The sequence below is a fragment of the Paenibacillus algorifonticola genome (genome assembly GCF_050481745.1).
Lineage (GTDB): Bacteria > Bacillota > Bacilli > Paenibacillales > Paenibacillaceae > Pristimantibacillus > Pristimantibacillus algorifonticola_A.
Window position 1 is genome coordinate 1 of the sequence record NZ_JBCNGR010000001.1, and the last position, 57671, is coordinate 57671.

Annotated in this window: 42 protein-coding genes and 2 pseudogenes (1 of these 44 running past the window's edge); 12 read left to right on the forward strand and 32 right to left on the reverse strand. The window is 45.4% G+C overall.

The genetic code is table 11. The features are described from left to right. Positions 1-53: 53 nt before the first annotated feature. From ABEW34_RS00005 to ABEW34_RS00035, 7 genes are all read right to left on the reverse strand, one after another. Positions 54-455 (reverse strand): hypothetical protein, encoded by a 402-nt coding sequence (locus ABEW34_RS00005; protein WP_430153680.1) that lies wholly within the window; start codon positions 453-455, stop codon positions 54-56. Positions 456-478: 23 nt separating this feature from the next. Then, entirely contained in the window at positions 479-832 is a 354-nt protein-coding gene (locus ABEW34_RS00010; RefSeq protein ID WP_430153683.1) for a pentapeptide repeat-containing protein, read from the reverse strand. A gap of 98 nt (positions 833-930) precedes the next feature. Further along, positions 931-1395, reverse strand: a complete 465-nt coding sequence (locus ABEW34_RS00015) for a hypothetical protein (RefSeq protein ID WP_430153684.1) — start codon at positions 1393-1395, stop codon at positions 931-933. Between the two features lie 10 nt (positions 1396-1405). Then, positions 1406-1942: a hypothetical protein gene (locus ABEW34_RS00020; protein ID WP_430153687.1), complete on the reverse strand. Its 537-nt coding sequence runs from the start codon at positions 1940-1942 to the stop codon at positions 1406-1408. Positions 1943-2050: 108 nt separating this feature from the next. Next, positions 2051-2365: a GNAT family N-acetyltransferase gene (locus tag ABEW34_RS00025; protein ID WP_430153690.1), complete on the reverse strand. Its 315-nt coding sequence runs from the start codon at positions 2363-2365 to the stop codon at positions 2051-2053. A 220-nt stretch (positions 2366-2585) separates the two neighbouring features. After that, positions 2586-2777: a hypothetical protein gene (locus tag ABEW34_RS00030; protein WP_430153692.1), complete on the reverse strand. Its 192-nt coding sequence runs from the start codon at positions 2775-2777 to the stop codon at positions 2586-2588. A gap of 247 nt (positions 2778-3024) precedes the next feature. Next, positions 3025-3243: a hypothetical protein gene (locus ABEW34_RS00035; protein WP_430153694.1), complete on the reverse strand. Its 219-nt coding sequence runs from the start codon at positions 3241-3243 to the stop codon at positions 3025-3027. A 392-nt stretch (positions 3244-3635) separates the two neighbouring features. Between ABEW34_RS00035 and ABEW34_RS00040 the strand changes: the two genes are divergently transcribed. The 6 genes from ABEW34_RS00040 (at position 3636) to ABEW34_RS00065 (ending at position 8796) form a co-directional block, all read left to right on the forward strand. Beyond that, on the forward strand, positions 3636-4139 hold the full coding sequence (locus tag ABEW34_RS00040) for a DedA family protein (RefSeq protein WP_430153696.1): 504 nt from the start codon (positions 3636-3638) through the stop codon (positions 4137-4139). Between the two features lie 48 nt (positions 4140-4187). Further along, on the forward strand, positions 4188-4763 hold the full coding sequence (locus tag ABEW34_RS00045; RefSeq protein ID WP_430153699.1) for a class I SAM-dependent methyltransferase: 576 nt from the start codon (positions 4188-4190) through the stop codon (positions 4761-4763). A 74-nt stretch (positions 4764-4837) separates the two neighbouring features. After that, positions 4838-5404, forward strand: coding sequence for a class I SAM-dependent methyltransferase (locus ABEW34_RS00050; RefSeq protein ID WP_430153702.1), 567 nt, complete (start codon positions 4838-4840; stop codon positions 5402-5404). 54 nt (positions 5405-5458) lie between these two features. After that, on the forward strand, positions 5459-6139 hold the full coding sequence (locus ABEW34_RS00055; protein WP_430153705.1) for a response regulator: 681 nt from the start codon (positions 5459-5461) through the stop codon (positions 6137-6139). Then, entirely contained in the window at positions 6132-7229 is a 1098-nt protein-coding gene (locus tag ABEW34_RS00060; RefSeq protein WP_430153707.1) for a sensor histidine kinase, read from the forward strand. Before ABEW34_RS00055 ends, ABEW34_RS00060 begins: the two co-directional genes overlap by 8 nt. Before the next feature lie 112 nt (positions 7230-7341). Then, positions 7342-8796: a glycosyl hydrolase family 28 protein gene (locus tag ABEW34_RS00065; RefSeq protein ID WP_430153710.1), complete on the forward strand. Its 1455-nt coding sequence runs from the start codon at positions 7342-7344 to the stop codon at positions 8794-8796. Positions 8797-8939: 143 nt separating this feature from the next. On the opposite strand, the gene ABEW34_RS00070 is transcribed toward ABEW34_RS00065, so the two are convergent. The 7 genes from ABEW34_RS00070 to ABEW34_RS00100 form a co-directional block, all read right to left on the reverse strand. Beyond that, positions 8940-15878 carry a putative Ig domain-containing protein gene (locus ABEW34_RS00070; RefSeq protein ID WP_430153712.1) on the reverse strand — a complete coding sequence of 2313 codons (6939 nt, stop codon included), beginning with the start codon at positions 15876-15878 and terminating at the stop codon, positions 8940-8942. A gap of 144 nt (positions 15879-16022) precedes the next feature. Further along, the gene (locus tag ABEW34_RS00075) at positions 16023-17675 is read right to left on the reverse strand and encodes an extracellular solute-binding protein (RefSeq protein WP_430153714.1); all 1653 of its coding nucleotides are present in this window, start codon (positions 17673-17675) and stop codon (positions 16023-16025) included. 67 nt (positions 17676-17742) lie between these two features. Further along, positions 17743-18624: a carbohydrate ABC transporter permease gene (locus ABEW34_RS00080; RefSeq protein ID WP_430153717.1), complete on the reverse strand. Its 882-nt coding sequence runs from the start codon at positions 18622-18624 to the stop codon at positions 17743-17745. Positions 18625-18653: 29 nt separating this feature from the next. Then, on the reverse strand, positions 18654-19625 hold the full coding sequence (locus ABEW34_RS00085; protein ID WP_430153718.1) for an ABC transporter permease: 972 nt from the start codon (positions 19623-19625) through the stop codon (positions 18654-18656). 495 nt (positions 19626-20120) lie between these two features. After that, positions 20121-21731, reverse strand: coding sequence for an extracellular solute-binding protein (locus ABEW34_RS00090; protein WP_430153721.1), 1611 nt, complete (start codon positions 21729-21731; stop codon positions 20121-20123). Positions 21732-21772: 41 nt separating this feature from the next. Next, on the reverse strand, positions 21773-24124 hold the full coding sequence (locus tag ABEW34_RS00095) for an AraC family transcriptional regulator (protein WP_430153724.1): 2352 nt from the start codon (positions 24122-24124) through the stop codon (positions 21773-21775). A gap of 168 nt (positions 24125-24292) precedes the next feature. Beyond that, positions 24293-25462, reverse strand: coding sequence for an MFS transporter (locus tag ABEW34_RS00100; RefSeq protein ID WP_430153726.1), 1170 nt, complete (start codon positions 25460-25462; stop codon positions 24293-24295). 92 nt (positions 25463-25554) lie between these two features. Here ABEW34_RS00100 and ABEW34_RS00105 point away from each other — a divergent pair, with 92 nt between their 5' ends. Further along, positions 25555-26295 carry a MerR family transcriptional regulator gene (locus ABEW34_RS00105; RefSeq protein WP_430153728.1) on the forward strand — a complete coding sequence of 247 codons (741 nt, stop codon included), beginning with the start codon at positions 25555-25557 and terminating at the stop codon, positions 26293-26295. Between the two features lie 137 nt (positions 26296-26432). Here the strand turns inward: ABEW34_RS00105 and gnpA are convergent, their stop codons facing one another. Continuing rightward, entirely contained in the window at positions 26433-28598 is a 2166-nt protein-coding gene (gnpA, locus tag ABEW34_RS00110) for a 1,3-beta-galactosyl-N-acetylhexosamine phosphorylase (RefSeq protein ID WP_430153730.1), read from the reverse strand. 12 nt (positions 28599-28610) lie between these two features. Then, entirely contained in the window at positions 28611-29630 is a 1020-nt protein-coding gene (locus ABEW34_RS00115) for a glycoside hydrolase family 88/105 protein (RefSeq protein ID WP_430153732.1), read from the reverse strand. Positions 29631-29861: 231 nt separating this feature from the next. Here ABEW34_RS00115 and ABEW34_RS00120 point away from each other — a divergent pair, with 231 nt between their 5' ends. The 3 genes from ABEW34_RS00120 to ABEW34_RS00130 all read left to right on the forward strand — a co-directional run bounded on the left by ABEW34_RS00120 (position 29862) and on the right by ABEW34_RS00130 (position 33181). After that, positions 29862-30803, forward strand: a complete 942-nt coding sequence (locus tag ABEW34_RS00120) for a helix-turn-helix domain-containing protein (protein WP_430153735.1) — start codon at positions 29862-29864, stop codon at positions 30801-30803. Between the two features lie 107 nt (positions 30804-30910). After that, on the forward strand, positions 30911-31792 hold the full coding sequence (locus ABEW34_RS00125; protein WP_430153738.1) for a helix-turn-helix domain-containing protein: 882 nt from the start codon (positions 30911-30913) through the stop codon (positions 31790-31792). A gap of 108 nt (positions 31793-31900) precedes the next feature. Next, the gene (locus ABEW34_RS00130; protein WP_430153741.1) at positions 31901-33181 is read left to right on the forward strand and encodes a glycoside hydrolase family 27 protein; all 1281 of its coding nucleotides are present in this window, start codon (positions 31901-31903) and stop codon (positions 33179-33181) included. Positions 33182-33257: 76 nt separating this feature from the next. On the opposite strand, the pseudogene ABEW34_RS00135 reads toward ABEW34_RS00130, so the two are convergent. From ABEW34_RS00135 to ABEW34_RS00165, 7 genes and pseudogenes are all read right to left on the reverse strand, one after another. Next, positions 33258-33524, reverse strand: a pseudogene (locus ABEW34_RS00135) (integrase core domain-containing protein); the annotation flags it as partial. Positions 33525-33827: 303 nt separating this feature from the next. Next, a complete protein-coding gene (locus ABEW34_RS00140; RefSeq protein WP_430153744.1) occupies positions 33828-34769 on the reverse strand; it encodes an alpha/beta fold hydrolase in 942 nt (313 codons plus the stop codon). A gap of 57 nt (positions 34770-34826) precedes the next feature. Beyond that, on the reverse strand, positions 34827-36926 hold the full coding sequence (locus tag ABEW34_RS00145; RefSeq protein WP_430153819.1) for a serine hydrolase domain-containing protein: 2100 nt from the start codon (positions 36924-36926) through the stop codon (positions 34827-34829). A gap of 223 nt (positions 36927-37149) precedes the next feature. Next, positions 37150-38511 carry a sensor histidine kinase gene (locus ABEW34_RS00150; RefSeq protein ID WP_430153747.1) on the reverse strand — a complete coding sequence of 454 codons (1362 nt, stop codon included), beginning with the start codon at positions 38509-38511 and terminating at the stop codon, positions 37150-37152. Then, positions 38508-39182 (reverse strand): response regulator transcription factor, encoded by a 675-nt coding sequence (locus ABEW34_RS00155; RefSeq protein ID WP_430153750.1) that lies wholly within the window; start codon positions 39180-39182, stop codon positions 38508-38510. Before ABEW34_RS00155 ends, ABEW34_RS00150 begins: the two co-directional genes overlap by 4 nt. A 376-nt stretch (positions 39183-39558) precedes the next feature. Continuing rightward, positions 39559-40101, reverse strand: a pseudogene (locus ABEW34_RS00160) (transposase); the annotation flags it as partial. Positions 40102-40117: 16 nt separating this feature from the next. Beyond that, positions 40118-41032 carry an ArsR/SmtB family transcription factor gene (locus tag ABEW34_RS00165; protein WP_430153822.1) on the reverse strand — a complete coding sequence of 305 codons (915 nt, stop codon included), beginning with the start codon at positions 41030-41032 and terminating at the stop codon, positions 40118-40120. Positions 41033-41205: 173 nt separating this feature from the next. Between ABEW34_RS00165 and ABEW34_RS00170 the strand changes: the two genes are divergently transcribed. After that, a complete protein-coding gene (locus ABEW34_RS00170; RefSeq protein ID WP_430153753.1) occupies positions 41206-42696 on the forward strand; it encodes a glycoside hydrolase family 43 protein in 1491 nt (496 codons plus the stop codon). Between the two features lie 111 nt (positions 42697-42807). Here the strand turns inward: ABEW34_RS00170 and ABEW34_RS00175 are convergent, their stop codons facing one another. From ABEW34_RS00175 to ABEW34_RS00200, 6 genes are all read right to left on the reverse strand, one after another. Then, entirely contained in the window at positions 42808-44577 is a 1770-nt protein-coding gene (locus ABEW34_RS00175) for an extracellular solute-binding protein (RefSeq protein ID WP_430153756.1), read from the reverse strand. Positions 44578-44682: 105 nt separating this feature from the next. Next, on the reverse strand, positions 44683-45570 hold the full coding sequence (locus tag ABEW34_RS00180; RefSeq protein WP_430153759.1) for a carbohydrate ABC transporter permease: 888 nt from the start codon (positions 45568-45570) through the stop codon (positions 44683-44685). Between the two features lie 32 nt (positions 45571-45602). Then, the gene (locus ABEW34_RS00185) at positions 45603-46562 is read right to left on the reverse strand and encodes an ABC transporter permease (protein WP_430153762.1); all 960 of its coding nucleotides are present in this window, start codon (positions 46560-46562) and stop codon (positions 45603-45605) included. A 213-nt stretch (positions 46563-46775) separates the two neighbouring features. After that, entirely contained in the window at positions 46776-48452 is a 1677-nt protein-coding gene (locus ABEW34_RS00190; protein ID WP_430153764.1) for an extracellular solute-binding protein, read from the reverse strand. Between the two features lie 139 nt (positions 48453-48591). Continuing rightward, complete coding sequence (locus ABEW34_RS00195) at positions 48592-49746, reverse strand: response regulator transcription factor (protein WP_430153766.1); 1155 nt, start codon at positions 49744-49746, stop codon at positions 48592-48594. Next, positions 49739-51514 (reverse strand): sensor histidine kinase, encoded by a 1776-nt coding sequence (locus ABEW34_RS00200; protein ID WP_430153769.1) that lies wholly within the window; start codon positions 51512-51514, stop codon positions 49739-49741. Before ABEW34_RS00200 ends, ABEW34_RS00195 begins: the two co-directional genes overlap by 8 nt. Before the next feature lie 422 nt (positions 51515-51936). Here ABEW34_RS00200 and ABEW34_RS00205 point away from each other — a divergent pair, with 422 nt between their 5' ends. After that, a complete protein-coding gene (locus ABEW34_RS00205; protein WP_430153772.1) occupies positions 51937-52296 on the forward strand; it encodes a winged helix-turn-helix transcriptional regulator in 360 nt (119 codons plus the stop codon). Between the two features lie 79 nt (positions 52297-52375). On the opposite strand, the gene ABEW34_RS00210 is transcribed toward ABEW34_RS00205, so the two are convergent. The 3 genes from ABEW34_RS00210 to ABEW34_RS00220 all read right to left on the reverse strand — a co-directional run. Further along, the gene (locus tag ABEW34_RS00210) at positions 52376-53551 is read right to left on the reverse strand and encodes an MFS transporter (RefSeq protein ID WP_430153774.1); all 1176 of its coding nucleotides are present in this window, start codon (positions 53549-53551) and stop codon (positions 52376-52378) included. A 322-nt stretch (positions 53552-53873) separates the two neighbouring features. Continuing rightward, on the reverse strand, positions 53874-56534 hold the full coding sequence (locus ABEW34_RS00215) for a glycosylhydrolase-like jelly roll fold domain-containing protein (protein ID WP_430153776.1): 2661 nt from the start codon (positions 56532-56534) through the stop codon (positions 53874-53876). 41 nt (positions 56535-56575) lie between these two features. Further along, a protein-coding gene (locus tag ABEW34_RS00220) for an ABC transporter substrate-binding protein (protein ID WP_430153778.1) crosses the window boundary here: on the reverse strand, positions 56576-57671 show its 3' portion. The gene runs 476 nt beyond the window's last position; 1096 of the gene's 1572 nt are visible here — the last part of the coding sequence; the start codon falls outside the window, past its right edge; the stop codon is at positions 56576-56578.

Genomic DNA, 57671 nt, shown 5'->3' on the forward strand with positions numbered 1-57671 from the left:
CACTTTTCTTGACAACTCCACTCCTTATGCTTACCAACATACACCTCTTTCCTTTATGTTAACCTGTAATACTTATTGTAAAAATCAATGACCTTTTCTCTAGTCATGTAATCATCATTTGTTTTATATGGCTCTATGTATTCCAATATCTCTTTAGCTTTTGTCGTATTTAATTTTTGCAAAAAATGAATAGTCTCATTAAGACCTGCTCCCATTAACAATTCTCCATCAATATAGCAGCCTGCATCAAAATCTTTCATCTTAGCATTCCAGATAAGGAGAGTGTCCTCGGGATATCCAAAGGTAAAAAGCAAGATACAGAGCGTTTTTAAGTATTCATGATCTTCTATATTAGAAACATTTGTTTCTTCGATTAGTAACGCCCTAATCTCTTGTAAATATTTCAGGTCTGGCTCTAACCCGAAGCGTTCTAATAAAATATCTTCCCTGTCCATCATAACCCTCCCTCGTATTCAGCCTATATCATTTTTTCTAAATCTTTTATTTCAAGAATCACGGAATGATAGTAATTTCCAACAAATTGTATGCTATCTCTCTTTGCCTTATAAAACACAGCCGAACACAACATATTTCCTGTCCATTCCGATTCTGTTAAATCCGCTTCCGTAAAATTACAGGTCTTCAGATTCGAATTTATAAATTTGCTGTTTTTTAAATCTGCTTTTGAAAAATCAAGGGCAAAACTACATTCTACAAATGTGCATCCACTCAGATTATAGTTTTGAAGACTGCCTTCTTCTACCTCTATCCCTGAAAAAGTCTTTTGACCGGCTTCAAGTAATTCTTTAAATTGATCGATAGTCAGTTCCATTTAAACAATCAACGCCTTTTGGGGTATATTCATTGATACTTTTTAATCAGTTCTAGCAGTGTAAATACGGTGATAGTTGATACCCACGCCTTCCTGACTTATTTCAATGGAATTCCAATTCCTATTTTATAAATATAATAACTATAAGAAGTTTCATGTTTAGCTCTTCCTATTACATATTCATTACTATTAATCAATTCCTTTAAAAGTTCAGGTACTTCAATATCCCATTCGATTTCTAATAGTTGTACTGGAAACTCACTATACGGATTTTTTGTATGAATATATATTGCATCATCCGAACCAAATTCAGGATTAATACTTATCCAAGTTTGAAAATCAATTCTACTCCCGCTAGATTGCTCTTCAATTCGATCTAAGATATTTAGGTAATATTTAAAATGACTTTTTCTATGCCCAATACTTTCATCCGTTAATCCTTTCCAGTCAAGGTGCATATGCCAGTGGTTATACCACGATTCATCCTCAAAATGAAATTGATGGCTAAAAATGAGTTTTTCTATTTTTCGATAATGCCGTCGTATACCACGAAACTTTTTCATATAATTCCTCTCAATGCTTTTCTTTTGTAAAAATCAATTCCAATATTCCATCTCTAGATACTTGAGGGTAAGAAAGTACAGATAGCATTACTGTTATTATTAAAATTGTTAACCACAATAAAATTTTAAAAGTTTTATTTAGTTTACTATATATAAATAAACCAAAAATAATTATCAAGCTGTTTATGAAAAAAATACTCGGTAAATACACAATTCGGCCTAAACCTGTATTGGGGAAGTTAACTATTAGAGAAGTAATTGAAAGTATTGAAGGTACTAGTGCTATAAAGTATTTATCAAGTTTACTTCTCACCCCAAAGTTCTTATAATTATTGACTTTGGGTAATCTGAAAAATGAGGTTTCACAGTTTGTGCAAATATACATATAAGGAATAAAAAGAGGCACCAACATAAACAACGCCCCATAACCTATATCACCTGTAAAAAAATAATAAGCTAAGAACATGTAAGTGGATAATAAGAGTCTAGTCAGAATAGAGCTTGTTTGTTTGACATTAACACTTTGACAAGTTGAACAAATTTTCATATTTACTTCCATCCTCTTTAAATATAGGTTAAGACATCCGGTAATAATCTATATAATACTTTTATGTTTTCGAATAATTTCATCTAATGTTTACTCATTATTAAACTCTTAAACAGCTCTGCATTTTTCATCATAGCTCTCGCGATATGAATTATTTGTGTAATTCTTAATTACACTTCGCCAGAATGCCTGGGCAGGATAGTTCCTTTCTAGTTGAGTTACTTTCCAATCTCCCTTATGACGATTAAAAGCCGAGATTGCAGCTTGTTTTCCTATACCTTTTCCATTATATTTTTTTAAAACAAAAAATTGTTCCATTTCAAATAGTGACTGATCAGCAGTTTTTTTCACAATAACAAAACCAAATAATATTTCTTCTGATTTAATAAAATAAGAAGTAAATCTATCGTCAGATATATACATATCAACTGATGCTTTCCTAAACAACCCATCTTTATTAACTTCAAAATTCAAATATAAACTAAACTATAATCATAAAACTCAAACATATTTTGCAGGACATGTTTCTCTTTTGGCAGCACTTCTTCAATATAAATATTCAAAATAGCTCATCCAGTCTTTTTATATTTCGGCCATTTATGATAATTGTTTTGTATTCACGAACCTGACATACCTTCCCCGACTACTTTAAATTTAAATCCTTTAAAACTTCTTTCAAACTGTCATCATACATATCCTTTAATCGTTCCATTTCTGCTTTGTCATTTTCACTCTGTTTTTCAAAATACTTTTGGGCAATCCCATCTAGGCCACTAAAATCAGCTTTAAATAAAAGCTCTTCATCCGATTCTGATGGTTTAATAAAATAAGCCAAAATGTCCTTACGCTCTTCTTGCGTATAAGGTGTTCTTGCTCAATCTCTGACGTACAGGCTATTAATGAAATAAGCAGAAACAGACAACATCCTTGAATTACCATTCGCACAATTTATCTTTAACTCCTCGCAATATTTCATGATACCGTTTGGTATTTGCGGCATCCATTTCCTTATGAATTACTCCAAATCTGGTCCGCCTGCATATAAATCTATATCTAATGAAGCATTTAACATTGATAGTTTCTCAATGATTATTGGTTTTGCTAGCTTCATGGAATCTATTCGTATTTCTTTTTGAAATTCGAGTTCCTTTCTGCCAAGTTTTTGAGGGTACTAGATTAATTCCCTCCAATAATTTCTCTAAATTAGTTGCGTTAGATGAAACTGATAAATACTGTTTCGTTAGCTCGAAGAATTGTTCTTCTATTTCCTTGCGTGCAACTTTCTTAAGTGTCTCAATCATCTTCGAACCTCCATAAAATATTGACCCACCGATTATTTTTATACCTACTATACTTTCAGATAAAAAATGAATATTATTCCAAGTAGTTTCAGTATACCAAATATAGAAATTTACAGCATAAAAAAGAGGCTCTCCAACTGCTTTGAGCAAAGCTCTTCAGAGTCTATCCTTAAGCAGAATGCTTATATAAAATGTTTCAGGAATTAAGTCTTGCCAAGCTCTGCTTGCAAGGCTTTTTCCTATTGTACAATCCACATCAGTCTAATCGATTCAAATTCATTTTCTTAATATTTCCTCTTAAATTCTTTAGATATTCTTTAGAAATATACCCGTAAATTCCTTAGATGTTTTCGATATTATTTCCCTAACAAAACAAATCGAGGAGGCCAATCATGTTTAGCGACACAATCTCGCAGCTGTTCGAGCAGCACGGCTATCTGATTTTTTATTTAGCCTTCTCTTTAGGCCCGTTTGGCGTTCCTGTCCCGAATGAAATAACGATACTCACAGGCGGCGTTTTAAGCAACACCGGTGCTCTAGATCCATGGATAACCTATATCTGCATTTTAAGCGGTCTATTAACCGCCATTACGCTCTCTTATTGTACAGGCCGAATTTTCGGGGTGAAGTTAATAAACAGATTTCAGCATAAGCGACATTTTCAGAGGGCGGAAGAGATTTTGAAGCAACGGGGAGATTGGGCCATGTGCATTGGCGTATTCATTCCAGTCGTGCGGTATATTCTCCCCCTATTCATCGGGCTAAGCGGTGTGAAATTCAGAAAGTTTGCCCTGCTTTCCTATCTCAGCGTTTTATTTTGGACCATTACCTTTTTTACAGCCGGAAAATACTTTGGCGTTCATCTGCTAGACTCGCTTCGTATATTCAGCTTCTAATTTGCTTCAAAACGTCATCAAGAAAATGAAATATTGGAGGAACATCCGTTGAACATCAAGGAATGTCTACTTTTTCTGCAGCGCTTTATTCAAAGCCCGAAAAGAGTCGGAAGTGTTATGCCCAGCTCTCGATTTCTGGCAACAAAGATGGTTAACTCTATGCCCTTGCACGGTGTCAAGGCAGTCGCTGAGCTTGGATCAGGTACAGGTGCCATCACACGCCTGATCAAGAAACGGTTAGCCGGATCTGCTAAAGTGCTGCTGTTTGAAATGGATGATAGGATGAGGAGCAATTTACAGTCGGAATATCCGGATTTTATCAGTCATCCAAACGCCTGTTATTTAGTTGAAGGGATAAAGCAAGAAGGCCTTGAGCAGTTGGACTGTATTATAAGCGGTTTGCCCTTTTTTAACTTTTCAAGCGAGCTGCGAGAAACGCTGCTTGATCAGACTACCCAAGCACTCAAACCAGGAGGAACCTTTATCGCCTTTCAATATTCCCTGCAAATGAAAAAACAATTTTCCAAGAAATTCATCATTGAAAAAATCGAATGGGTGCCCTTTAATTTCCCTCCAGCTTTTGTATACACATGCCGCAAGAGGGACACCCTTACATTAAAATAATTACTGCTAATTACTGCCCTACTGCCCTACTGCCCTTCTTCTTGGATAAAATCATTGATAAGGAGGTAAATCCGTTGAGCATTACCGAATGTCTGCTTTTTTTGCAAGGCTTTCTCAAAAATCCAAATCGAGTAGGAAGTGTTCTGCCCAGTTCGCGATTTCTAGCAGCCAAGCTGGTTCAGTCCATACCTTGGAACGAGGTAAAGGCAGTCGCTGAGCTAGGGTCAGGCACAGGCGCGGTCACACGCTTCATGAAGACACAGCTAATGGACTCTACTAAAGTATTATTGTTTGAAAGAGATAGGAAAATGAGAAATAAACTAAAAAAAGAGTACCCGAATTTCGTTGGCCATTCGAACGCTTGCTATTTGCTTAAGAAAATAAAACAAGAGGAAATCGAGCAGTTGGATTGTATCATTAGCGGATTGCCCTTTTTCAATTTTTCCAATGAAATGCGAGAAAGACTGCTTGATCAGATCATGAACTCACTTAAGCCCGGAGGAATCTTTGTTGCTTATCAGTATTCCCTACAAATGAAAAAGCATTTATCCGATAAATTTATTATTGAAAAAATCGAGTTTGTGCCATTCAATTTCCCTCCAGCCTTTGTATATACGTGTCGCAGGAAAGAAACGCTATAACTAAATAATGAAACCATTTTTGATCATACAGAACCAAAGAAGGAGCATCATGCCATGCCTACCGTGCTTGTTGTTGATGATGACTCGGAAATTAGAGATGTCATTCATGTATATTTGCGAAATGAAGGCTATCATGTCGTTGAAGCGGCAGACGGTCTGGAAGCCTTAAATGCCATAAAAACCTCCACCATCCAGCTTGTCATTTTGGATGTGATGATGCCTCACATGGATGGAATCAAAGCCTGCTTTAAAATCAGGGAAATATCGAACATTCCGATTATTATGCTGTCGGCCAAGGAAGAAGATATCGATAAAATTACAGGCCTTACTACAGGTGCTGATGATTACATGATCAAACCCTTTAATCCATTAGAGCTGCTTGCTCGCGTTAAAGCCCAACTGCGGCGACAATCACTCATTGGAAAAGAAGAATATGATTCGCTCATCCTTATTAAGGATCTTGTCATTGATAAGAGCAAGCATTCCGTAAAGCTGAAAGGAAACGATATTTCGTTGACCCCTCTGGAGTTTGCTATTCTGGCGCTGCTCGCAAGCCACCCTGGGCAAGTATTCGGCGCTGATAAAATTTACGAAAGTGTCTGGAAAGAGCCCTACGGATATTCAGATAATACGGTGATGGTCCATATTCGTAATTTACGAGAAAAATTGGAGGAGTTCCCAAGAGTGCCTCAATATATTAAAACCGTATGGGGAGTAGGCTATAAAATTGAATGAGAATGTCACAAAGCCAACACGCAAAAAAAAGATTCAGGTTCATATTTTGAGCAGAATAGCACTTAGTATAATCATATCCATTTGTATAAACAATCTTCTTATTATGCTTTTCTTGAAAATTAGTACAGTCATGGCATCGCCATGGTTTCACAATTTCTTTCCCTATCTGATTACCCCATTATTTATGTTTATATTTATTTTCACTTTTTTGATTTTGACAAGACGCCTCGTTAAAGATTTAATCAACTTGGAACATGGACTGCAAATTATTTCTGAAGGGGATTTGAGTTATCGGGTATCCGTTGCTCGCCAAGATGAGCTTGGACGGGTTGCCTATAATATCAATCGAATGACAGAACGCTTAGAGCAGCAAATCGTAAAAGAACGTGATTTGGAAAAATCCAAGATGGAGATGATCACAGGTATTTCACATGACTTGCGTACACCTCTGACAAGTATCATCGGCTATATCGAGCTTTTAAAATCCGAATCGTTTCAAGATAAGGATGAATATTCGCGCTTTGTTCAAAACACTTATAACAAAGCAATTCATTTGAAAAAGCTGCTGGATGATTTATTCGAATATACCCGGCTTAGCTCGATTGAGACTCGACTAAATTTAAAGATGATTGATGTACATCAACTGCTATATCAATTGCTTTTTGAATTTGAGCCTATTGCCCAAGAGAATGAAATCCATATCGACATACAAATCGGGGACACTCCCCTTCTGGCTCGCATAGACAGCGAAAAAATTGCCAGAGCCATTGATAATCTATTGATGAACGCTCTAAAATACTCCTTAAAGCCAGGAACCATCCGCATTAATATGAAATCGGATAAGAAGCATATTACGATTGAAATAGAAAATAAAGGGCAGCCCCTCACTCAGGAGCAGCAAAATAAACTCTTCGACCGCTTTTATAAAGTGGATTATTCCAGAAGCAGCGACGGCATACAATCTGGTTCCGGGCTCGGCCTTTCGATTGCCAGAAACATTATTGAGCTGCATGGAGGTACCTTAACACTCGATCATCAAACCAACATTTTCAGGTTTAAGCTGACTCTGCCTTTGGAAGGGGAATCATAGAATCAAAATAATTAAAATCCATTGCTATCATTAACTTAAGCCATTGTTAGTGGCCGCCCCCTTATATTAACCTGAGTACAGGCAATCACTATTTTGTAATTGGGGGGTTCACATGAGTCAGACGATCATTTATCCAGCACCGGAGGGTGCCATTGGTTCAGATAATTATCGCGTTCGCGTTCGGCCAATCGGAGGAGGGTGGCAAGAGCTGTTCGTGTACGAAGTCAAGGTGGATATGCATAACGTTCGGAAAGCTTCCATGGCTTATTTCGATATGGAGGGCACGGTTGAGGTAGAAATCGACTGCTGCTTCACGCCTATATACAGCGTCATCGTACGCCCTCTATCGACTGGCATTCAGGCTGAATATAGCAGCGATACCATTCGCTTCACATTGGATCGACCTGAAAAATTATCGATTGAGGTTAATGACGAACGCTTCCGCAATCTGCATTTATTCGCCGGTAAGCTTGAGCTTACAGCACCTAAGCCCGGTGATCCCGGTGTGCTCGTGCTGGAGAGCGCCGGAAAACCTCTTATTCACCGAACCGAGGATATTTTAAAATTAGCCGAAACCCCAACAGCCGAGACGGGTCACGCGCCCGATGTGATTTATTTTGCTCCCGGCATGCATTATTTGGAGGAAACGATATTCCGCATTCCTTCAGGCAAAACGGTTTATATTGCCGGGGGTGCCATCGTTGTCGGCTCGCTCGTCTGCGAGCATGTTGAGAATGTAACCATTAGAGGAAGAGGCATCTTGTACCTGTCCGATTTCCATCGCTATTCAGCTTTCCGTGGCGTACGTATTGTATTCTCGCAAAAGATTCAGGTTGAGGGGCTTATTTTGCTCGATCCGCCCCATTACAGCATCTATATTGGGAATTCCTCTCATATAAGCATTAGCAACTTCAAATCCTTCAGCACAAGAGGCTGGTCGGATGGCATTGATATGATGGCTAGCTCCGATATAGACATTGATGATGTTTTTCTGCGGACATCGGATGATTGCATCGCCGTTTATGGCACTCGCTGGGATTATATAGGAGATACGCGCCGCGTGCGTGTCCGCAATTCAGTGCTGTGGGCGGACGTCGCTCACCCGCTAATGATCGGTACCCATGGCGATCACCATCATGATGGAGATACGATTGAGCATATCACCTTTGAGAATCTCGACATCCTTGAGCATCACGAGCCCCAAGAAAATTACTGGGGAGCACTAGCTATTAATGCTGGGGATAAAAATACAGTTCGCCATGTGCTGTACGATAATATCCGTGTCGAGCCATTCGAGCAAGGCCAGCTGATTGATATACGGGTCGTTCACAATGCTGATTATAATCCTGTACCCGGCAACCGTATCGAAAATATTACGTTCCGCAATGTCGCTTACAGTGGAGACAATAGCAATCCCAACCGGATTTACGGATTCGATGAAGAAAGGCCTGTCGAAAATATTACTTTTGTTAATCTCCGCATCAATAACCAATGGATTAGCGATGCTTCTGAGGGTCATTTTCAAATCAATGCATTTGCCAAAAACATCACGTTTTTGTCCCATTAATTTGAAACAGCCCCTTCGTCACCGAATGACGGAAGGGGCTGTTTTTGCGCTATATTCCGCTGCCTACGCTGTCTGCCGCTATCGCCGTTGATTAGCTAAATTCTCGCTTGGCAGAAGCGGAACTGAAGAAAGCTTATACTCGGCTAAATCGCCACTTCTGGGAGGGACCTCCATTGTCCGTCCATATGCAAAGGGGGATAAAAATAATTGCCCAGCATCTGCTTGGCCGCCGTCAATTTCCCAGCGTTTACCCAGGCGCTGTCATCCTTTAAAAGATCCGCTGTCGCTGCAAAGCGGTAGCCTGTCAATCCCGCCAGCAGTTGGTTTTCATCGCCGCCTACTGGCGTATTTACTGTACTGGACCAAGCATCCAATATTTGCTGCGCTTTCAATTTTGCCTGATTCGCTTCCGCAGCATTGCTGGACACCTTCCATATAACAGCTTGAACAAGCGCTGCCTCTGAATCGTTGAACAACTGGCTGTTGCCTGCGTTCAATTCAGGATGGCCTCCCCATCTTGCCGGTGCCGGGACCGGATTAGGCGTATAGGAGGCAGAAGCGAATGAAGATGATTTCCCGGCATTCCATGCCTCTATCCACGGGCTCACCCCAGCCGCCACCCTTTGCTTGGCACGATCAAAGTCATCCTTCGAATACAAAATTCCTTCATGAGTAAATGCAGATGCCAAATCGGCTGCTTCTGCGGTTAATTGCAGCTTCCGATCGAGCAGTGCATGGGTGCCGCCTGTTCTTAACGCCATAACGGCTTCCTGCTCGCGGACAACCAGGCTCGCCAGCGCTGACAGCACAATGGCAGCTGCCGTATCGACCTCTTCCTGCGTCGCTTCAGCTGATGCCAGCAGCGGCTCAGCGGCAGCGACGACTATATTCAAATGCGCTATGCTTTCGGGTGTATACACGCTGTCCACAACGGAAGAGGCTTGATTAAGCGCCGCTTCGAGCTCCGAAATATCCACTACCACCTGCTGCCCTATCAGCTTTAAACTCTCCAGAGCTGTGAGCAAAGCGTCAGAAGCAGCGTCAATCTCAGCTTGGGAGGCATCCGCAGCGACTGCTGCCGCTTGTGTTCTTTTCTCCTGCATCGCCGCTATGCTCTCTTCGGTGTAAAGCTCCGTATCAACAGCGAGCGATTCCGCCAGCAATAGCGAAAGCAGCGTACGATCCTTCACCTTTTGATAATACTCAATCTCGGCTACATTCGAGTTATTAGCTGCTGCGTAATAGCGCAGATAACGGAAAGACCGCTCCTCCGTAATCGGCACCGAATGCCATTCAGCCTTGCTGACACCGCTGATTGTATGAAGATTAATCCAATTCGCATCATCATTGGAGCCTTGGAAAATGGCCCCGTTTACCCGCGCAATATGTGTACTTCGCGGATAAAAGCGAATGCTGCCCATGCTTTCTTCCTTTCCTTGGCCCAAATCAATGCGAATCCAGCTCGGATTATTTTTGGTATCGGTAAAGGTTGCCAGGCTGCCGTCGAAGGCTCTCCAGCCATTCTCGGCTGCTCCTGCCGAATTATCCCAAGAAACGGTAGAGGCAGCCACCATAGAAGCGGCAATATTAATTTTCTCCGCAGCGATGGTCGTTAAGGCCACAAGCGTTAATTCGGCCTGGGCAAGCTGGGCCGCCAGCTGTTTTTTGTCAGCGTCCGGCTGCTTCAGCTCCTCCTCAATCAGGCTCACCGTCTTCATGTAACGGTAATAGCTGCCTTTGGTATACAAGGCTGGCGGCAAAATATGATATCCAACCTTCAAATCCAGCTTTTGACTGACGATATAGAAACCATTGCTTGCCTGGAAGACAACCGAATAATTTCCTGCATCCACCTGACCCGGCGTCCACGAGAAAAGGCCGGTTGCCGGATCAAACACTGCGCCTGCCGGTAAATGGGTGGCACTCAGCACAATTGCCTCGCCCGTCGGATCGGATGCGACGACATGGTACGTGTAGGCCTGCGTTGCGGTCAGCGCTGCTTCCGTATCCATTGCAATAATCGGCTGCCCTTTTACGATAAGCCTTGTTGTAATGGAAGAGGTTTTTCCGCCTGCTGAAGCGGTAAGCATTACCTCATGTATGCCGCCCTGCACCTTGGCAGGAACCCACGCAAACTTGCCATTTTCCATATTGAAGGTGGCACCGGCAGGCAAATTTTCAACTCCCAGCTCAACATCTTCCATGCCTCTCGTCTCATGAACCTGAAAGGCGATAGACTGGCCTGCAATAATGGTCTTATCTCCTATTGGAGCAAGAACGGGCACACCCTCCAAATAATCCAGCCCTTCCATGGCCGTGAGCAGCACAGCTGCGGTTTCATCCAGTTCCTCCTGCGTGGCATTGGGATTGTCGGCTGCAGCTTGGGCGACAGGTACAGCGTCTGCCAGAGCAGCCAAGCTTTCAGACGTATAAAGCTCATCATTTAAACGAGCCGCTTCATTCAGCAAATAAGCGAGCAGCGTCATATCCTTGCCAATCTCTAATAGTTCAATCTCCGCATAGTTGGAATACCCCGCGTGATTGTCATAGATTCGCAAATAACGGAATGCCGTTGAATCATTATTGATACCCGAATAAAATTTATATTCCGAGGCACCTGTAAAGACAAGAAGATCGGTCCAATTCATGCCGTCCTGCGATCCTTGAACGATGCTGCTGTTCACCCGGTTCACATAATTCGTTCTGCCATGATAACGGACCGTGTCTACCACCTTCTCATTGCCTTCCCCAAAATCCACATCGATCCAGCTTTCCGCCAGCCTCGCATTGCTAAAGGTGTCCAAGCTGCCATCAAAGGCATACCATCCGTTCTGGGCCTCGGATATATGATCGTTCCCGTAGCCTTTCGTGGAAGCTTTCACCATGGAGGACACCAAAGGAATTTTCGTCAGCAGCGTCCTGAACGAAACCAGCTCTTTTTTCGCCGCATAGATTTCATGAATGAGCTGTTCTTCGTCAAAGTCGGGCTTGGTCATTTCAGCTTTGATGCGGTCCAGTTCTTTATGGAACAAATAAAAGCTGGCCCGTGTATAATCTTTAGCTGGCAGCCCCTCCGCTTCGGCAAGGACGAGCGCTAGGCCATCCGCATAAGCAGAAACAGCGGCAGAGAATGGACTAGCAGACCCGTCACCATAAATAGCTAAAACCTTATAGTGCACACTGCCATATTTTAAGCTAGCTTCCTTGTAGGACGTCTGCCTCGTACCCGCAGCAACAACGGTCCAAGGCGAGCCATCTTCCAATTCCAGCGTACCTGCTTTGAATGCAGGATTGATGGCGCTCGCAGCCGCATCATTCGTCCGGTACAGCTGGAAGAAGGCTGCCTGCTTCGGTTTGTTCCAATAGACAGTGACCTGGTCTTTGGCTTTCATGATATAAGGAGCGACCGTATCACTCTGTATTTCCTCCACCGTCACCTCGCTGAATTGCGCTTGCTCAGCCGAGACAACGCCTGTATAGACGGCGTACGCAAACGGCGTAAACATTTTGCGGACAAATTCCCAAGCTTCCCCGTCCTTGGATACAAATGCAGAAACGGACTGCGAAGCATAGTCGCGAACCAGCTTAATGTAAGGATAATCAGCTGCCTGATAGCCTTGCAGGCCGGCATTTAACGGACTTGCTTTTAAATTTGACCATTGATGCTGGGAATTTCGGGTACGGTTTTGCAGGACAAGCTTTCCGCTTGCATCTGCTCCAAAATATATATAGCGCGTATTGGAAGCAAGAGCTTCACGGAGCATGATTCCACTTGCGCTGCCTGCATGGCTGTCCATCCGCGCACTTGTCGCGAAGCTGCCAGCCGCTGCTTGATTGACGAAATGCAAGGAGTCATGGATAGCTCTCCCGTCAGGCTTATAATCATCGCCATCACCCAGACCCGAGCCATTCGCAGACGCTATAGCGATAGAATCGCCATTAACCGCTGCCGTTCCTGTTGTGCTGCTGCCCAGTTGATCATCGCGCCATACCGTTTCAGCAACGATGGATACGGGTGCAGCTAATACGACTTTAGCACGATAGGAATCCCAGCCTGCTCCGTTGTCATTTACGGCCGCTACCTTGTAATAGTATGTGCTGCCGTTCTGGGCAGTCGTATCCTTGTAGGCATTTCCGGTCACGCCCGATGCAATAACCTCATAGCTGCCATTTTCTGATTCCGAGCGTGTAATCGTATAGGATTGCCCGCCGGATGTTGTTTTCCAGCTCACTTCTGCATAACCATTTCCGGCGAGCGCATTAGCAAAATCAACATGCAGCGGCTTAGGAGCCAGCTCAGCTGCAGCCGTTAGCTTCAGCACCATGGCAGATTTATGGGCAACTGTCACTTTTCCATTAACAATAGGAACAGACTGTCCCGACACTAAATCGAGTACCGTATGGCCTTGATAATCAGCAGGCATCTCGACCTCAAAGGTTTGTTGATTGCCGAAATCGTCGCGAGTCGTGTTAAAAATCATAAAATAGCTGCCGTATCTGGCCGTCAATAAATCAGGATAACCGGAATAGGCGTGATCCACTTCAAAATTGTCCCTTACCACTGTGCCTACGCCTGGCTGATAAGTTACTGGCGCAATTTCGCCGGCGAGCGCCTGTGGCGCACCGCTTACATTGGTCATCTGATCTGACATAAAGTCGACATCGACATTATCCAACCGAAGATAATAATCCTCATACTGAAACTTGCCATTCGTTGCCACCTGCACAATATTATCATGGTCCGCATTCATAACATGAAGGCGTCCATTGCCTGCAAAACCGCGGTTGCGTTCATTTAATGCGCCGAATATCGTCGTGTCCCCGTCTTTCAACGAGAGGAATAAATTATCCAAATCTACCCAAGCAAACTGCTCATAATCGCCCGGATCTACACCAAGCTCAGCAATTTCCTGCTCCGTATAATAATCAAAATCTGTCTGAGGGTGAACAACCCCAGCTATTGCGCTGTCAAAACGGTCATATTGTGCCCGGTCAGCGGTCACATAGCGGTACGTATCTGCAACCTGATAGTCCACTTTATTTTTAATCGCAGCAAAATGATTGAACAGCTGGTGATCGGCCAGCTGCTGCTGTACATATCCGACAGCCTCCTTCGCATATTGCCATGTTGCCTCCCATTCTGGCCCCGTATAGTTCTGCTCATTTCGTACCATATATTTCTCCAATGAGGCGTATAACAGCGCTTTGCCTTCCGACTGCCTCGTCGCATAGCCATACACACCGGGCAGTCCTGGATTTCGTTCGTCCGTTACCTGCTCCATTCTCATAATGCGTTTTCCGTCGTCATCCAGACTTGTATACCTCGTATAACCACGGGCATGGAGATTTTTTAAAGCCAGCTTCAAAATCTCATCATTCAATTGCTCGTCGCCTGCATGCTCTGCTGTTTTGAAGACGTATTCCGGCAAATAGTTGGCTGCCTCGCCATAATTGGCGACATAATTATTTTCCCTGGTGAGACCCGCTTCAGAAATGCCCGTAAAATGCTCGCCAAGCGGCAGCCGCCTTACCACCTTGCCATTCGCATCCAGCTTGCTTTGCGCCAGTCCTTTCCCGACTATTTGCACAAAATCGTCTGTAAACTGTGCCGTTGCATCATGATAGAACAAGGAATGGTACAAATCCAGCTCCTCGCCGCTCGGGCCTACAAGCACCTCTTCGCCCAAAAAGGGTCTCGCTCCAAGCGCCTCCAGCAAGATTTGATGGCTGCGCTCCTTCCCTTCATAGAAGGAAGAGCCTACCAGCCGCAGTCCCTCATGAGCCTCCCAGGCCCCTTCGTACGTATAGAGAATTTGATTATAAATATTGGACAGCCTTGCACGCGCAAAATCAAAATTGGCCTTCAGCACCCGCTCCCATGCTTCACGCCTCGTCAATTGCCCGCCCTCCCCATCCACGTCGGCAAGGGAAAATGGTCCTTCAATCGTACCGGTAACGAATGGCTGATCCAAAAAAGCCTCATATGCGGCGTCACCGTAAACGCCGTCATCGTGAATAAAGTTCTCGACAATGTACAGCGCCTCGCCCAACGCGCCATAATAGCCGCCCCAGTCGCCTTGATGCCCGCCTCGCAATACGAGTCTCGTATCTCCGTAATAGTCCTTTACATGATTATCAATCGTTTTGAAAATACGCTCCAGCGCCGCTTTTTTGAGTGCTGCCGTATTAGTAGGCGACCAATCATAATGCAGCGAATTCGCATAAAATCTTAATTCGTCCTGATAACGGACAATCGACAGCTTGCCGGCAGCGCTATTGTCCATTCTCGCTGAATAGCTGTTGAATAAATCGATTTGCCCCTGCGTATAGCCGCTAAGCAGCGCCTGCTTCTCCGCCTCCGTCTTATCGGGAAGCAGAATGGATGCTGCTTGCTGCGTTAATTTCTCGCCTTGCTGTTCTCCTTCGACATTCAAGTAGGCCTGCGTATGGGTATACGCATTATAGTAGCCCCTTGAAATCGCTTCCATTTTTCCGCTGGTGTTTAACGTTTTAATGGTAATCTCAACCTTGCTTCGGCCGAAGGTGCTCTCTAGAGGAAGCATCGTCGTATTGTAATAGAAGCGATTAGGAAGGGATCTGCTCATGCCCATGTTAATCGCTTCGTAGTCTCCTTTTCTTAAGTAGCCGATTTGCTCTCCATTTAAATTGATTACGCTTACATAATTCGAGACGTCATCTCCGGAAAACTTCACTGTTAAATAGTTTTGCTCGGCAGGGTCAACCTCCATAGTAAAAGTCAAATCACCGCCCTGGCCTTCCAACGGCGCTCTTGGGTTTGATACCCGTGCAGATTCGCCTAATAGACCGACGATCGAGCTTGTAAAAGCACCTGAAAAACGATGGGCGTTTTCAGACGCCGCTTGGCCAAAAATCAGTTTATCAGTATAGGCATCCGAAGCCTCCTGGATCACTGGCGGACTTTCGGCATGCACGACCGAGGCTTGCAGCGGTACGGCCAACTGGAACAGCAAAGCAGCGGCTAGACAAACGGCTGCCACTCTTGAAAAGGATGGAACGCAATACCATTGCGGCTTTGAACTCCTGCGATTGAAAAGGTTCATTTTCTTCCTCCTTCATTGTTCAATATAAGTTGTTTCCGAAACGATAGATATGAATCAGTTACGGGCCTGTTATGAGATGTAATGGAGAAGTGATAGTTGGAAGCTGGGACATCAACCTAAGTTAATGTCCCAGCTTTCCCTTACTTATTTACCGCCTGCATCCAAATAAGCCTGCACTTGCTTGAGCACTTCCGCACGTACCGTCTCTAGTCCGGAATCGCGCATTTGTTTGTTTAAGCTTTGGGCCATTTCCAGCCAGTTTTTCTCGTATCCTACCTTGAGAATTTGCTCGACCTCATCAAATTTAGGCTTGATTTTGGCAAGCTCTGTCGCCACCGGCTTGGAATCGAAGATAAAGCCCGAAAGCGCAATTTGGAAGTAGTTTTTGTTATCCAGCGCATACTGCAAATAGTTCATCGTAGCCGGGTCCTGATCCGAGTTCAGCCTCGACAAGCTCGGATTCCAGGTAAGCTCATACGGCTGGAACTGGTATTTCGTCGTATTTGCCGTTGTTTTGTAGCCATTGTCGCCATCGGCTACCCAGTGCTCGCCCTCAATGCCAAGCTCGAATAAATCATGGTTGGCCTTGCTGCTGAACAGCCAATCAAAAAACTTCATCGTGCGATCAATATTTTTCGAGCTTGCCGGAATAACGACGCTGTTGTTCGCGCGGAAATCCGTACGAATCGCACCTGGCTTCATATTGCGAACATCGTCGCTCTCATACACGAACGGCTCGATATCCAGCCCTGTGCCGTATGCCTCTTGCAGCTTTTGCCGATCTCTTGAAATGCCGCCAATCGTGCCTTCTCCAGCGCCGCCCTTATCTGAGACGACACCCGTTGCTGGAGCTAGAGCATCCTTGTTAATGTACTTGCTCCAGTCCACTCGCTTCTGGAAGTGGCCGTAAATCGAAGCATGCGTATTGAACGGCGCAGGGAAGCTCGCAAATTCCGAATCCGGATCACCCAATGTTGCGGCGCCGATTACCTTCTTGCCATCCTCCGACAAAGCGACGCTGAAAGGGATGCCTCCGGTAAAGGAATCACTTCCAATCGCAGCTAGGCGAATATCGGTCCGCCCATTCTCGGATGGCGTGAACAGCTTATGAAAGCCTCGGCCTCCCAAGGCGAGTGGCGTATAGTCCGGCTTCTTTTCTTGAACCTGCTGAAGATAAACTTCTAATTCCTCCAACGTCGTGACCTTGCCGAGACCCAATTCCTCGCGAATATCTTTGCGGATACTGATGACGTTAAGATCGGTATAGTAGTACGTAAGCGGAATCGTATAAAGATGGCCATTAATTTTGTTGGCTTCAACAAACTCCGCAGGGAATGCCGCTTTCAGTCCAGGATATTCATCATTGTTAAAATATTGATCAAGCTCTGCATAATAGCCCAGGCTGACATGATTGTACAAATTCATCCACCCCGCATCGAACATGACGTCAACGGCTTCGCCTGTCGACATCTTCAATTGCATTTTTTGCCGATGATCCTGAGGCGTATTGTATTCGAATTCAAGCTTCGTGTTGATTGAATCCTTGCTCACTTCCTCGAACCTTGCGAGAACCTTGTCTAAATCCGCAGGCTTATCGCCAAATAGCATAAACTTCAAGGTCACCGGATCAAGTGCTGCCGCATCTGGGCTGCTCGTCCCTGCCGCCTCACTGCTGCTTGGAGAAGACTGCCCACCCGTATTGCCGTTATTACCATTATTGCCGGTGTTTCCACTGCATGCCGCCATTAAAAATAGCACCATAACCAGCGTTGCCGCGATAAACATTTTTGCTTTCATTGTTCTTCCTCCCTTTTTTGTGCTGCTGAATCTATCTGCATCTATCTAAAATCATCCTGCGATGAGATTAGCCTTTAACTGAGCCAACGAGCAGCCCTTTTACAAAATATTTTTGCAAAAACGGATAGAGGAATATGATCGGACCGATGGTCACGACTGTCGTTGCGAGCCTTGAGGTCAAGGTCGGGACAATATAGCCCGGAGCCGTTACGCCTGAAGCAAGATTGTTGGCAAATGCCGCATTATCCAAAATCCGTTTGATCAAATATTGCAGCGGAAACAAATCTTCATTTGAGATGTAAAGCATCGCCTCAAACCATTTGTTCCAAAAGGCAAGTGCATAGAAAAGGCTGATCGTCGCAATAGCCGGCAAGGAGATCGGAATCATAATGCGGAACATAATATAAACATCATTGGCCCCGTCAATTTTGGCCGATTCGCCAATCGATTCATCAATGGAATTGAAGAAATTACGCATGAGGAACATATTCCATGGGTTAATAAGGGCGGGAATAATCAGCACCCAGATCGTATCCTTAAGCCCTAAATATTTGGAAATCAGCAGGTATGTAGCTACCAGACCGCCATGAAAAAGCATCGTAAAAAAGACATAAAAGTTAATCGAATTCCGATATCTGAGCGATTTAACAGACAGCGGATAAGCTAGCGCACAGGTCACAATCATCGCTAATACCGTTCCGACGACCGTCACAAAAATCGTAACGCCATAGGATTTATAAATGGTGCTGTCCTTAAGCAGGAGCTTATAAGCTTCCAGGGAAAATTCCTTAGGAAGCAGCGTAAATCCGTTTCTAATGATGGAGCCCTCCGTGGATAATGAACCGCTAATGACGGTCATAAACGGAATCAGGCATACGAGAGCAAACACCGTAATTCCGACATACATGAGCGATAGGAGCAGCCGGTCTCCAGCGCTTTCTTTTATCATGCTACGCCACACCTTTACTGATAGTTTTATTAGAAGAGCGCCGAATCAGGCGAAAATTTCCGTGCCAATTGGTTTACCGTTACGACCAGCACGAAGCCAACGATGGATTGAATGAGGCCGACGGAGGCAGCCATGCTCACATTGCCCAAATCCACCAGCGCCCGATACACATAGGTGTCGATGACGTCGGTTGTCGGATAGAGCAGCGCATTTTTTCCTACAATCGCATAAATCATGCCGAAATCCCCGTAGAAAATGTTCCCCATGGCAAGCAGCAGCAGCAGCATAACCGTTGGCTTCACCATCGGCAGCGTAATATGGCGGATCTTTCCCCAGCGCGTGGCGCCGTCCATGGAAGCCGCTTCATAAATTTCCGGATTAATGCCCGATATCGTCGCCAGATACACGATGGAGCCAAAGCCTGCGGCATGCCACAGCTTGATGATGACGAGAATAAGCGGCCAATACGCAGCCGTGTTATAGAAGGCAAAGCCTTCTAAGCCAAAATCCCTCAGAATTTGATTAATCAGCCCCTCTTTGTACAAAAGGAACGAGGTAGCAAAGGTCGCGACCACCGTCCAGGACAAAAAGTTCGGCAGGGTCACAATCGTTTGGGCGATCCGTTTAAAATATTTCCCCTTCAGCTCCGAGAAGATGATGGCGATGATTAATGAAGCAAGCGTGCCGAAGCCGATAAATAGGAAATTTAGAAACAGCGTATTAAAGACAACACGATATACGTCGCTGGATTCCAGAAAAAACTGAAAGTTTTTAAAGCCAACGAATTCGCTTTTCAAAATGCCCTTTACCGGATTGTAATTTTGAAAGGCAATGACTATCCCGAACATCGGCAAATAGGAAAAGACAAACAGCAGCAGAATGCCGGGCAGTGTTAACAAATACAGCAAGTGATTTTTGCGAATCTCCTTAAAAAAAGAGGGCTTCTTGTTCAGTGTGATTTGCTTTATTGCTTGGTCTTGACGCGCTATGGAATTTTCCATGCTGAACCTCCTTTATCTGATTATTGACTATAGAAGTTGAACGATTAATTAGCATGAGGACGCTGGTCGTCACTGCGAGAAAGGTTGGACTTCCGGCCGCTGTTGTTTTCTGATTTCTTGATTTTATTCCTTGTTTAGGTTGAAATAAGAAAACAAAGGATGATGCTTACGAAGCTGCGTTCTTACAGAACGCTTTAGGCGGACGCTAAGCTGATGCTTGCGAAGTGGCTTTCCTACGGAAAGCTGTGGCTCTCTCCAGTTCCAACCTTTCTCTCCGATTCTCCCTTGCCCCATCGCTTGATTTCGTTCAACTTATATAAGCTCCAACTGGCTCCTTTATTATTTCGTTTCGGGCTGTTTGAGGCTAGAATTCAATCTAGGGAAAACCATGTTTATTACCATTTTTGGACTATCTAATCTCACTTTTTCTATCTAAAACGCACAAAAAAGGGCCGCCCCCGCCGTCATGAAATGACTTTGTGGGCTAGCCCTTATCTAGTGGCCTCCGCTATCGATATAAGCCTGTACCTGTTTTATAAACTCTGCCCGGATCTTCTCCAGTCCCAGCCTGCGAAGCTCGGCATTCAGCTTGCTTGCCTCTGCTCGCCAGTTCGGCTCAAGTCCGGCCTGCGTAATGAGATTAAAAGCATCAAAGCGCGGCTGCACTTTTGCGATTTCAATTTTCACCGGCTCGGGATTAAAGGTAAAGCCGCTTAAGGCTACCCGATAATAAGAATCCTCGCTCGCCTGATATTGCAAATATTGCAGCGTCTGCTCGTCATGATCAGCATTCAGCCGGGACAATAACGGATTAAGCGTCAATTCGTAGGCGGGAAACAAATAATCCTTCGCATAAGGCGTCATCTCATACATATGGTCGCCCTTCTGGTTCCAGTGCAGCCCTTCAATACCTAGCTCGAATAGATCATGATTGGCCTCACTCTCGTACAGCCAATTTATAAATTCCATCGACTCCTCCTTATGCCTGGAAAAGATCGGGATGACGATATTATTCCACGCTTTATAGGAGGTTCCTATCGCCTTCGGCTGCATCGTGCGGGCCGCATCATTATAAACAAAAACCTCTAGATCCGCTCCCGGCACGGCTGCTTTCAGCCGCTGCTTGATTTTTGAAATGCCGCTTATGGCCCCTTCTCCCGCAGCCGCTTTCCCCGTAACGACCAGATCCTCTACATTGCTCAGCACATCCCTCGGAATGAAACGGCTGAATTCCACCCTCTTATCATTGTGGCTGTAGAAATAATCGGATTGATTAAACGGCGCAGGCAGCTTGGCGTAGTCCGTTTCTGGATCCCCTATTGTTGTTGCGCCTAGAACCTGCTTGCCGTCGTCAGACAAAACTAAATTAAATTCGACGCCCGTCCCATAAATAACATAAGGCACCGCTCGAAATCGGGTTTGCTTATCGTTAAAATTATAAAACATATCAAAAAAGCCGCGATTGCCAATTCCGAACGGAATGATTTCCGGATTGTTTTGCTCAACCTTTTCCAAAAAGACTTGGAACTGTTCCATATTTTGAATAGGAGGCAGCCCATATTTCTCGCGTAAATCCTTCCGAATGAAAATCGTGCCAAAATCCGCATAATTGCTCGTCAAAGGTATCGTATACAGACGGCCATTGATCCGATTAGCATCCAAAACCGCTTGCGGGAACGCCTGCTTCAAGCCCGGGTACTTCTCATTCTGAAAATAATCATCCAAGGGCTGGTAGTAGCCTTGTCCAATGTTTTGCTCCAAATTCATCCACGACGCATCGAACAGCATATCTATCTGCTCGCCTGCAGCCATTTTCAATTTCATTTTCTGATTGTAGGTATCGGCCATGTCCCATGAAATGTCCAGCTTGATGTGAAGGGTATCTTTCGTTAAACGCTCGAATTCCGCCAAAATTTTGTCCATATCGGCTGGCTCGCTTCCAAAGAACATCACCTTTAAGGTGACAGGATCACTCGCTTCCTCTCCTTGCTTTGTCGCCGCACTCTTTAAGCTTTTGGCAGAGCTTCCTTGGCAGCCCGCTGCAAGAAGAAGACAGGCCAACACGAGTATAAGACCTGATCTATAATTGGATAAGTGACTTGCCATCACGACTAATCCCCCCATTCCATGCGAAATAAATAGCTGCATCAGCCCTCTTGCGTTTGGATATCCTTCAATTTATCGATTAATTGGTATTCCTTGCGAAAATGAATCGGCGACTTTCCGGTATACTTTTTAAACGCCGCATAAAAATGATTTTTACTAGTCAAACCGATCATTTCACATATCGTTCCTGCCAAATGATCCGTTTCCAGTAACAGCTGCTTCGCCTTCTCAAAACGATAATCGGTCACATATTGGGTAATGGATTTGCCTGTGTGATCTTTAAATATTTTGCGGGCATAATTGGTAGATAAGCCTACTTGCTCCGCCAATCCCTCCACCGACAAATTCGGATTCGTGTATTCCTGTTGAATGAGATCCGTTATGATCAAAACGACCTTCACGTTTTTTTGCGATGAATTTTGATCTCTCCGCTCCATGATTTGCTCGCATACCGCCTGAAACTCCACTTCCATTTGTTCAATCGTTTCTTGCTTTCTTATTTTCTCAGGCAGGGCAGAGATGCCATTGTACATTAAATCCTCTTCATTCAGCATGCCTTTGAAAATTCGGATCATGCTTCCGCAAAGCTGGGACAGGAAAAACATAATTTCATCATACGGATAACCTTTTAATTCTTGAAAAAAATCGCCAATCGCCTGCTCGAGCTTCTCCCGCTCTCCCATCTTCAGGCTATCCGTTATCGCTTTCTCGAAAGCGATTGGGTATTCATGCTCCTGCTGCTCATTAGCGCGAATATCCTCTGATGTGATGAAAGCATGATGACCGTAAATCAAACGATAACGAGACGCATGGTAGGTCAAATTCCAGGAATGCGGAATTTCTTCTATCGTATGAACGACGCTGCCAACCGCAGCCGTCACACTGATTTTCAAATAAGAGGAAATGCTAGCCTGAACATCCTGAATCATTTTCAAAATAGCCTGCTGCGTAATCTCGCTCTCGGCTGACCAATGCAGCAGCATAACGATGCCATCATCCTGATCGTCAAACACGGCCGCTTGAAGCTGGCCTGCAATAATTTCCTCGGCAATATTCGCCGCAGCATATTTTATTAAGGACACATCCATTAAATCCATTCGTCCAAAATGCTGCTCGTAATTATCCAAGCGCAGCATGCAAACTTGAAATTGGTCGCCCTTAAACCGAATGCCCAGCTCTGACAGCTGCTTGTCATGTACATGCGGAACGTACCCGCCTTTCACGACGAAGGTCAGCAGCTCCTTTCTTCTCGCAGGCTTATAACCCGAAATATTATGCTGTAAATCGCTCACTTTGCTTTCCAAATGTTGAAAGGACTTTGTTAAAAACTCATATTCATTAAGCTGTGCGCCCTCACGCAGCTCTCCGAGAGAGGAGCCCATTCGTTTAATCAGCCGATGTATCGGGGTGTAGATTAAGCGAATGGAGAACAGCACCGTCAGCGCCGCAATCGCGATAAAAATAAAGGTCAGCCACACAATAAATTGCTTTAATTTATCTACCTTCGTGAGCAGGCTGTTTATTTCTGCCATGCCAATGAAGCTCCAGCCCAAAGAATCCGCTTTCATATATGAAATCAGATAGCTTTTGCCATCAATCTCTTCCCGCAATTCGCCTTTGCCGAACTTCGATTGAATCACTTTCTTAATATGCGCCTCGCTCCCCCAATTTTGGTTGATTAGACTCGGATCAGAATGAGAGATAACGGTTCCTTCTTCATTAATGATCATCGATTGAAGGGATTCATTGCCGATGCCCTTGGTGACTAGATTTTGCAGCGTCTGCTGGTCCAGATTTACAACAAACGTACTGTCCACGATTTCTTTGGTCGCATATTTGGAATAAACGAGCGAGATCAGGTTTTTGTCTATTTTCAGATCCGATTTTAAGGCGGTCAAATGGCGCGGTATAAAAATGCCCAGCTTGGACGTATTCGTATTTTTAATGATTTGGGTCATATCTTGATCATAAAAATCGTCTACGGTTTGCAGCATCGTCTCCGATGAGAAAACGGCATCATTTTCAAAATTATAAATATATATCGATTCAATTAAGGGGTTGGCCGCTTTTAAATCAATTAAATATTGATTAATTCGGTAGCTGTCCAAAACGGAAAACTGTTCCCCGTACAACCCATTAATGATATGCTCATTGCCAATATAGACGGATGAAAAATAATTATAGGTCGATGAAAGCAGCACATTCGCCGTATTAAAGGATTGATTGTTCATCGTCTCCACCGAGTCGAAAATATCATCGGTCAAATTCCCGGTCACTTTATCGACGACAAGAAATGAAAAAATACCGATTAATATAAAACTGACGATTAAATAAGAGAAGATCATTTTTAACAACAACTTGCGCTGCTGCACGAATTGCTTAATACCCCACATTGATTTCTTGCCCCCCTGCTTGCTCGATTCCAAAACTACGAATAATAATGATGATATCATGCACAGATAAGAGAAGGAACAAGTAGAGGGATGATCTTGAGGCCAGATCAGCCATGAATTTTAAAGAAAACTATGCAGGATGATGATATTGGCTGAATTAGTACTGCGTTATACAAGCTTATGCTTGTGAACTCTATTAACCATTTCTGAAGATGCAAACATAATGCTAAACAGGATCAGCAAAATAATGGGTACCATGAACATACCGAATTGGCTTGCAATGATCCCCATTAATAATGGAATCAGAGTTGAACCCGTATAAGCGCTTGCCATTTCAAGTCCAATTACACTCGGAGAAGCTTTTTCCCCAAATCGTTCCGGTGTTGCATGAACAATACTAGGATAGATGGGTGCGCCACCTAGCCCTACTACAAACAAAGCTCCTGCAGCAACCACATATGGAACCGGTAAAATAAGAACCAGCAGTCCCGCACAGCCAATTAACCCACCGTATCTTATAAGGCTTTTACTTGATACATAAGTCGAGAGAAATCCTGAAAAGATACGTCCTATTATGATGCCAATATAAAATAAGGAGGACAGAGCCGCTGCTTTCCCAGGAGAAATCCCTTTACTAGCTATAAAAAAGGACGCCATCCACAGACCTGCGGCTGTTTCCGATCCATTGTAACAAAGCATCGAAACCATGGACATTTTAACACCACGGATTCGCAAAGCCTCTCTGTTACTGACTGCTTTCTTCTCAGCGTCAATTCCTGGCTTTTTATTATCCAATATTCTCCACAAAGGCAGTGATGCCAATAATATTACCACTATAACAGTAAGTAATATCGCTATCGTAACGTATCCTGCACGCCAGTCACTTCCATTATCAAGCGAAAATGACATAACAATAGGTCCCGACATGGCTCCAACTCCCCAGAAGCAATGCAGCCAGCTCATATGCTTGGCTTTGAAATGCAGCGCTACATAGTTACTTAATGCTGCATCTACAGAACCGGCGCCTAATCCCAAAGGAATCGCAAGGAAGATAAAGAATAAAAACTCGTTTGATAAAGAAAATCCAAATAAGGCGATCGTTGTGGATAGGATGCTGAATAAAGTTACCTTACCTGTGCCAAATCTATGCAATAATCTGCTTGCAAATAAACTGGATATAACCGTACAAAATGAGATCACTAACGATATATAACCTGCCATTTCTGTTCTGGCACCAATATCGAGTTTCATAACTGACCAAGCACTGCCTAGCAAGGCGTCTGGCAATCCAAGCCCTATAAATGCGAGATAAATAATAATTAGCAGTAACGTAACCATCGTTGCTCTCCCCCTTTCTAATATGCTACAATCAAAAATTATAAACTTTAAAGCAACTTTAAAGTCAATAACTTAAGAAAAGGAAATAAGCTATGGAACCATTTATAAAGATCAGCGATGTTTCGGAAGCTCTCGGTGTGCCTACATCCACATTGAGGTTTTGGGATAAAGAGGGCCTGATTCGCTTTGAACGCAACGACGATAACAACTACCGGAATTTTTCATACCAAACAATGCTCGATATATGTGATATTATTTTTTTCAGAAGTCTTGAGCTCCCCCTATCTACAATTAAAAACATCAACACCAAGAGCGCCGATGATTTAAACTTATTATTGCGAGAAACAAAAACAGAATTGCAACAGAAAATCGCCTATTTGCAGCAAGTGACCGAACGAATCGAAGCAAGAGAGACAAAGCTGGAAAAATATCAGCATATGCAAGCTCAACCACTACGCGTAATAAAAGCTAAGCTATCACCAGTCCGCTCTTTTAATTTTCAGGATAAAGAAATGGTGCAGTTGTATTTGGATGACCCTGGTCTATCGGCAGATATACTTGCTGCTCCTTTTAATGATTCGATGGTCTGCGGCATGTTTGTAGATTCGGAGGTAAAAAATATTATACGCGAAGGTGACGGTGAAGAAAGAAATTATTTGCATGGATTGCTCTGGATGAACCGCGACAAACAAATGAATGCAGAGGATTTTTGGAGCACTTCACAACGCTTGGGGTACAAGCCCGGTCAGATTATTTGCAAATATCTTGTTTCAACCAAGGAAGAAGGACAAGAACTGCGTAATTTTTTCGAAGCATGGCTAGAGATTGATTAATTAGTTTCCCTCTTGCCCGCATTACAGTCGTGCTACTCATGAGACGTGTATAGGAAGCAGAAAGCCGCTCCATTAGAGAGCGGCTTTCTGCATTTGATAACCTTTGACAACCTTGCGGATTCATTCGTATTCTATGTTTATAAACCGCCAATCGTCATAATCGTCGTGTCATATGGAGCTAATTCAAGCGTTTGTTGTCCATATTCCGTATCAATGGTCGTGCTTTGAAGCTGATCGCTGTTGTTAATGACAACGAGTATTTTACTTTCCGGATAATAAGCACACTCGGTATATAAGTTATCCGTCATGTATTTCGTTTCATTCAGCTCATTGCCAGCATAGCGGATCAGGTTCAGCAGCAATCGGGTATTTTCCAAGCTGAATTCGAACGAAGAAAGGTAGATTCCCTTTCCTTTGCCAAAAGCATGCGTAGACAGCGTGATTTGTCCATCCGTTTCATGCGCAACCGCAGCTGACCCGTCGGTAAGATAGATGCCCTTCTTAGCTGCAATGCTTGCCCCAACAGGCACCAGTCCGTGCTCGTCACGAGCCTCGTAAGTCCATTTGCCATGAACGACTCGGGCACCGGTATCCTCATCCACACCGAGAATATGGGCCATTCTAAAAAAGCTGTCATACCCTTCAACCGCCGAAGGCTGGTTAACTCCGATAAACGAACCACCCTCATACACCCATTTGGTCAGCATGTCCACGCATTTGCTGTCGTTCCAGTGCGTTCCGCCGCTCCATGCTGAACCAGCCGAACCGGCATTGATCACCACATCATAATTTTGCAGCTGTCCCTGACGGATATCCTCAAAATCGATGAATCCTACCTCAACCGGCAAGCCAGATAGCGCCTCATTAATATGAATCAAATCATGCATATAGGTCTCATGAAAATGGCCGGACAGCGTCCACGATCTCAGCTTGCCCCAGCTGTGCAAAACAGCAACCCTCGTCTTGATCTGGTGCGGCTTGCCTTGCTGATGCAGCTCCTTGATCTCCCTGAATTCATTGGCAATCTTCTCGATATAATCGCAGAAATCCGGGTACGGCTCAACCAGATGCAGGTAGCCGCCCAGACCGATCCGATCAATCGGCTCTCTCAGCAGGGCCCGGCGGATGTTGATCCAGTACTTTTTGGCATCCAGCGTAGGGTCGCCGCCCTCCATAAAGGTTGGCAGTCCGCCTAATCCGACCGGGAACAAATAAGGATGCAGCCGGATTTCATGCGTGTCCACCTTTATCCCGGAACACATCCGTGCTTCATAGCCCGAGAATACGCATTTGATCATGCCGTCGAAGCCAAACTCCTGAAAGCGGTCATTATAAGGCTCCATGCCTACCCAGCTGTCATCATAGAAGACGTACGCCAGCTTGCCGTGCTTATGCACAATGTCAATCAGCTGTTTACTAAAGCCGATGACAAAATCATTAATAAAAGCCATCCAGTCTAGCTTGCGCTGCTCCGCCGGAATATGACTGACGCGATATTTGCCGCCATTTACAAAATCCTCGGCCGTCAGCGAATAGCCGTACTTCTTGGCAAACAGATCAAGCGCTTTGGCACTCACCGTGAAATCATAGGAGCCCCAATCCGAGAACAGATGGCGGTTGCGCTCACTGCTGCCCCAGATCCAGGCAAAATTATAAAATAAGGAGGTGAACCGGACGACCGTCGTTTCCTTATGCTCGGCACACCAGTTTTCCATCCAATCGAGCATGTACGCCTGCGTTTCCGAATACATCGGATCAATCTGCATCAGATGCTCTTTGCTCCAGTTATTCGTGGTGTGATTGTACATGGAGATTTCTTCCCAGATCCGGTAGGCCATGAAGCTGACCGTGTATTTATGCCAAGGCACAATGCCGGTAAGCACCACATTCCCCGATTCACGGTCATAATTCCACTGTTCTCTCGGAACCTCTTCGCCGGTCGTCCGGTCAACAATCTGCCAATATTTAAACGCCTCTTTGGAGTCATTGACTCTGAACTGCTCAGCGAAAAAGTCCTCCATCAAATAAACGGATAAATAATCCTGCACCGCTACCTTCGGATTCGTAATTAAAAAACATTGCTGCAGCTTATCCAGATTTTGCGATGCCCACTCATTATGGTCTCTAACGATACAGATTGTAGAATAAATACCGTAGCCTGCGTTAATAATCTCATCGGACAGCTTCGTACCGTCACTGTCACGGATGACATCAGCGCCCCAGCGCTCCGCTAATTCCAGCGTCAGCGCCTCATAACCAGCTTCACCTGGCAGGGTAAAGGCCCCTGTCGTTTTTTTCGACAAATGGATTCCCTCCTATTTAAGCATATCGGATAGAAAAGCGAGTGCTAAGCCTTGTCCCCAGCCCTGAATCCAGTCTTTTGGAATGTTGCGGTACCCTTCCCGGTCCTTCATGACTGCCGTTCCGCCAGATACAGCCAGTACCCGCCCATCCTCGCTTATATTTTCCATAATGCCTTTGAGCGCTTTCTGTACATATTTGGTGTGCAGCGGATTGCCGTTATTGATCATCGCCGCCGCAATTCCGCTGGACGCAGATACCTCCTCATAGGATTCTACGTCATCGAGCAAGGTCCGCCACAGGCCGTTCTCTGTCTGCACAAGCTTCAGTGCGGCCAACTGATCTCGCAGCGAGCACTCCACGTCCATGCACTGCGGATACAAATACCATTCCTTAAGCAGCGGCTTAACCTGCGACATCGTATAAGCGCCCCAGGCATTTGCTCTCGCCCAGTAAAACCCGGACATGTGATCCTGCTTTACATTATTGTAGCCATGGTACCAGAGCCCGGTGCTAGGATTTTGCAGGTATTTAATATGCCAGTAATATTGATTCAGAGCATCCTGAATCATGGCCTGGTCCTGCAGCTTGCTTCCTACCCGCAGCAGGAAAAAGGCCGCCATAAACAGCGTATCCGCCCAAGCCTGCTCGGGAAAATCATTGGATACAGATACGGTATGCTGCAAAACATTGTCTCCGAATCTCAGCGCACTATTTTGAAGATAATCCACCTTGCTCATCACAATGTCCCAATACTTCTGATTGCCAGTCTCTTCATACAACGTAATGAGCACATGACCCATCGCACAGGTGTTGACCGTCCAGCTCGGCAGGCCCAGCTCGATATATTCATCCGCCCAACCGATAAGCGCATCCAGGTACTCTTTATTTCCTGTTGCCTGGTAAGCTCTGGATACACCGTAATAAGCGACTCCACAAGGCCAGTCCCATGTTAAGTCCATGGCTAGCGTTTTTCTCGTAACTTTGTCGATAACGCTTAAGATCTCTTCCCTGTCATAAGTAATTTGAAGCATTATAAATCCCCCTCTTCTTCGCACATGACTCCCAAAGTCGCTTGAGAGCCATCCGACTGATTGTAAACGCTTTATAATCTCTATTGTAAGCAGTAAAATGGTCTGTATCTAAGCATATTCACAGAAAAAATGTGCAATTTCGATCATTTATTTTTGTTTATTCATTGAATTCGGCAGTACTTTCACCTATAATCAACTCAAATTAACGTAATGGAAACGGGGGTGTAGAAGATGCCTAGAAAAAAGAAGCCCATTATCGAATACCGCCACTACAGCTTGCCTATAAGCTTCCCTGTCCTACTGTTAAGCGGGGAACGCTGGCGGATTTCGGATATCAAAAGCGAGCATCTTCATTTCCACAACCATTTGGAAATCGGCATCTGCTATTCAGATAGCGGCAGCATGGAAATTAAAGGAGAAACGGTCCCTTTCAAGGCAGGCGATGTGACCTTCCTTCCCAGATATCTTCCCCACACGACGTATAGCTCGCCTTGTACAGCCAGCCTGTGGTCCTATCTCTTTTTTTCACCTGAGGATCTATTTCAGTCTTCCTTTAAAAGCGCTTACACCAGCTTTGAGCCTAACCTGTGGAGGATGCAGGGAAAGAACTGTATTTTAAATAAGGAGCACTATCCCAAGGTTTATTCCCTTGCTACGTCAATTGTAGAGGAACTGAAGCAGCAGAAGCCCTATTATCAGGAAAGCGCCTACGGCTTGCTGTTATCCCTCTACATAGAGCTCATTAGAATTCATTCCACGAATGAAATGCTGCCAGAACAAGAAGCGGAGCATATTTTGAAGAGCGATTTTGTCATCTCTCCAGCACTGGAATATATAACGACTAACTATATGACCCCTATTACCATCGATTTTCTAGCCGGGCTATGCCACTTAAGCACCACCCATTTCCGCAGAAAATTTCATGAAATGATGGGCAGCGCCCCACTGGATTTTCTGAACAGCACCCGAATCGAGGAGGCCTGCAAGCAGCTGAAAAGCTCTGACGGTTCCATTCTCTCGATTTCCGAGCAGGTCGGCTTTCATTCCATTTCCAGCTTTAATCGCAGCTTCTCCAAGCTTATGGGAGTATCCCCAAAAGAATGGCGCAAAGAGGCTAAATCCGAAGCACAATCGGCAAAGGCGTCGATTTTGGAGTTTACGGGATGGGTTTAAGGGCGGGGAATCACGGTCGGGACCCAGGCAACATGTAGTCATAATCGATGGACTGCTGGCGGACAAGGAGAAGGACAAGCAGCATCTTCACAATAAGGAGGACATTTATGGATATTCCCAGAGGCACCTACGGCTTTCGGTTTGCCGAAGATAAAGAGCTGCAATTGTGCGTATTATATGCAGCCGGATATGACGCTATCACCGATCCCGCTTACTGCTGGGACGGCATGGAGCGGAATGATGGTCCTCTTCTGTTGTTCCAATACACCATCTCTGGTGAAGGCGTGTTTGAGTCGGAAAACCGGACTTACCGGGTTACTGCGAGGCAAGCTTTTCTCGCTGAAATTCCCGGACCTCACCGTTATTACTACCATCCGGATTCGAAAGAGCCTTGGCAATTCCTGTTTCTACTGTTCCGGCCCAACCTGATTTTGCCCCATTGGCGCAAATTCCTGCGTGCTGCAGGGGAAGTCCCCCAATTGCCCGCAGACTGTGCGCCAGTCCGGCTGTCGCGGATGATTGTCGCTGATGCGGGAGCAGGAAGAATCACAGATCCGCTGATTGCTTCGTCCTGTGTCTATCAGTTCGTGACAGAGCTCGCCAGAATGCAGGTAACCACGCTGCGGGACAGGGCAAACTGGTCAATGAATATAAGGCTTGCAGCCGAATTTATCGAGCATAACTATTCCCGGATGGTCAGTATGGATCAGCTTTCCGAGCATGTCTCCCTATCCAAATATCATCTGATCCGCCGCTTCTCGGCTAGTACGGGCCTGACACCCGGCGCTTATTTGACCCGCGTGCGTACGGAGAAGGCGATGGAGCTCCTGCGGGGAACCAGCCTGAGCATTGAAGCGATCGCCGAACGGATTGGCTACTCCAGCGGGAGCTATTTCATTAAGGCGTTCCGCAGCCTGACTGGGCTTACACCGGGAGAATTTCGGAGCGGAAGCGAAAGCCTAAGCTACCAAAGGCTGTTTTTCGATTAACCGCAATATAGTGCTATCGAGCTTGCAAGATTACTATAGATATCGCCAATCTCCTTTATTATGATGGATTTATAAAGAGCAATAATTAATTAGTAAAGGAGCCTTACCATGAATCATAAGCATATAGCACCAACTCCGCCGCTTGGCTGGAACAGCTGGGATTGCTACGGCGCTGCCGTAACAGAAGACGAAATCCGCGGCAATGCGGAGTATATGGCAGAGCATCTCAAAGACTTCGGCTGGAGCTACATTACCGTCGATATTCAATGGTACGAGCCCTTTGCGAATTCCTCACAATACCGTCCATTCGTTCCGCTGGTGATGGATGAGCATTCCCGGCTGATGCCTGCCGAGAACCGTTTCCCTTCCGCAGCGGGCGGTCAGGGCTTCAAGCCCTTAGCCGATTATGTTCATAGTCTTGGACTGCAATTCGGCATTCATATTATGCGCGGCATTCCGCGGCAAGCCGCTCACGCTGCAGCCCCTATCCTAGGCACAGCTGCGACAGCTCGCGATATTGCGCATACGAACTCCATCTGTCCATGGAATACGGATATGTACGGCGTAGATGCGTCTAAGGAAGGGGCTCAGGCCTACTACGATTCTCTCTTTCAATTGTATGCAGAGTGGGGTGTCGACCTCATAAAGGTAGACGATATCGCTGCTTCCAGACTATATGACACCCACCAGCCTGAGATAGCTCTAATCTCCAAGGCGATTGAGCGCTGCGGCCGGCCTATGGTGCTGAGCCTTTCTCCTGGCCCTGCTCCGGTGGAATACGCGGAGTTCTTCACCGAGCATGCCAACATGTGGCGGGTAACAGACGACTTCTGGGATCTGTGGCCGCTGCTTCTGGATATGTTCGACCGCTGCCGGAAATGGCAAGGCGTTCCGGAGGCTGGCAGTTGGCCAGACTGTGACATGCTGCCCCTCGGACACATTGGCATCCGCTCGGTGGATGGCGGCGGGGCAGACCGCTGGACCCGGTTCACGCGCGATGAGCAGCTGACAATGATGTCGCTTTGGAGCATTTTCCGCTCACCACTGATCTTCGGCGGTGAACTGCGTGACAACGACGACTGGACGCTTTCGCTGCTTACCAACCGCGAGGTTATGCGCATGCACCGGGAGAGCTTTAATGCCAAGGAAGCGCTCTGTCAGGGTGATCTTATCGTCTGGACAGCCGAACACGTCGACGGCGGCCGATATGCAGCCGTATTCAACGTTGGCGATAACCCGCTGCCCTTGAGTCTGGCCATTGAGCAAATCGGCCTGACCAGCGTTTCTGGAGGTACAGAGCTGTGGAGCGGAGAGCCAGCCGAGTTACAAGTGGGCTCACTGCAGGCCACTGTGCCTCCACACGGCGTACGCCTCTATCGATTCGTCTAAGCGTTCAACAACAAAACAACAGAATGAGATCCGCTGTCATAAGCTGGATCTCATTTTATTTCTCTTTTTTACTCCATTAAATTATCGCATTCATCATCTTCGTTCGGGCGAACGCGGATCCCCACTGGTATCTGAAATGGTTGTAGTAATGAATATAACGTTTAATCTCACACTCTAATTCAGCCATGGATTTGAAATTCCTGCTCTTCACGTGATCCTTCATATGGCCGAAAAAAGATTCCTGTGGGGCGTTATCCCAGCAATTCCCTCGTCTAGACATGGATTGTCCTAGTCCTTTATCTTTCAATAACTTTTGGTAGGTGGGGCTCGTGTAATGGCTGCCAGGTAGGTAATATCAGTTAGCAAGACGAGACCTGGAATCCCCCTCTTAAAGTCTCTTTGTAACGTGTTCGCAGGCGTGCGGTGTTGAGGCGTGCAAGTCGTTTCTCAGCGCTTTTAAGGTAATTGTAGTACCCTGAACGAGACACGCCTAGCATTTTACAGAAGAAACGGGTCATTCGTTCTTGACCCTGTTTTAGCGCGTTTTGGATAAGCTAAACACTTTTTTTGAAGTGTCCAGTGTATGGGTACCAGATTATCCAAATCCATGGACGACGTGTCTTTTTTCGGTACTCATTGATATCTTTTATTTTATTTCATTCATAAATCCTCTGAAATTTTCCGCGATTTCTTTGGATCGGGTATAATGCAAATAGTGCTCTCCTTCAAATGTCATCACTTTTCCATGTACCGAATTTTTAATTTGCTCCTCATGAAGAGGTATCCAATTTTCCGTTTCGGTATCATTTGCTTGTAAAAAGAAAATAACAGGAAGATCTTTGGGGAAGAACAGGTTCTCAGTTGCTTTGAAATTAGGACCGAAATTTTCGCCTTCATTCAGGTTGTTCGGATTAAACGTATTTTTGAGTGAAAGTATTCTAATTTGTTCTCTGGTTTCATCATCAACGTCGGGTGCAAGCAGTTGGTCAGGGGCCAGTTTCATTAACAAGCGGTAGAACCCTGATTTTTTAAGCAGTTTATACGTTTCAGTCGGGAATGGATCATCCGTACCGCCTTGCGTTGGAACGCTGCTTTCAATCCCGACAAAGGCACTTACTTCGTTTGGATATTTGTTCACATAATCCAGTCCGTAAATCCCTGAAATAGAGTGACCCATGAGCGTGTAACGATGAATATCAAGTTGCTGTAAAGCTTCATGAACTTCACTAACCATATTTTCAGTGGTACGCTCTTTTTCAGTTATGTCACTTAATCCATAACCGAAAGGCTCAATGACGACGACTTTGTAAAATGGAGATAGCTCATCGATTAGCGGTTTAAAATCAAGGGCCGGGGCTGGCGTTCCATATCCAGGAAGTAATACCACCGTTTCATCGCCTTTTCCTTGAATCAACACATTCATGTTTTTCCCGTCAACCGCTACAAACTGGCCATAGGGTTTTATTTTCCCTTCCTCCGATTTGTTGCTAAATACATTAATAATAAAAACAGTGGCAATAGTTAATGCAAAAACTATAACTATGGCTCCGAATATTTTGAGCAAAATGATTAATATTTTTTTCATCATGATGGTTGTCTCCTGTTGAGTTTGTTTGTTGTACAGCTGTTTGGACATTCATTATTTTTACTTCTTCAATGAAATTTCAAATTTGGAGCCAGCCTCACCTGCAAATACAATGCGGCCATTTTCTGGTAAGACAACCTCATTCTTACCGCTGACCACAGTGTGATTAATACAAATACCCGTCTGGTCATATACAGCAAAGGCGCCATTTGCAGGCATTTTCACTGTCATGACTTTTCCTTTCACAGTCGTTGGTACCGAAAACCATTTGGCATATCCATCTGCTTGAATGGTTGTTGCGGATTGTTTACCCGAATAGATGGGTTTCACCATTTCCTCACTGGCGTATACAAAACCTGAAAATGTAAGATACTCTCCTCCGTTCTTTTTGGAGAAATGAATGTCCATCGTATCTCGTCCGGCAGTACCCGGAATCTGCAATTGATTGGCTGCTTCGTTGGCTCCAATAATTTTATTATTGGACATATACCCTGGATTCTCTTTATTCATATGAATAGGCAGGATCGATGTAGCATTAAGATAGAGCATTGATGTGTATTTCTCATTCACCAGATAATATTTTTTACCATCGCGCTTTGCCCATGCAGCGTTAATCTCCTTGGGTAATGTATTGGCTTTGAGCTTCTCCGCATTATATTCTGAGAAAGCCACCTGTCCGAGTCCTGGAATGGAGATATAAGATCGAGACCACAGGTAGGTATTCCCATTTTTCTCCACAACGAATTTCAACTTTTCTGTACCATCATCACTCACAAAAGTACCATCTGATGTATAGGTGTATTCTTGAACCGGATTACTTGGAGCCGTGAGAGAGGAGACCGTCATTTGTCCAGCCTTATTTATTTTGATCTTCCTAACTAAATTATTGCCACCATATATCCCTGCAAACTTGGAGATTTCTTTAGGCATATCAGCCTTCACAGGTACACCAAATGATTTTTCCGGTTTCCGTTCTTTAATAATGCCCTTTTCTTCAAGTGCGCTAAGTAATAACTCACTCGCAACGAATTGATTGGTTATGCTTGCTCCGCCTGAAGAGATCACGGCTGCAGCCATGTTGTATTCCGGAAGTATGACGAGTGAAGATTGATAAGATAACGTAGCTCCAACTTTCATAACAGCCTGAATGCCGTATTCGTTGAATGGGAACAAGTTCACACTATCCCACCCCAACCCGTAAGACATCAGCGTATCGCTATCCTCTTGCCACATGCCTCTTTTATATTCTTCCTGCGCCATAGCTTTTACAGACTTACTGGAAAGAATGCCATTGACCTCTCCCGTGAAGATTCGTGAAAATTTCACCAGATCTTCAGCGGTGGAATACAGACCTCCAGTACCGAGGACATTATAATTCTCTTTTGGAAGTTGTCCCTCATAAAAAGGGGAATAGATTCCCGCCATTTCTGCCGGATTAACCACATCCTGTGGTGTTTTGGTATGGTTCATATCCAAAGGCTCCGTGAAATACTTGTGTATAAATGCGGTATAGTCGAGGCCGCTCACTCTTTCAACCAGAATCTCGGCTAACGTAAAGCCATCGTTGCTGTAGACCGAGTATGCACCGGGATCTGCCTTCAGGTTTTGATCCGCCAATTGATCGAGAAACGTATCATGTGAATACGTGTCATTATCTCCGTACAATGTGGCACTGCTGGTTGAGGTGCCCAGAAGACCAGAGGAATGATTCAGCAACATACGGGGTGTAATCTGTTTGTATCGGCTATCTTTCATTTTAAAGTCAGGGATATATTTCATAACAGGCACATCCAAATCGATCTTGCCTTCGTCAACCAGCTTCATTACAGCGGCTGTAACCATCATTTTACTGGTTGAACCAATGCCATAGATCGTGTTCGTAGTAAGAGGTACCTTGTCGTTTAGATCGTTCTTCCCCGTTTGACCGGACACCATAATCTCTCCACCATCAATGAGCGCATATTGCAGACTCGTCGTACCGTAAGTCTCAGTCAGTAATTTGGCTTTTTCGATTGACGTTTTCTTCGTTGTCTCATAAGTAAGGCTACTGTTGTTATCTATGGCAGCCGGTGCAGCCATTGCAGACATTGGAGCAAGTATCGTCAGCATGAGAGTCACAGCAGCTATAATATTCCTTTTTCTTGCTGTCCTCATACTCATCTTCATTTTTGTTTCCTCTCTTGGTTTCACTCTAGCATCTACCCCTGTCTTCATCATTGTGTTTGGCCACCTTGACGGGGCGCTAAAGACAGTATAACCAACCAAGATGTCCCCCTAATGACTACAATATGAACGGAGGATGAACAGGCCAAAAAAGTTTGCATCATCACATGCAAGAAGGTTGATACATGGTATCGTAGCCTAGAGAAGGCATGAAATCCAATCACCCTGCAGGTGTTGTGATTGGCAAGATGACTATGAAGGTCGTTCCTCGTCCGTAATCGCTCTCCACCCGGATGTCCCCTTGATGAAGCGATACGATCTGCTTTACAATAGCCAGCCCCATACCACTGCCTTCATATTTCTGGCTGTGGGAACGATCAGCTTTAAAGAAGCGGTCAAATATACGCTTTTGGTCTTCCGGGAGAATACCAATACCCGAATCGGATATGCGGACTGTCACGTTCTTGATATTCTGTTTCATCCTGACGCTAATTCGGGCACCATCTTTGGAAAATTTGATACCATTGCCGAGGATATTGATCCACACCTGATTTAACTGGTCATGATCGGCCGTGATTTTGGTGGGCTGCAAATCAAGATCGAATTGAATATTGCGGGCTGACCATTGGGGTTGAATAGCGACGATTACTCGTCTGATCTGTTCATCCAGACTGAGCGTGGCGAGCCGCATTTGCAATGACTGAGATTCAAGCAAACTCAGCTTTAGCAGACTATCACTTATTTTGGACATTCGTGCAGTTTCAGTAATGATAATATCGAGATAATCGCTTCGTTCGTCATCCGGGAGGTCTACCTGCTTGAGCGCTATAGCAAAACCGGAAATGGAAGTGAGCGGAGACTGAACTTCATGGGACACGTTTGCTACGAATTCCCTGCGCATCTGCTCAAGCTGCTGTAGATCGTGCATCATTTCTTCGAAGCTGCGAGCCAAAGTACCTATCTCACCCTTTTGTTTAATATTAAGCTTGACGTTGAAATCTCCAGCAGCTATAAGCCGGGTCGCTTCTGTCAGCTTTTTGATCGGTCTCACCAAAAACATAGCCGCAATTAGGATCAATAAGCTGCCTGCTATTAACGAACAAATCACAAAAGTTACAACAAACTTGATGAGAAATAAGGTGGAAGAGGAAGTGAGGGGCTCTACAAACATTGCTCTGCTTCCCATTTCAGTTTTTATCGGCAATCCCAAGAAAATCGTATCGATCCCGTTGACTTGGACCCTTCCCCCATCCAGCACTTTCTTCACTTGTTCCGTAGTCACTGGGAAAGGATGTTGTCCTTTAAGTTCTCCGTAGGATTGGAATTGATCCGTTGCTTTATAGATTCGAATGTGGTAAGAATTGAGTTGCTTCATTTCACTTATAAACAATTCTGCTTCATGTAACGGCAATGTCTCGTAGATGCGGACGATATCCTGACCAAAGTCAAGCAAGGTGATTTGCAGGTTTTCGTTTAATTTATCTTGAAATATCCAGGTTGCAGCAAAAAAAGCAATGATTGTACCCCCGATCACGGAGAACAGAAAGGTCAGGACTACGCGTGTATATAAGGAACCGATCACTCCTGCACCTCAAGCCGGTAGCCAAGTCCGCGCACCGTTTCGATACGAAAATCGGAGATAGCCGCGAAACGTTCGCGTAGGCGTTTAATATGCACGTCTATCGTTCGATCATCGCCAGTATAATTAATCCCCCAAACTTGATCGATTAATTGCTCCCGCGTATAGACTTGTCCCGGTAATCCAGCAAGTTTATACAATAATTCGAACTCCTTAAGCGGCAAGGTGAACGATTCTGTACCTCTCATGACCTTATAAGTCTGCCGGTTCAGAATGACGTTGCCTAACTGGATGGTCTGCGTTAAACCTATACGATATCTTTTCAACAGTGCCTTGACGCGAGCCATCAACTCAAGCGGATCGAATGGCTTCGTCAAATAGTCATCTGTCCCGAGTTGGAATGCTTGTACTTTCTCCCAGGTTTCGCTTCTTGCCGTCAACATTAATAACGGAAGATCAGGATTGGCTCTTCGAAGTTCCTCGCATAATGCCCAACCGTCCATGACCGGCATCATAATATCAAGAATGACCAAATCAACTGGCGTGGAGGTATAGATGTCCAGTGCTTCCTTTCCGTCTGCAGCATTGATAGTTGCAAATCCGTCGTTGCGCAAAAATAAACAGACGAGTTTGCGAATGTTCGCATCGTCGTCAGCAACCAATATCGTAGGCATCGATTCCACTCTCCTAAAAAAGAATAATTCTTCGGTTGTGCAAGAGCGAAGAATGTCTAAATTATGCTAACTCTTTGGCTGAAATCATGCAACAGTGTTGATGTGAGAAATGATCCCATTAAGTTGTTTTTGGCCTGCCCAGTCGCAGCCCAGATCGCATCCACGGCAGTGTGTCGGTCACTTATGTGAAACCAGAAGCCCCTAAAGACAATTAAAAGCTACTCAATGCCATGCTTTGAGTAGCTCGTACAGATTCACCGTGGCGTGATTTACCAGAATATTACGACATCTGATCTTCGGTGCCATCCTCTTAACTTATTTCGTGTCATCTTCTACAAGTTCTCTAGCGCTTACTTCTATGGGATTCAATATATAAAAAATCCAGTTCTTCTGTTAAATCGTTTGTCGTTCTTTTTGCTGGAAATTTATCTTTCATTTTTTCATCATTTTGATAAACTGCTTTTCGTAATAATTTGGATTTCTCCATCAAGATCTCTTGGAGTGATTTCTGATTGAATCGTGCCTTCGTGTGTGTCGTGTCCACACTAATGGCGCTACTTTTTATAATTTCTTTTTCTAATGCGATTTTCACTGTTTTTTGAATGAGCATATCAAGCAGATTAGTATCCTTCAAACGAAGTTTCCGAAACCTTGTTAATGAACTCGGATTGATTACCCCATCTTCTGGAGCCATATCCAAAAAATATTTAAAGGACAAGTCATATTTGGATCGTTCTACGATATCCACATCTGATAAATCAAAAATCGATTTTAGTAATAAATATTTGAACATACGAATGGGAGGTACTGCATTTCGACCGTTATCGAGGCAATATTTATTCTGTAACTCTTCTTGGACAAAAGAAAAATCAACAAGGTTATTCATTTGACGTAGCATTTTATCTTTAGGGACTGCTATATCTCAGATACTCGATTTAATCCTCTTCGTTCAGTTGAACGCGGATGACAATATTCTGATCGTGATTGCCAAATCCCGAGCCATAGAGCGTCAGGCCTCCTACATGAACAGCATGCTCATCAACGGCGAAGCGAAGCGTCCAGAACGGCTCCTGCAGCTTAAGATCCGAGAGGGTCACATCCGACATACGCTCCTCATCTATAAATGTGCCCGCTTTGTCGATTCGAATCGTCTTGAGCAGCCCATATTGATTCACATTTCGATGCCACCATTCAGGTGTAAGCCTTCCCCTCGCCGCTCTTCCAAAGTCAGCCGGGCTAGTCCAGGTGCCTAAGGAGATGCCGTTGAACGTGAATACAATATCCGAAGGCCAATGATCCCTTAAGCCTGGCGCCTCCGAGGCAAGCTCCATCGATATTTCAATAGCAGCTGCGGTTTGATTGGCAAGCAGATAGTTTGGCATTTTATATTCAACATAGCCCCAGCCAAACCACAGTATGGCGGCATGAACCCGCTCGGGATCAAGAAAATATCGCGGGTCGTCCCATATCCCAATCTCCTTCTCCAGCGTGCCAAGCCCGCAAGTAGGGTGGATTTCAAAAGCCGTGTAATGACCGACTGGAATGCTTTGCTCCCTGACCCTCGCTGACTGGCTGGCGAACGGCAGCTCAATCTCGACGGCTTTCTGTTTGAGAAAACACATCTTGTGCGTCCCTCCGCCCAGCCGCACCCTATGACTGCCGATGAGCCCAGCTTGTTCGAGTTTGCGGATGTGCATGGTGACGATAGAGGGACTGAGCTCCAAGTGATTCGCAATATCTTTCACGTTCATTTCACGATTGGCAATGAGACTCATAATTTCCCATCTCACCTCACTGGCTAGCGCCTCATATAACGGCATGAACTTCGCTTCCCCGTTCGCTTTGATTATCATTCTAATCTCCTGACCATGTTTATTGAAATCATATATATATAAATTTAATAGATTTAACCGAATCCTTCAAGCCCAATATATTGCAGCGTTTTCTATAATAGTGTTTAATTTTATTAGTTGCTTATCACTTTAAATTCACATATATGTGAATTAACTAATGAGGAGGATATATGAAATACAATAATCCGGTTGTCAAAGGATTTTATCCAGACCCTAGCGTTTGCAAGGTAGAAGACACCTATTATCTGGTATGCAGCTCCTTTCAGTACTTCCCCGGCGTACCGATTTTTGAGAGCAAGGATCTGGTTAACTGGACGCAGATCGGTCATTGCCTAACTAGAGAGAGTCAGGTTCAGCTCGGACAGGTAGGCAGCTCTGGCGGCGTTTTTGCTCCTACGATACGTTACAACAACGGTAGATTCTACATGACCACAACCAACGACAGCACTCGTCAAAATTTCTATGTATGGACCGACGATATTTACGGCGAGTGGTCGGAGCCCATCTATGTGGAGCAGGGGGGAATCGATCCCGATTTGTATTTTGAAGCTGGAAAAGCCTTCTTTATGAGCAACGGGAAAGATGATAACGGGATAGGCGGCATTGTGCAATGTGAAATTGACATTGTAACGGGCAGTAAATTGTCGCCAAGCCGTTCGATTTGGCAGGGAACAGGCGGACGCTATTTGGAAAGCCCGCATCTCTATAAAATCAATGGCCGATATTACCTGATGGCGGCTGAAGGCGGAACGGAATATGGCCATATGGTCATCTATGCAAGGGGAGAAGCTATTTCCGGACCATTCGAAGCTTATCCGAATAATCCCGTGCTGACCAACCGCAATTTGGGCGGCTATGAGCTGCAGGGGGTTGGCCATGGCGATCTGGTTCAGGATAACGATGGTAATTGGTGGATGCTCCATCTAGGCTTCCGTCAAATCGGGCGATGGCTTACCTACCATCATCTCGGACGCGAGGTTTTCCTTACACCAGTTGCCTTCGGAGAGGATGGCTGGTTTACAGCAGGGCATAACGGTACGACGCTAACGAGTTTTGATACCGATGGGGGCACGGCGTCTGTTATCCAGCAGGAGAAAAAGCTGTTTACCTTCGAGAACACGGATTGGAGTTTGGATTGGTGTTACCTTCGCCATCCTGTTGCAGAGAATTACCTCCTAGAATCCGATAAGTTAACGCTTAAAGGGACGGCAGTGACGCTGGATGTTCCAGCATCCCCGACCTTTATCGGGCTCCGGCAAAGAGACTTCAACGCCGTCATTTCATGCGATGTCAGTCTCGCCCACGGCGAAGCCGGCATTACCCTGTATATGGATGAGAATCATCATTATGATTTGGCTATACGCAAAGCTGAGACTGGATATCAGGTTATTGAGCGCTTGAATGTCGGAGATGTTAAATCCATTGAACATGCAATAGATTTGGGAAGCGACAACCATGCTACTCTGATCATACAGGCAAGCCATGAGCGCTATAGCTTCCTCATACAAGCCAAAGGCAAGGAGACTCTCTTAGGCACGGCACAAACCAGATACCTATCCTCTGAGGTTGCAGGCGGCTTTACAGGCGTCCTTATCGGCTTATATGCTTACGGAGAAGAAGCTAAGGCTGAATTTTCAAACTTCAAGTGTGAATATCTTTAAAGGTCTCCAAGCATGACTTGCAGTAAATGTCTGATGGTAAAAATGTAAAGCCGGTTACTCAGGAACATCCTGAATAACCGGCTTTTTGCAGGAATACGACTAAATGATTTCTTATCTAAAAGGAAATACCATTTTCTCTGCATTTCCGACTTCAAAGGCTACCGCTTCGTCATAACCAAGGCCCTTGGATTTCGTAATCATCTCATCCTTGAGCTTATTGTATTCGGCATCATTTTTGGCAAAAATCATCTTCCAAGAATATTCCTTAATAATCTTTCCGATTCCGTCAATCTTCTGCTGCAGCTGGGCAGGGACGGTGACCGGGGTTTCCGTCGTAAAGAACGGCTTCGACACTTCAATCCTATTGTTTTTCACAAAATAGTCTTTCGCCGTCATGACACCCGTTGCTTCGCGCCAGCTTTTGGTAACCGGGTCCGGATCATGATTCAGCGTGGAAGGCCACAGGTTGTAGTCATACGTTTCTCCCGTATCCGGGTTGATGTTCGTCATCTTCAGAGTCGTATTATTAATCTGATTCGTACCGTCTTTGAATGTGCCGCCGCCATATTCCGCTGGTACCGGCTCGGCATTCGCCGGAAGCGCCTTCCAGCCGTATTCGGTTACGAAAGGCTTGCCGCTGCTGTCGATATCCCAAGTCAAGCCTTTCGGGCCATAGTTCGCTTCCATTACGCCTTCCGGAGAGTACAGCCAGCTCAGGAATTCCATAATGCGCTCGGGAGCTTTGGCGTCCGCACCGATTGCCCAAACCCGGTTGCCGCCGTACGGGCTCTGTCCGAACGAGGTGATCTTCTCATCAGTAAAAGGCACTAATGCGAAACCTTTGCCTACAGCTGTACGCTCAGGGGTGTTGTAAACGTTATCAACCCAAGGGAAGTGTGAAAAGAATACTTGTCCGTCTTTAATCTTGTTGGAGACATCCGAGAATTTCTGTGTTAAGGAATCCGGATCAAGCAGTCCCATCTGATTTGCATCGTAGTAAAACTTCAGACCTTGAAGATAATAGCCGTCTTCATCGAGGATGCCCTGCCATTCATCTTTATTCTGATGTGTCAGAATCATCCCTGCTGGATTCAGGCCATCGCCTTCATTATACCCATGAAACTGGGCAATGACTTTGGCCAGAGTCATATAGGTACCGTCCCAATCGGACCAGAGCGAGATACCGTAAGTCGGACGGCCGTTCTCACTCTTTGGCTCGAGCTCTTGCATTTTTTTAAGCAGTGGCAGGTAATCGTTCAGCGTCTTGATCTCCGGGCTACCAAGCTGCTGGTACAAGTCCCAGCGGAGATTCGGTCCGAAAGTCATCGTTGCTCCTTCAGAAGGACCTTCACCGACTCCCACGTCAAAGCCTACCCCGTATACCGCCGTGCCGCCGCCAAATTGCTTCTTGCTCGCTTCAATGGCTTCCGGAGCATTGGCCAGCAAGCCCTGACCATATTTATTGAGCAGATCGTCCTTGGTAAAGTCCAGCAGGAGACCCGCTTTTATAGCATCCTGGTAGTCTTTGCCGTTAGATCCGAATACAACCAAGTCTCCTAGATCGCCGGAGGCCATCATGGTCGCGATTTTCTGCTGACCGCCAGCCAGATTGGAGGCGATGATGTTGAGCTTTATATTGAACTTGTCCTTGACAAGCTTGGCGAACCATCCGGGCTGCTCCCCGGCATAGTTTGCCAGCGTGGAGAACACATCAATGGTAATTTCTTCTCTATCTGGATTTTCATTATTGCCGGAAGCAGACGGAGCCTTTGTACCGCTATCCGCGGATTTCCCTCCATTATTATTGCTGCAGGCTGAAGTAAACACGAGCATAGCGCACATTAGAATGAGCAGCGCAGAACCATACCATCTTTTTTTCATATTTCCAAAATCCTCCCCTGTTCATACTCTTTGGCTGTCTTTCTTGCATAAAACAGACGTTCAGTAGAAGAAATTCACCTCCTTCAAGCCATTAATATCGGCCGTTTAACCTTTGACTGCGCCAATCATAATACCTTTGACGAAGAATCGCTGGAAGAATGGGTACACGAGCAGAATCGGCAGTACAACGACCATGGACACGGTTGTACGGATGGAGGTCGGCGTTGCCATATTAGCCAGATTCAGATCCATCGCGCCCGTAGATTGCTTCATCAGTTGAGCAATGGAAGTCGCTTCATTCATGTAGCGGTACAGAATGAACTGAAGCGTGAACATCTTCTGATCTGTGACCAGAAATAGGGTATCCGTGAAGCTGTTCCACTGGGTGACCGACGAGAAGATTGCAATGGTTGCCAGAATCGGCGTAATCAGTGGCAAAATAATACTTGTGAACACCTTGAAATAACCGGCTCCGTCTATTTGTGCTGACTCCTGCAGGGCGAGCGGCGTAGACTCCACAAAGGTTTTTACAAGAATGATAAAGAACGGCTGGACGATGAACGGCAATACGTAAGCGGCAAAATTATTGGTCAGCCCCAGATTCAGCATCGTTAAATACCACGGAATCAAACCGGCGTTAAAATACATTGTAATGACCAGATAGCGGTACCAGAATTTGCGTCCCCACATCTGCTTAGTGAACAAGTATCCCAGAAAGGCGGAGGCGGCAACCGTCAAAATGGTGCCAATCACCGTACGCCCGACCGACATAAGCGCTGCCTGTCCTAGACCGGGAATTTTAAAAACATCCATGTAGTTGGTAAAATGAAGGTCTTTGGGATAGAACATGATCAGCCCTCTGCTGCTGAGATCATTATTGCTGATTGTATTAATGAACAAATAATAGAATGGGAATACACAAATGAGCGTGATGATCGCAAACACGGCATAGTTAATGAAATGGAACAACGTAAATTTCTCTTTGGCAGGCATGATGTCGCGTCTCTCCTTTTCTGTCTGTTAGATTAAAAGATGCTGTCACCGCGGATGATTTTGGACATGCTATTCGCTACGAACAGCAGAAATAGACTGACCAGTGATTTCAGCATGCTTACAGCTGTTGCGAAACCGAAGTTCGAGTTCGTCATGCCGATGTTGTACACATACAGATCCAGAACCTCGATATGATTCGTATTCATCGCATTCTGGAACACATAGAACTGCTCCATCCCATTATTAATGAAATTACCGATCGAGAGCAGAAGCAGCACGAAGAAGGTAGGCATAATGCCCGGTACAGTTACATGCCACATCAACCGGAAGCGTCCGGCGCCGTCGACCCTTGCTGCCTCATAGATCTCCTGATCAATGCCTGTAATAGCGGCAATATACATAATCGCGCCCCAGCCTAATCCTTTCCATACACTCCACAAGGTCATCGCCATCCAGGTATGATCGTCGGAGGCGAGAATATTCAGCGGTCTGGAGATCCATCCCAAATCCAGCAGCAGGTTATTCAGGAACCCGTTATCTACCGAGAACAGCATAAAGGCAAAGGAATAAACGAGTACCCAGCTGATGAAGTTCGGCAGTGTTGTAAGCGTTTGTACCATTTTCTTGAATCTAGTGCTTCTAAGTTCAACTAGAAAGACTGCGAAGATGACCGGCAAAACGGAAGTCGCAATATTTAAAGAGCTGATGGCGAAGGTGTTGCGCAGCACTCTCAGAACTTCCTGACGCTGAATGTCATTGGATATCATCGAAGTGAACCAGTCAAAGCCCATGAATTCGGAAGCAGAGAGCGGAATGCCAGGCCGATAGTCATAGAAGGCATAGATCCATCCGTAAAGCGGCAGGTACGAGAATAAAAAAGCCAGAACCAGAAATGGCAATGCCATTAGAAATAAATAGTACTTGTCTTTGCTTTGGAATCGTTTGGGGGATTTTGCACCCACCATGGTTTTACTTGCCGTATTGATGTCCATCGTTCTCCTCCACTTTATCATTCAATTTATATACTATTTAGTTAAATATTAACAATAAAAGTGCGTGCAAAGCCGCGTCCGGGCCCTAATACCAAGCAATACTAAGCAGTACCACGCAGTCTCGGTTCCAGCATTATTTTATTCCTGCTATTCAAAACAATTTATGGCGCTGGAAGCTGCTCCAGCGCCATGCTGGGAACATTTATGCTGAGCCTATCGCTTCACTTCATTTACTTCCCGAGTAATCTGTTCCCCGCCTTGCTTGCTCCATTCCTCAGTAAACTGATCAAAGGTATCCAGCGGCGCTGCGCCGAGAATAATCTTCAGAAAGGTCTCCTCTTCAAGCCGCTGAAGCTTTGTCCACCTGCTTTCCATCGTTTTGGTTTGGGTATAAGTGGCGCTGAATATGCCATTAATCTCGTTGTCTACCAGCGGCGAACCGCCCACTAATAAGGAGTACGCGCGTATCCACATCGCCCTGTTTTTATCAGGAGCCCAATACTTGATATCGTATTTGTCATAAGGCCCCAGCTTGACTGGGCCAATATTCCGGATATCCGATAGCAGCATTTTGTATTCGGACTTATCCAGGAAATCTTCAGCGGTGCTATTTCCCGCCAGCACCTGCCGCAGCGCCTTCACTTCATATTCGGTCTCATCGGTTGGTGCATAAGTTAATCGCAGTGGATATTCGGTGGGGCCCCTTTCGGTTGTAAAGGTTCCCTCGCTTTCCCCAAGAACGAGATTGTTAAGGATTAACATAGCGGCTTCCGGATGCTCATACCCTTTACGGACCACGACAAATTGACTTGTGAATGTACTCATATGAGGACGATATTCGCCATTCCGGTTCAGCGGGAGCGCATAGGCCTGCCAATTGGCCTCGGGATTGCTCCTGACTGCGTCGTCTATAGGTCCGTAAGGTGCCCACCACGGCGCGAAGAACATCCCTGTCTTTCCGCTCACAATGGATTCACCCGGATCTTCCCGCACCCCCATTTCAGGATCAATGAGTCCTGCCAAATACATTTCTCTTAATTTCCCCAAAACTTCCTTGGTTTCCGGCTGGACTGAGCCATATACCACCTTGCCGCTATCCTCCAGCCAATAGCCCGGGTAGGCATTATAGGCGGCAAAGATTCCGTCAAAGCCATATAAATTGTTGGTTGAATGAAGAAAATTTGCATACAGCCTGCCCGTCAAGCTTGGTCCAGCCAATCCGATCGTATCCCGCTTGTTGTTGCCGTCCGGATCCATCTGCACAAAGGCTTGCGCAGCCGCTTCCAGCTCTTCCATCGTTTGAGGCGGCTCCATATGCAGCTTGTCCAGCCAATCCTTGCGAATCCATAAGAGATGGACGCCATCCGCACGCAGCTGTACATTGGGGAGGGCGAGAATTTTCCCGTTAAACGTTACGCTGTTAAGCGCTTCTCCATCTGTGCTGTCCACAATCCTCTTAATGACCGGAGAAGCATACGTATGGTACACTTCGGTCAGATCCATGAGCTGATCGGCCTCAATCATTTCTTTTAACTCAACAGGACCTACTACCATCGCATCCGGCAAATCACCACTGGCAATAGCCAAGCTTACCTTCTGGTTATAACTCGCCGGAGACGCTTTGAAATAATAGTCGACGATAATATTCAATTTATTTTTGATATTTCGGGTATATTGATTATCGACAAGGGTTTCGCCCTCGAGCAGTGACTTCGTAGACTCGACAATCGTACCAATGCTAATGGTGACAGGGCTCTCATATTTTCCGGATGAATCAGGAAGCAGCCTGGCATTTGGATCGATGTCTGGATTGGAGCTCTTGGAGCTGCTGCACGCGCTTATAAACAATATGATGACGATCAAAGCAATCATCCTATGTCTTCTGTTCATCTTACCTTCCCTTCCTTCAGTAAGATTGCCTTGTTACCTGAGTATACAGGATAGAAACCGCCTTCGCGGCAGAAAGCGGCTTTCAGTTTGGGTAGAGATATGGAGGAAGTTAGAGCCGCATTAGTAGACATTTGTCCCCCTATACATCGGACATTTGTACCCCGGTTTGGGCGGATTGCCGGTACTCACTGGGAAGCATGCCTGTTTTTTCATAAAACACCCGGCTGAAGTATTTCTGATCCGTATAACCGGTATGCTCGGAAATCCATTGCATGTTTTTTTGCGTATACTGCAGATATTCCTTAGCCTTGTCCATTCGGATAGAACGCAAATACTCATTGAAGGTCATACCGACCATGTCCTTAAAGCACTGGCTGAAATAGCTGCGGCTCATATTCACTCGTATCGCCATCTCGGATGCAATGACCGGACCCGCTATTTCCTCGTGCATCGCCTGCACCGCTTTCGCAATGCATTCCTTGACCTCCTCCGAATATTGGGGCTTGCTAATGGCAGCAGCCAAGGATGCTCTCGCTTTACGCAGCCACTCCTCCACTTCGAACCATGCGCCGAAGGCTTCTGGCAGCTCGATTTGCTGCTTGGTTACAGAGGTGTAAATCCGGTTCCATCCAAGCAATAATGAATGCAGGAACGCGGTCAGTCTTGCAGGCGGCAAAGCCGCCCTTTTCAAATTCTCCAGAAATCTGTCAAACTCGGATGCTTTATGAACCCAGACCAAGGCGAGTCCGTGACTTCTCAGATCGGCGAGCATGTCTTCATTCACTAACGTGGGCAACGATGACTTATCCTGGCCTGCATCATCGGGCTTTTGACTGGGAACGGCATCATAGAAGCGGTTATTTGTTAGCTGCACATCATTATCGGTTATAGCTGGAGCAGCATTCTTCCCCTTCTCTTCCAGTATTCGTCCTCTGATTCTGCCCATTACCTCATCATAGCTGTCCGTTTCCAGTTCAACCTTTGCGATATAATCAATGGCCCCCAGTCTTAGGCAGTCCTGAACATATTCAAAGTCCTGATGGAGCGTCAGCACAACTATGGAAATACGGGGATATTGCTTTCGGACGGCGCGTATCAGCTCCATACCTGACATGACGGGCATCGCCAGATCGGTGAGCAATAAATCGACCGTCTGCATAGCGAGAAATTCCAGAGCCTTTTCCCCATTTTTCGCTTCTCCCACTACTTCCATACTGTATTCCTTCCAGGGAAGCATCGATCTCAATCCTTTGCGCACCAGATTGTCATCATCCACGATCAAGACTTTAATCATTCGGCAGCACCTCCATGCTCGGTAATTTCAGAAAGACGGTCGTTCCTTTGCCCAATTCACTGTGAATCTCAAGACTCGCCATACCGCCATATTGGTTCTCAATCATTCGTTTGACATAGCTCATTCCGATCCCCATCCCGGCCTTCTGCTGTTCAATCTGCTTCTGATGGAGCAGCTTCGCGATCTCCTCTTCCGAAATGCCTGCGCCATTATCATAGACAGTTATAATAATATGACCTTCGTCCTTCCCCACCTCCACTTGAATATATCCCTCATCATGAAGTCCGTGGTAAAGGGAATTCTCCAGGATTGGCTGTAAAATAAACCGGGGAATCGCTATATCGAGCACAGCGTCATCCACATGGATCCGCACATCAAAGGCGAAATCATACCGGATCTGCTGGAGTGTTAAGTATTGCCTGATGGAGTCGATCTCTTCTCGGATATTGGAGACTTGTCCTCTTTTGCCCAGATTGTAATACAGCAGCTTATTGAGTGAGACCACCAGCCTATCAATGTCCTTCTGTCCGTTCATTACGGCCAGCCAGTGAACCGTATCCAGCGTATTCATCAGAAAATGCGGGTTGATCTGGTACAGCAGCTTCTCCACCTCAAGGTCAGCTCTCCCTTTCTCTTTGACCTCCACCTCCTGAATCAGCTCGGAAATCTGGTTTTTCATATTTTGCAGCTGCTTAAGCAGAAAATCAAACTCCGGAATTTTGATACGCGGTACTTCGGCAACAGCCGTATTCCGCTGCGTTATGGATTTAATTTGAAGATTGAACTGCTGCAGCGGAATATATACCATCTTCCACAGAAACCAGGCAATCAGCAAGCTGACGACAAGAAACAATAAGAACAAATAGATCATTTGGATGACCCAGCGATTTTTCTCCTTGTTATATTCGTCTTTTGGAATGAGCGATACTACGCTCCACCCCTGATTGCTGGTGCTTTCAAACCAATAATATCCGTTCAGCAGACCGGCCCCGTTAATGCCCCTGCTGTCATTAAAGTAATGGTTCATAGCAAAGTCAGCAGGCACATCGCTGTACGCAATCCGCTTGTCGTTATCTAAAATCAGATAATAGGAGGCATCCTCCAGTTTATTTTCAAAAATAGACGGGGTCATCTTGAAGCCTGACTCGACGTACACATACATATCATCAGGATCTCCGGGCAAATCCACCTTGCGGAGCGCCGAGATCACATATTCGTCATTATAGCGCTCATTGCTGATATGAGGCCCGAAATAAGAAATTCTAAAGTACTCGGCAAGCAGTGGCAAGCCATTTATTTCATAATCCTCTTTTACGATATTACTGTTGAACATATAGGAGCCTTTAGCTTGGGAATAGTACATCATGAGGCCAATCGTCGGGTTTGTAAAAGAGATCAGATTAATCTCCGTATTAATTTCCTCCGTCAGCACAGCTCTTTCATATTGATTATCGGAGGAGAGGAGCGCATCTACTTTTTTGCCGATACTGCCCTGCAGCGCAAGCTGCTGAGAGACGTGATTCAAGTTGCTGATCGTTTTTTCCAAAGAGAGCTCTGCCTGCTTCAGATTACTGCGCACACTGCTCTCCAAATTGCCCGACAGAATAGAAGACATCGTATGGTAAGACAGCAGCGCGACACAAATAAAAGGTACCAGGGTGCCGCTTGCAAAAATAAACATAATCCTCTTCTTCATCGTCGCCTGCTGAATATAATTCACAAGCAGCTTAAACGTTCCTCCCACGGACATGCCCCCTTCTTGCCACATTTACCTCCTCCTATTATCGCACCTCTCATTCGACAAATTAAAGGGCCATACCTGGAAGCGTTCCTATGAAATGAAGCTGAATTCTTATAAACATTCGTTCAAAAAACAAAAAAAGCTGCCCCTAAGTTAACCATTCTCATTTCGCTCTCCGAGCAGGTCGGCTTTCATTCCATTTCCAGCTTTAATCGCGGCTTCTCCAAGCTTATGGGAGCATCTCCAAAAGAATGGCGTAAAGGGGCGAAATCCGAAGCTCAATCGGCCAAGGCGTCGATATTGGAATTTACGGGGTGGGTTTGAGGGGGTGGTAGCAGGGTCAGGCAGCATGTGGTAAGCAGCATAATCCTTTCAATAAGATTGCATAATGATGTATTATAAAGTATGCATATTTATATCATATACTTACCAAAAGGAGAGTGTAGCTTATGAGCGAAACCTATATTCCAACTGGCGTGAACCTAAAAGAAACTGGCTTTGGATACACGTTGTCCTTAATAGGCGGTAAATATAAAATGATCATTATGTATTGGCTGTCTGAAAATAAGGTAATGCGGTTTAATGAGCTGCAACGATCTATCGGTACCATTTCTTTTAAAACGCAAAGCATCATGTTAAAAGAGCTGGAGGCAGATGGGCTTATCATACGCAAGGAATTTCCCCAAATACCTCCAAAAGTTGAATATTCATTATCTGAAAGTGGTCTTTCTCTCATTCCATTGTTAAATATGATGTGCGAGTGGGGAGAGAAAAACAGTTCGCCAGCTCTGGAGGCTGTACAGCGGTAGGCATAGTTGTTTTGTTTATATGAAAAAGAAGTATCTCCTGAACAGGGAAATACTTCTTTTTTTATAGATATTAGTTCTTCTATATCTTTCTAAGTTCTGGTTGAGTTTTAGAGCGGGTTACTCGTAAATATACCATAACGGTTGCTGCAGCGATGGCAATAACCGCAGCTCCAATCCAACTAATCAAAGCTAAGGAAGCTTGTTCCACGACAACGCCTCCAATTCCTGCACCAGCACCCATAGCAAGCTGTAAAACTGAAGTATTCATACTCACCATAATGCCTGAAGCAGCCGGAGCAAGCGTCATTAAGTGATATTGCTGAGTTGGACTTGTTGACCAAGCGGAGAGAGCCCAAAATATGAGGACAAGGAAAGCGATAGCAGGCCATTGGCCTGATAATGACAGTAGAACTAAGGCTACTGCATGCAGTACCATACTGACAAATAAAGTACGAGGGAATCCCCATTTATCTGTACTATAGCCGCCAAACTTTGAGCCGAACAAGCTGGCAATCCCGAAAGCGAATAAAGCAATGATGACTGTTTTACTGTTCATCCCTGTAACCGACAGCAGGTAGGGAGAAATGTAGGTGTAGACAATAGAATAACCAGAAATCCATAAGAAAGTGATCATTAGGGCTGCCATTATTTTCGGTTGCTTAATTAAAGCAAGCTGTTTGCGCAAGGGAACCGATTCATCGCCATTTGAGCGTGGGATGACTAAGAGTATAACGATCATCGCAAGAATACTAAGTACACCGATTCCTCCGAAAATTAATCTCCAATCATAAACGGAAGCAATAACTCTGCCTAGCGGAACACCGATAATCAACGAGGTGCTAAAACCCATAAGGAGCGTTGCAATTGCACTTCCCTGTTTATCAGGTGGAGTCATCTTGGTAGCGACTGTAAAGGAGGTTACAACGAATACTCCCATGCTTAGTGCAAGAATAACGCGTGAGACTATAAGAAATCCAAAGCCAGGTAAAACCACGGCGATAATATTTCCAATTACAAATACGCCAAGTGAATAAACTAAAAGCTTGCGCTGCTCCATTCGTGCTGTAAGTGCGATAAGGAAAGGTGTTCCAAAAGCATAGGCGAGTGAAAAAACAGTAATGAGCTGACCAGCAGCAGCGACGGAGACATTAACGTCTCTTGCAACTGTGTCGAGAATCCCTGCTATGATATACTCGGATGTTCCAACCAAAAAGCTAACAGCGGCTAATAAATAAATTTTCCAGACATTTGACATAAAATTATCCCTCTTTCTTAATTTCAATATTTCCAGGCATATAGAAAATATTTATTTCATGCTCTGAGTATAAAGATTGCACTATAAATATGTAAGTACGCACTTTTAGTACAGGTACTGTGATAAAGGTTAGTGTCACCCTAAGCATATACACTAAATTAAGTTAACACCGTACCGGCATAACGATTGCTGAATCCATACTTTATGAATCTCAAAACCAATGAAAAGGGAACCCGGTTCAAATTTGATTTATTCGCGACAAAAAAGCAGAAGCCGCCTGTTATGCCAGGCGACTCCTGCTGCAAAAATATAGATTCCTTCATTAAATAAGTTGATCTTCTGACACATCCACCCGTACAGGCCCAATTAGCCCGCTCGGTTCCTGCTGCGAGAAAGCCGACAAGTAGTCGCGCTGGTCCTTCACGAGCGTATTCGTAACTTCAATGACAAGCTTATTTTTCCCTTTTTTCAGCAGACCGCCGATTTCCAGCTGGTAGGGTGGACATATACGCACGCCAGCTTGCTCTCCGTTTACCCATACTTCTGCCGTTTCATAGACTTCCCCAAGATTTAATAAGGCTTGTTTCCAAGGCTGCGTACATTCAAACTCCGTTTCATAACGAAAGGTGCCGGAAAATCGCGGTAAATAATCTGGCCTGCTCATGTTCGTTAACACTGTCAGTCTCCCCCATTCATTGAACGAAGGATAATGCTCAGCATCAGCGGTGGAAATCGTCCATTCACCTGCTATTATATCCATTCCAGTCACGGCTCGCTGCTCTGGAAGTACGGTGAAGTCTCCAAGATCAGCTCCATGGAGAAGAACAAGCGATTCATAGGGATGAAGCTCAAGCTGCACCGCTCCAGTCTCCCTGTTTGCCTTGCATTTGGTCAACCGATTTAGAAAAGCATCATAGGCATATATTTCACCTTGGACAGGCAATACAATTTCCGTAAAAATGCTTTGATGCGGGTGCTCGTTAAAAAACATGAATACAGCCAAATTTTCATGAACATAATGATAATTTCGGAGATATGGCTCGTAACTAGCAGCTTTCATATCGTAGTATCCATCAGCCATCAATTGTTGGGCTAGTTGGTCTAATGCGACAAGCTTTACGTTCCGATGATGAGCAAGACTGGTTAGCTCCGCAGACACGTCACTGCCTTCGCTCGAACGTGCAGGCCAGTCATCAACAAAGCGGACGGCAACACCTTGATCGGCGAACTGGACCAAACTCCGGAGCATCGCCGCTGGCAGCGCCTCTGCATAAGGAACGATAAGGCAACGATAATCTTCTTGATTAATCAGCAGCCTGCTATCCTTTACACTCGCCGCCTCCATCAGAATATCAACGGGAACAACATCACAGTCGATCTGCTTTTGCATCAATTGCTTGACTGGCTTGTGAAAATACATCGCCGCCCCCGACCATTCGGCTTCAGCATGATAAACGACTGCTGCGGTCGCCACATGCCGCCCGCCTGAAATCAGGTGACTTATCCGATTCATATATTGATTCAGATGCTTATAATAGCGGTATTGCGGATTTTCTCCACCTGCATACAGATGCGGCGGGCAATCGGGATCCGGAAACGTTTTTTGACTAAATGCATGTGGTACAAAATAATTGACGCCACGAACGAGCATATGGTCAGTGAGCCATTTCATCAGCTTTAGCCCTTCTGCCCATCCATAGGCTCCATACAATTCGCACATGGTCCGTCCCTTTTTTTTCGGATCGATATGCCCCAGCGACACACCTAGCTTTGCAAGGCCATAGTGGAAAAATTCACTGTCTGTCTCCCCTGCCGGCCAGCGAAAAGACATTTCATCGAAGCCTGGGACGATCTGCCACAGCACCACATCGATACCCGACATGTCCTGTCCCCAAAGCGAGCGGAAGAAGTGGCCTGCGCCGGAGCCAAGCCTTGCATGAACGTTATTATCTTCCAGCACATGTCCAATGTATTCTACCCCGTGGGCTCTGCACCACTCTCCGATCTGGCTGCAGAAGCTTTCCCCGTAAAGCTTGCTGACGATATTCATATAAGCATACCGAACCATGCTCGACTTTTCCCCCGCCTCATGCCAGAGGAGATGCAGCAGCTTACGGTAATCCTCCCCCAACGCCTGTTCAAGCAGGGTCGGCATTTCATCGCTCCAAGGCAGGGATACGCCTTGTTTTCCCAGCTTCGAATTGAAATCAAAGGTCGTCTTATCGTTGTAGAATCCGGGTTCGTCCGAAAAAAAACCAGCAAATGTCTTTCCAAAATCTGCGTGATACCGATTATAAAAAGCCTCATAAACCGTATCGAGCAAAATGCGAACCGAATCCCGAACGAGCGGGTTTAGATAATCCTCCTGCGCCTTACTGCCGCCATCTTTGTTTTCTGAAACGATGAATACCCGCCAATAGCCTTCAGGAACATCCCAGTATAGAATGCCGTCATGCACTAGCTCAGTTAAGTCTATGCATTCACTGGTTAACGTTTCATTGGTTGATGCTCGACGCACAGCAACAACAGAAATGAGCTTGTTTTTGCCGGTCGCGTATTGGCTCTGCGAAACAGTAGGCCTAAGTCCGCTCATCAGTAAGGTATCCAGCAGCAGAGATGTGCCTTTGGCAGGACCGATGGTATCGATAAAACGTTCACCCAGGAACTTGCGATGAAGCTCCTCTGGAGCCTCCTTCACTTTGCCTGCCGCATGTCCGGTTGGAAAATGGTCGTCATCCAGCATCCACACCTTCATGCCGCGCTTTCGAGCTTCATCCATAATGATGTCCATGTCCAACCACCACTTCAGCCCAAGAAAATCCGGATGAGGCCGTGCCTCTACACAAACTGCACCGATTCCAGCCCCATGAATACGTGCCATCTCTTCGCGAATCGCTTGCTCCTCCTCGCCATGCTGCCAGAGAAAGGGAAGGATATAATTATGTTCTCGACCTTCAAGCACTTCCTTCAAAAGATTGCTCATCCTAGCCTCCCTCCTGATTCAAATCCTTTTTCTTTAGTGGATTATTTCTTTACTTTGGCATACCAATCTCTGGCACGCTTCGTTACTTCTTCTCCACCCGATTTGTTCCACTTGTCTACGAATTCATCGAATTTGCTGATTGGATATTGTCCAAGTATAATTTTGGCTGCATATTCCACAAACAGCGTCCGATTGTTAATATCCGGATAACCCTCGTATACACTGGCAGACATGCCATCGCCGGCTATGACCTTGGCATATTTTTGAGCTTCCTGCATATTGCTAGTCACCTGATCGACGATCCACTTACTCTCTTCCGATGCGGTGCTTTCGAAGAGATCAATGGTAAAGTCAAGGGTCGCCGAGCTTGAATATGGATTAAGAACCAGATTTTCCTGCGTACTCTTATCGTCCGGAAGCTTGACGGCTTTGCCGTCCTTCATTGTATAGTGCATGCCTTCTACACCGAGGTATAGCGCTTTGAAATTATTTTTGTCATACATATTGTTCAACAGCTTTAAGGTAGCCATTAGTTTCTCTTCATCTTTATTGTTCTTCACGACCCATTGCGGGGGAGCAAATCTCTTTCCGGTGTAAAAGCCCTCATAACCTTCAACTTTAGGTACAGGGAGCACGGAAAATTCTGCTTTCACACCCGTATTTTTTTGCAGGTTTTCCAAATTGAGATTGAGCTGCTCCACCCAGTGGAAGTAGTTTCCAGCCTTATTGGACGTAATTTTTCCATCCCACTTTGCCTTGTCGTTCAGAAGCGTCTCCTTATCCAATAATCCGTCCTTATACAGCTTGGCGATGAACGCTAAAGCGTCTTTCATATTCGGTGTTACGGCTGAATAAGTAAGCTCGCCATCGTACAGATCCCACTCCGGGTACCCTTCAAACATGGCCACACCGTACATGGCGAACAAGTGATCCATCCAGCGAGCATCTTGACGGCCGCCCGTTGGAATCTCATCCTTCTGACCGTTGCCATTAGGGTCCTGATCCCGGAACGCCTCAAGTACTTTGACGTACTCGTCTTGCGTCGTTGGCATCGGCAGGTTCAGCTTGTCGAGCCAATCTTGGCGAATCATCCCCGCATATCTTCCGTAATCGACCGAGCCAGGGATGTAATAGATT

Bases quoted from the DNA above. Each gene is read 5' to 3' on its own strand.
- ABEW34_RS00205 (WP_430153772.1), top strand. From the start codon at position 51,937: ATGAGCGAAACCTATATTCCAACTGGCGTGAACCTAAAAGAAACTGGC.
- ABEW34_RS00015 (WP_430153684.1), bottom strand. From the start codon at position 1,395: ATGAAAAAGTTTCGTGGTATACGACGGCATTATCGAAAAATAGAAAAA.
- ABEW34_RS00190 (WP_430153764.1), bottom strand. From the start codon at position 48,452: ATGAACAGAAGACATAGGATGATTGCTTTGATCGTCATCATATTGTTT.
- ABEW34_RS00175 (WP_430153756.1), bottom strand. From the start codon at position 44,577: ATGAAAAAAAGATGGTATGGTTCTGCGCTGCTCATTCTAATGTGCGCT.
- ABEW34_RS00010 (WP_430153683.1), bottom strand. From the start codon at position 832: ATGGAACTGACTATCGATCAATTTAAAGAATTACTTGAAGCCGGTCAA.
- ABEW34_RS00145 (WP_430153819.1), bottom strand. From the start codon at position 36,926: ATGAGTATGAGGACAGCAAGAAAAAGGAATATTATAGCTGCTGTGACT.
- ABEW34_RS00115 (WP_430153732.1), bottom strand. From the start codon at position 29,630: ATGCTTCAAATTACTTATGACAGGGAAGAGATCTTAAGCGTTATCGAC.
- ABEW34_RS00140 (WP_430153744.1), bottom strand. From the start codon at position 34,769: ATGATGAAAAAAATATTAATCATTTTGCTCAAAATATTCGGAGCCATA.
- ABEW34_RS00155 (WP_430153750.1), bottom strand. From the start codon at position 39,182: ATGCCTACGATATTGGTTGCTGACGACGATGCGAACATTCGCAAACTC.
- ABEW34_RS00180 (WP_430153759.1), bottom strand. From the start codon at position 45,570: ATGCCTGCCAAAGAGAAATTTACGTTGTTCCATTTCATTAACTATGCC.
- ABEW34_RS00105 (WP_430153728.1), top strand. From the start codon at position 25,555: ATGGAACCATTTATAAAGATCAGCGATGTTTCGGAAGCTCTCGGTGTG.
- ABEW34_RS00215 (WP_430153776.1), bottom strand. From the start codon at position 56,534: ATGAGCAATCTTTTGAAGGAAGTGCTTGAAGGTCGAGAACATAATTAT.
- ABEW34_RS00090 (WP_430153721.1), bottom strand. From the start codon at position 21,731: ATGGCAAGTCACTTATCCAATTATAGATCAGGTCTTATACTCGTGTTG.
- ABEW34_RS00185 (WP_430153762.1), bottom strand. From the start codon at position 46,562: ATGGACATCAATACGGCAAGTAAAACCATGGTGGGTGCAAAATCCCCC.
- ABEW34_RS00005 (WP_430153680.1), bottom strand. From the start codon at position 455: ATGGACAGGGAAGATATTTTATTAGAACGCTTCGGGTTAGAGCCAGAC.
- ABEW34_RS00120 (WP_430153735.1), top strand. From the start codon at position 29,862: ATGCCTAGAAAAAAGAAGCCCATTATCGAATACCGCCACTACAGCTTG.
- ABEW34_RS00075 (WP_430153714.1), bottom strand. From the start codon at position 17,675: ATGAAAGCAAAAATGTTTATCGCGGCAACGCTGGTTATGGTGCTATTT.
- ABEW34_RS00085 (WP_430153718.1), bottom strand. From the start codon at position 19,625: ATGGAAAATTCCATAGCGCGTCAAGACCAAGCAATAAAGCAAATCACA.
- ABEW34_RS00200 (WP_430153769.1), bottom strand. From the start codon at position 51,514: ATGTGGCAAGAAGGGGGCATGTCCGTGGGAGGAACGTTTAAGCTGCTT.
- ABEW34_RS00210 (WP_430153774.1), bottom strand. From the start codon at position 53,551: ATGTCAAATGTCTGGAAAATTTATTTATTAGCCGCTGTTAGCTTTTTG.
- ABEW34_RS00125 (WP_430153738.1), top strand. From the start codon at position 30,911: ATGGATATTCCCAGAGGCACCTACGGCTTTCGGTTTGCCGAAGATAAA.
- ABEW34_RS00195 (WP_430153766.1), bottom strand. From the start codon at position 49,746: ATGATTAAAGTCTTGATCGTGGATGATGACAATCTGGTGCGCAAAGGA.
- ABEW34_RS00095 (WP_430153724.1), bottom strand. From the start codon at position 24,124: ATGTGGGGTATTAAGCAATTCGTGCAGCAGCGCAAGTTGTTGTTAAAA.
- ABEW34_RS00170 (WP_430153753.1), top strand. From the start codon at position 41,206: ATGAAATACAATAATCCGGTTGTCAAAGGATTTTATCCAGACCCTAGC.
- ABEW34_RS00100 (WP_430153726.1), bottom strand. From the start codon at position 25,462: ATGGTTACGTTACTGCTAATTATTATTTATCTCGCATTTATAGGGCTT.
- ABEW34_RS00070 (WP_430153712.1), bottom strand. From the start codon at position 15,878: ATGAACCTTTTCAATCGCAGGAGTTCAAAGCCGCAATGGTATTGCGTT.
- ABEW34_RS00020 (WP_430153687.1), bottom strand. From the start codon at position 1,942: ATGAAAATTTGTTCAACTTGTCAAAGTGTTAATGTCAAACAAACAAGC.
- ABEW34_RS00025 (WP_430153690.1), bottom strand. From the start codon at position 2,365: ATGTATATATCTGACGATAGATTTACTTCTTATTTTATTAAATCAGAA.
- ABEW34_RS00065 (WP_430153710.1), top strand. From the start codon at position 7,342: ATGAGTCAGACGATCATTTATCCAGCACCGGAGGGTGCCATTGGTTCA.
- ABEW34_RS00040 (WP_430153696.1), top strand. From the start codon at position 3,636: ATGTTTAGCGACACAATCTCGCAGCTGTTCGAGCAGCACGGCTATCTG.
- ABEW34_RS00080 (WP_430153717.1), bottom strand. From the start codon at position 18,624: ATGATAAAAGAAAGCGCTGGAGACCGGCTGCTCCTATCGCTCATGTAT.
- ABEW34_RS00055 (WP_430153705.1), top strand. From the start codon at position 5,459: ATGCCTACCGTGCTTGTTGTTGATGATGACTCGGAAATTAGAGATGTC.
- ABEW34_RS00130 (WP_430153741.1), top strand. From the start codon at position 31,901: ATGAATCATAAGCATATAGCACCAACTCCGCCGCTTGGCTGGAACAGC.
- ABEW34_RS00035 (WP_430153694.1), bottom strand. From the start codon at position 3,243: ATGATTGAGACACTTAAGAAAGTTGCACGCAAGGAAATAGAAGAACAA.